Source organism: Spirosoma flavum (assembly GCF_042686045.1).
In the GTDB taxonomy this organism is placed as follows: domain Bacteria; phylum Bacteroidota; class Bacteroidia; order Cytophagales; family Spirosomataceae; genus Spirosoma; species Spirosoma flavum.
This window is the reverse complement of the sequence record NZ_JBHUOM010000003.1, coordinates 1-53,848: the sequence shown is the minus strand read 5'-3', so window position 1 is coordinate 53,848 and position 53,848 is coordinate 1. Positions and strand designations below refer to the sequence as shown.

39 protein-coding genes and 1 pseudogene are annotated in these 53,848 nt (G+C 46.6%); 16 read left to right on the top strand and 24 right to left on the bottom strand.

Features of this window, described 5'->3' with window-relative positions; all coding sequences use genetic code 11:
• A partial coding sequence (locus ACFS25_RS12690) for an FG-GAP-like repeat-containing protein (RefSeq protein ID WP_381501041.1) occupies window positions 1–2,707 on the bottom strand: 2,707 nt, incomplete at its 3' end.
• Window positions 2,708–3,135: 428 nt separating this feature from the next.
• Here ACFS25_RS12690 and ACFS25_RS12685 point away from each other — a divergent pair.
• The 5 genes from ACFS25_RS12685 (at window position 3,136) to ACFS25_RS12665 (ending at window position 12,515) form a co-directional block, all read left to right on the top strand.
• Window positions 3,136–6,423 carry a SusC/RagA family TonB-linked outer membrane protein gene (locus ACFS25_RS12685; RefSeq protein WP_381501038.1) on the top strand — a complete coding sequence of 1,096 codons (3,288 nt, stop codon included), beginning with the start codon at window positions 3,136–3,138 and terminating at the stop codon, window positions 6,421–6,423.
• Between the two features lie 84 nt (window positions 6,424–6,507).
• Window positions 6,508–8,256: a RagB/SusD family nutrient uptake outer membrane protein gene (locus ACFS25_RS12680; protein WP_381501035.1), complete on the top strand. Its 1,749-nt coding sequence runs from the start codon at window positions 6,508–6,510 to the stop codon at window positions 8,254–8,256.
• Between the two features lie 114 nt (window positions 8,257–8,370).
• A complete protein-coding gene (locus ACFS25_RS12675) occupies window positions 8,371–8,622 on the top strand; it encodes a hypothetical protein (protein ID WP_381501032.1) in 252 nt (83 codons plus the stop codon).
• A 147-nt stretch (window positions 8,623–8,769) separates the two neighbouring features.
• Complete coding sequence (locus ACFS25_RS12670; protein ID WP_381501027.1) at window positions 8,770–9,975, top strand: AGE family epimerase/isomerase; 1,206 nt, start codon at window positions 8,770–8,772, stop codon at window positions 9,973–9,975.
• A 107-nt stretch (window positions 9,976–10,082) separates the two neighbouring features.
• Complete coding sequence (locus tag ACFS25_RS12665) at window positions 10,083–12,515, top strand: endonuclease MutS2 (RefSeq protein WP_381501023.1); 2,433 nt, start codon at window positions 10,083–10,085, stop codon at window positions 12,513–12,515.
• 117 nt (window positions 12,516–12,632) lie between these two features.
• On the opposite strand, the gene aqpZ is transcribed toward ACFS25_RS12665, so the two are convergent.
• Window positions 12,633–13,373: an aquaporin Z gene (aqpZ, locus tag ACFS25_RS12660; RefSeq protein ID WP_381501020.1), complete on the bottom strand. Its 741-nt coding sequence runs from the start codon at window positions 13,371–13,373 to the stop codon at window positions 12,633–12,635.
• 299 nt (window positions 13,374–13,672) lie between these two features.
• Between aqpZ and ACFS25_RS12655 the strand changes: the two genes are divergently transcribed.
• The gene (locus ACFS25_RS12655) at window positions 13,673–14,449 is read left to right on the top strand and encodes a peptidase associated/transthyretin-like domain-containing protein (RefSeq protein ID WP_381501018.1); all 777 of its coding nucleotides are present in this window, start codon (window positions 13,673–13,675) and stop codon (window positions 14,447–14,449) included.
• Between the two features lie 51 nt (window positions 14,450–14,500).
• Here ACFS25_RS12655 and ACFS25_RS12650 read toward each other — a convergent pair whose 3' ends face one another.
• The 5 genes from ACFS25_RS12650 to ACFS25_RS12630 all read right to left on the bottom strand — a co-directional run bounded on the left by ACFS25_RS12650 (window position 14,501) and on the right by ACFS25_RS12630 (window position 21,812).
• A complete protein-coding gene (locus ACFS25_RS12650) occupies window positions 14,501–15,244 on the bottom strand; it encodes a response regulator (RefSeq protein WP_381501016.1) in 744 nt (247 codons plus the stop codon).
• Between the two features lie 8 nt (window positions 15,245–15,252).
• Window positions 15,253–17,058 carry a histidine kinase dimerization/phosphoacceptor domain -containing protein gene (locus tag ACFS25_RS12645; RefSeq protein ID WP_381501013.1) on the bottom strand — a complete coding sequence of 602 codons (1,806 nt, stop codon included), beginning with the start codon at window positions 17,056–17,058 and terminating at the stop codon, window positions 15,253–15,255.
• Between the two features lie 388 nt (window positions 17,059–17,446).
• Window positions 17,447–17,938, bottom strand: coding sequence for an MOSC domain-containing protein (locus ACFS25_RS12640; RefSeq protein WP_381501010.1), 492 nt, complete (start codon window positions 17,936–17,938; stop codon window positions 17,447–17,449).
• Window positions 17,939–18,037: 99 nt separating this feature from the next.
• Complete coding sequence (locus ACFS25_RS12635) at window positions 18,038–18,958, bottom strand: metallophosphoesterase family protein (RefSeq protein WP_381501008.1); 921 nt, start codon at window positions 18,956–18,958, stop codon at window positions 18,038–18,040.
• A 151-nt stretch (window positions 18,959–19,109) separates the two neighbouring features.
• Window positions 19,110–21,812: a DUF5686 and carboxypeptidase regulatory-like domain-containing protein gene (locus ACFS25_RS12630; RefSeq protein ID WP_381501006.1), complete on the bottom strand. Its 2,703-nt coding sequence runs from the start codon at window positions 21,810–21,812 to the stop codon at window positions 19,110–19,112.
• A gap of 212 nt (window positions 21,813–22,024) precedes the next feature.
• Between ACFS25_RS12630 and ACFS25_RS12625 the strand changes: the two genes are divergently transcribed.
• Complete coding sequence (locus ACFS25_RS12625) at window positions 22,025–23,392, top strand: M24 family metallopeptidase (RefSeq protein ID WP_381501004.1); 1,368 nt, start codon at window positions 22,025–22,027, stop codon at window positions 23,390–23,392.
• A gap of 125 nt (window positions 23,393–23,517) precedes the next feature.
• On the opposite strand, the gene ACFS25_RS12620 is transcribed toward ACFS25_RS12625, so the two are convergent.
• From ACFS25_RS12620 to fbaA, 3 genes are all read right to left on the bottom strand, one after another.
• Window positions 23,518–24,651 carry an efflux RND transporter periplasmic adaptor subunit gene (locus ACFS25_RS12620; RefSeq protein ID WP_381501002.1) on the bottom strand — a complete coding sequence of 378 codons (1,134 nt, stop codon included), beginning with the start codon at window positions 24,649–24,651 and terminating at the stop codon, window positions 23,518–23,520.
• Window positions 24,635–27,943, bottom strand: a complete 3,309-nt coding sequence (locus ACFS25_RS12615) for an efflux RND transporter permease subunit (protein ID WP_381501001.1) — start codon at window positions 27,941–27,943, stop codon at window positions 24,635–24,637. Before ACFS25_RS12615 ends, ACFS25_RS12620 begins: the two co-directional genes overlap by 17 nt.
• A 506-nt stretch (window positions 27,944–28,449) precedes the next feature.
• Entirely contained in the window at window positions 28,450–29,529 is a 1,080-nt protein-coding gene (fbaA, locus tag ACFS25_RS12610) for a class II fructose-bisphosphate aldolase (protein WP_381500999.1), read from the bottom strand.
• A gap of 152 nt (window positions 29,530–29,681) precedes the next feature.
• On the opposite strand from fbaA, the gene ACFS25_RS12605 reads away from it, so the two are divergent.
• The 3 genes from ACFS25_RS12605 (at window position 29,682) to ACFS25_RS12595 (ending at window position 32,904) form a co-directional block, all read left to right on the top strand.
• Window positions 29,682–30,329 (top strand): hypothetical protein, encoded by a 648-nt coding sequence (locus tag ACFS25_RS12605; RefSeq protein ID WP_381500997.1) that lies wholly within the window; start codon window positions 29,682–29,684, stop codon window positions 30,327–30,329.
• Window positions 30,330–30,400: 71 nt separating this feature from the next.
• The gene (locus ACFS25_RS12600) at window positions 30,401–31,207 is read left to right on the top strand and encodes a sugar phosphate isomerase/epimerase (protein WP_381500995.1); all 807 of its coding nucleotides are present in this window, start codon (window positions 30,401–30,403) and stop codon (window positions 31,205–31,207) included.
• A 113-nt stretch (window positions 31,208–31,320) separates the two neighbouring features.
• Window positions 31,321–32,904 (top strand): hypothetical protein, encoded by a 1,584-nt coding sequence (locus tag ACFS25_RS12595; protein WP_381500992.1) that lies wholly within the window; start codon window positions 31,321–31,323, stop codon window positions 32,902–32,904.
• Here ACFS25_RS12595 and ACFS25_RS12590 read toward each other — a convergent pair.
• Complete coding sequence (locus ACFS25_RS12590; RefSeq protein ID WP_381500987.1) at window positions 32,873–33,103, bottom strand: DUF2905 domain-containing protein; 231 nt, start codon at window positions 33,101–33,103, stop codon at window positions 32,873–32,875. The genes ACFS25_RS12595 and ACFS25_RS12590 overlap by 32 nt on opposite strands.
• A gap of 270 nt (window positions 33,104–33,373) precedes the next feature.
• Window positions 33,374–33,538 (bottom strand): hypothetical protein, encoded by a 165-nt coding sequence (locus ACFS25_RS12585; RefSeq protein WP_381500984.1) that lies wholly within the window; start codon window positions 33,536–33,538, stop codon window positions 33,374–33,376.
• Window positions 33,539–33,560: 22 nt separating this feature from the next.
• Between ACFS25_RS12585 and ACFS25_RS12580 the strand changes: the two genes are divergently transcribed.
• Entirely contained in the window at window positions 33,561–35,762 is a 2,202-nt protein-coding gene (locus ACFS25_RS12580) for a DEAD/DEAH box helicase (RefSeq protein WP_381500982.1), read from the top strand.
• Window positions 35,763–35,840: 78 nt separating this feature from the next.
• Here ACFS25_RS12580 and ACFS25_RS12575 read toward each other — a convergent pair whose 3' ends face one another.
• The 3 genes from ACFS25_RS12575 to apaG all read right to left on the bottom strand — a co-directional run bounded on the left by ACFS25_RS12575 (window position 35,841) and on the right by apaG (window position 38,558).
• On the bottom strand, window positions 35,841–37,208 hold the full coding sequence (locus ACFS25_RS12575) for a monooxygenase (protein ID WP_381500978.1): 1,368 nt from the start codon (window positions 37,206–37,208) through the stop codon (window positions 35,841–35,843).
• Between the two features lie 58 nt (window positions 37,209–37,266).
• Window positions 37,267–38,091: an O-methyltransferase gene (locus ACFS25_RS12570; RefSeq protein ID WP_381500973.1), complete on the bottom strand. Its 825-nt coding sequence runs from the start codon at window positions 38,089–38,091 to the stop codon at window positions 37,267–37,269.
• Window positions 38,092–38,171: 80 nt separating this feature from the next.
• A complete protein-coding gene (gene apaG, locus ACFS25_RS12565) occupies window positions 38,172–38,558 on the bottom strand; it encodes a Co2+/Mg2+ efflux protein ApaG (RefSeq protein ID WP_381500968.1) in 387 nt (128 codons plus the stop codon).
• 144 nt (window positions 38,559–38,702) lie between these two features.
• Between apaG and ung the strand changes: the two genes are divergently transcribed.
• Window positions 38,703–39,368, top strand: coding sequence for a uracil-DNA glycosylase (gene ung, locus ACFS25_RS12560; RefSeq protein ID WP_381500964.1), 666 nt, complete (start codon window positions 38,703–38,705; stop codon window positions 39,366–39,368).
• A gap of 70 nt (window positions 39,369–39,438) precedes the next feature.
• Here the strand turns inward: ung and lepB are convergent, their stop codons facing one another.
• The 8 genes from lepB to ACFS25_RS12520 form a co-directional block, all read right to left on the bottom strand.
• Window positions 39,439–40,611 (bottom strand): signal peptidase I, encoded by a 1,173-nt coding sequence (lepB, locus tag ACFS25_RS12555; RefSeq protein WP_381500961.1) that lies wholly within the window; start codon window positions 40,609–40,611, stop codon window positions 39,439–39,441.
• 135 nt (window positions 40,612–40,746) lie between these two features.
• Entirely contained in the window at window positions 40,747–41,481 is a 735-nt protein-coding gene (dapB, locus tag ACFS25_RS12550; RefSeq protein ID WP_381500958.1) for a 4-hydroxy-tetrahydrodipicolinate reductase, read from the bottom strand.
• An 83-nt stretch (window positions 41,482–41,564) separates the two neighbouring features.
• Window positions 41,565–42,431 carry a DUF5683 domain-containing protein gene (locus ACFS25_RS12545; RefSeq protein ID WP_381500955.1) on the bottom strand — a complete coding sequence of 289 codons (867 nt, stop codon included), beginning with the start codon at window positions 42,429–42,431 and terminating at the stop codon, window positions 41,565–41,567.
• 68 nt (window positions 42,432–42,499) lie between these two features.
• Window positions 42,500–43,420, bottom strand: coding sequence for a ParB/RepB/Spo0J family partition protein (locus tag ACFS25_RS12540; protein WP_381500952.1), 921 nt, complete (start codon window positions 43,418–43,420; stop codon window positions 42,500–42,502).
• A 59-nt stretch (window positions 43,421–43,479) separates the two neighbouring features.
• Complete coding sequence (locus ACFS25_RS12535; RefSeq protein WP_381500949.1) at window positions 43,480–44,262, bottom strand: ParA family protein; 783 nt, start codon at window positions 44,260–44,262, stop codon at window positions 43,480–43,482.
• Between the two features lie 153 nt (window positions 44,263–44,415).
• The gene (locus ACFS25_RS12530; protein ID WP_381500944.1) at window positions 44,416–45,438 is read right to left on the bottom strand and encodes an SPASM domain-containing protein; all 1,023 of its coding nucleotides are present in this window, start codon (window positions 45,436–45,438) and stop codon (window positions 44,416–44,418) included.
• 221 nt (window positions 45,439–45,659) lie between these two features.
• On the bottom strand, window positions 45,660–47,663 hold the full coding sequence (locus tag ACFS25_RS12525) for an alpha-amylase family protein (RefSeq protein ID WP_381500941.1): 2,004 nt from the start codon (window positions 47,661–47,663) through the stop codon (window positions 45,660–45,662).
• 166 nt (window positions 47,664–47,829) lie between these two features.
• Window positions 47,830–48,411 (bottom strand): hypothetical protein, encoded by a 582-nt coding sequence (locus tag ACFS25_RS12520; protein WP_381500936.1) that lies wholly within the window; start codon window positions 48,409–48,411, stop codon window positions 47,830–47,832.
• A gap of 106 nt (window positions 48,412–48,517) precedes the next feature.
• Here ACFS25_RS12520 and ACFS25_RS12515 point away from each other — a divergent pair, with 106 nt between their 5' ends.
• Together ACFS25_RS12515 and ACFS25_RS12510 are read left to right on the top strand one after the other, a co-directional pair.
• A complete protein-coding gene (locus tag ACFS25_RS12515) occupies window positions 48,518–49,585 on the top strand; it encodes an Ldh family oxidoreductase (protein ID WP_381500933.1) in 1,068 nt (355 codons plus the stop codon).
• Between the two features lie 49 nt (window positions 49,586–49,634).
• Window positions 49,635–50,621, top strand: coding sequence for an aldo/keto reductase (locus ACFS25_RS12510; protein ID WP_381500930.1), 987 nt, complete (start codon window positions 49,635–49,637; stop codon window positions 50,619–50,621).
• 71 nt (window positions 50,622–50,692) lie between these two features.
• On the opposite strand, the gene ACFS25_RS12505 is transcribed toward ACFS25_RS12510, so the two are convergent.
• Complete coding sequence (locus ACFS25_RS12505) at window positions 50,693–51,382, bottom strand: PepSY-like domain-containing protein (RefSeq protein ID WP_381500927.1); 690 nt, start codon at window positions 51,380–51,382, stop codon at window positions 50,693–50,695.
• 336 nt (window positions 51,383–51,718) lie between these two features.
• On the opposite strand from ACFS25_RS12505, the gene ACFS25_RS12500 reads away from it, so the two are divergent.
• Window positions 51,719–53,218, top strand: coding sequence for a circularly permuted type 2 ATP-grasp protein (locus tag ACFS25_RS12500; RefSeq protein WP_381500922.1), 1,500 nt, complete (start codon window positions 51,719–51,721; stop codon window positions 53,216–53,218).
• Window positions 53,219–53,351: 133 nt separating this feature from the next.
• Window positions 53,352–53,848 (top strand): annotated as a pseudogene (locus ACFS25_RS12495) (gliding motility-associated C-terminal domain-containing protein); the annotation flags it as partial.

Sequence of the window (53,848 nt, the reverse complement as noted above, 5' to 3'; positions counted from 1 at the left end):
GCATGCGGGCATTGCGGCCCAGGTTACCGGCTAGGTAATCGATATCGCCGTCGCGGTCGAAATCACCGGCGACCAGCGAGTTCCACCAGCCTTTTTGTGCTTCCAGCCCGGTGGTGGTTTTGCTTAGCTTGCCCCGTTGGTTTTTCAGCAGTGTTAGGGGCATGAATTCGCCTGCCAGCATCAGATCAGGCCAACCATCGTTGTCGGGGTCTGTCCACAGGGCATCACACACCAACCCGATATTTTGCAGAGCTGGCGCCACGGCCTTCGTGACGTCAGTAAATCGAAGCGGACCGGCTTTGGACGAGCCCTCATTGCGTAATATAAAACTCGATACGGGTTTTGGGTAATGATCGGGTTCAACACGGCCACCGATAAACAGATCCAGATCGCCATCCCGGTCGAAATCGGCCGCTTTCACGCATGATTTACTCACCCTATTTTGGGGAAGCGCCTGGAGACTTAAGATGAATGTCCCTTTTCCATTCGGCCCGTCGTTCAAATAAAGCCGGTCCTGAAAGGCGGGGGTGTTTGCCTGTCCCTCGGTACCTCCGCTGGCAACGTACAAGTCCAGATCGCCATCGCCGTCGGCATCGAACAGGAGTGTGCCCATATCTTCCTCAATCTTACGGCCAGGCCCTGTTTCGGTAGGCAGCCAGTCTTTATCGACAAATGAGCCAGTGACTGTTTGAATGAGAAAGTGTCCTTTGTTAGCCCTTGAGCCACCAATAAACAAGTCATCTAAGCCATCACCGTTTACATCTCCAACGGATAGGCTGGGTCCGTACTGCGAAAACTTATGCGGCAATAACTTCTGGGTGTTGAAATCGATATATTCCGGTTCCTGATGCTGGTATACCACCTTCAGTGAATCGGTTACTTCGGTAAAAAGGCTGGCGGGTTGTTTAGCCGGGAGGGCGAGGGGGTCATGGGCGTTGCGAATATCCGCCACTAATACCTGATTGGGTTTCACATTACGCAACGTCTGCTGCCGGGCGGCTTGGGTGCCGTTGGCGGGCCAGATGATACGAACTTCGCTGATTGTAGTAACGGCACCCAACCCAAAATGGGCTACCGGTTCAACCGTCGAGAGATAACCCCGATATGGACTGTGTTCATACACCTGCTGCTGGTCATTGAGTTTCCCGTAGTGTAATTCGACAATGGTCCCGAGCCCCATTCGATTCAGCGCTGGACCGGCGAACTTCACCCGCAGGTAATTAGCCTTCTCCGGTTTACGCTCGATGAGGTTGTTGCGGTAGACAAAAGCGGAATCATTGATGTTGTTAACCACATAATCGAGGTCACCATCGTTGTCGAGGTCACCGTAGGCCGCACCATTTGAGAAAGAGGGGGTGTTGATACCCCATTTGCTGCTCACGTCTGAAAACGTCAGATCACCATTATTATGGAACGCGTAGTTGTTAATCTTGACAACCGGAATTTGAGCCAGTTTATGTTCTTTAGTAGCGATTTGAGAGTTCTCGGTTAGAAACGTCATAAAGTCGCGATCAGTAACGTCCTTTGGAAAGCCATTGGTGATGAGTAGATCGCGATAGCTGTCATTGTCAAAATCGGCGGCCATTGGTGCCCAACTCCAGTCGGTTTCAGCGACATCAGCCAATAAGCTGATTTCGCTAAAAGCAGGTATGGTTGAGTTAGGCCGTAGTCCCTGGTTCAGTTGCAGGGTATTCCGAGTGACCTGGTAGTTATATTTATACTCGTCGTTGTAAAGATACGTCTGGTAATTGTTAGCGCCCAGCATCGTCTTTTTGCGGTAATTATCGCGAGGCATCATATCCATCGCTACAATATCGACTAAACCATCATTGTTAATGTCGGTCACATCATTGCCCATTGCTGCACTACTTGTGTGTTTGAAGTACTCAGCAGCCCGATCCGTAAAGGTGCCATCGTGATTGTTGATATATAGCAGATCGTCGGAGAGATAATCATTGGTCACATATATATCCTTCCAGCCATCCCGGTTTATATCTGTTATATTCATGCCAAGTCCATAACCCTCATGCACAATACCCGCCTGTTTAGAAACATTTGTAAAAAAAGGATGTCCCACTTCCTTGTTAAAGTCATTGCGAAATAACAAGTCAGTATTCAGGGAAGAACCATCATTCACTTTAGTATGATATACATTAGGGGATTCGTCAATGCGGTCAGTAAGTAAATAGAGGTCCAGATCACCGTCATTATCGTAGTCAAAGAAAGCTGCCGTAGTCGTGTAACTGTCATCCGCAATACCATATTCGTGGGCCATTTCCCGGAAAATTGGCGTCCCATTGCGCAGACCTTGGTTTACATAAAGCAGGTTCTCGCGTCGTTTATCGGATTTAGTCAGTGTGACACTTACGTAAATATCCAGCCAGCCGTCATTGTTGATGTCAACCACGGTAGCTCCTGAACACCATTTGCCTCCCCCATCAACACCTGCAGGTTTACTAACATCAATAAATGTAAAATTTCCTTTGTTTAAGTAAAGCCGATTCGCGACTTGATTTCCCGTAAAGAAGACATCAGGTAAACCATCTTTATTGAAATCACCCAGGGCCACTCCGCCACCGTTGTAAAAATACTCAACATCCAGAATACTCATCGAATCATTATTGGTGATCCGGTTCGCAAATGTAATCCCGGTTTTTTCGGCTGGTAACAGGGTAAAGAGTTGGTTCGAAGTAGACTCGCAGGCCATTGTAACCCAGCCAAGCAAAACAAATAAAGCAAAAGATAAACACCGGTGAATCATGGACAACGCTTGTAAATAAATGGCGAAAATACACAAAATAGCTACTATTATTCAATTTCCTGTTTTATATTATTCATAGATGTTAATCGATTTAACGTAAGGAGTGGCCACTAGACCATTTATTATGGAATCACATAGGAATCATAATAGAGCAATGAAAAATTTAATGCCGCTTTAAAGTATATTTACTTAAAGGCAAACTGAAATAAACTGCTGATAATAAGCATATTGAAATGATACATTTCAATATTTATAGATTTCTTTACATTATAAGGTCATCTTTGAGTTGAAAAACAACAATATAAACTTTGAAAAATGAAGTTAACCAGCTAATATTGATTCGTTTTTAACAATTTTTAACCAACCTAATCTTCATGAGAGCATCGTTCTACAGATTTCTGCAGACCGCTTTTCTGGGTACAGTACTACTACTGTGGAGCATAAGTGCTTCTGCTCAGGACCGTCGTTTGACGGGTAAAGTTACTGGCGCTGACGGCCCTATTCCTGGCGCTAACGTTGTACTAAAAGGTACCCAAACGGGAACCTCTACCGATGCAAACGGGGACTATAGCCTTAATATCCGAGGTGCGAATCCAGTATTAATTATCTCGGCCATTGGTTTCAAAAACCAAGAAGTGACAGTGGGCAACCGCACTGCTGTTAACTTGACACTCGAAGACGACGCCACCGCCCTAAGCGAGGTAGTCGTAACAGGGTATTCTACTGAAAATCGCCGGGATGTAACCGGAGCCGTTTCGACGGTAAAACCCCAGCAATTAAAAGTGGTTCCATCAGCTAACGTTGAGCAACAGTTGCAGGGTCGCGTAGCCGGGGTAACGGTTATCACGAATGGACAACCTGGTACCAGTAGCCAGGTTCGGGTTCGCGGCTTTGGGTCTTTTGGGGGTAATCAGCCACTTTACGTTGTGGATGGCGTGCCAACGCAATCGATTGCGTTTTTGGCACCAGATGATATTGAAAGCACGACCGTACTTAAAGATGCAGCGTCTGCCTCTATTTATGGTGCGCGGGCTGCGGCTGGCGTAATTGTGTTGACTACCAAAAAAGGACAGCGCCGGGCACAGAAATTAAGCATTAGTTACGACGGTTTATTTGGCGCTACAGATCCAGGCAACGGGCAAAAAATCCTGAATCCACAGGAACAAGCCGACTGGACGTGGCAGGCCCGTAAGAATGATCTTTATCAGGCGGGCACTCCTGTTGGTCCAGACAGTTTCACAGGAATTGCCAGTGGTCAATATGGTTCGGGACAGACACCTGTTTTGCCAGATTATCTACTTGTTGGTACCCGGACTGGTGTTATCGGTTCCATAGATCTGGCGGCTGAAAAGCTCAAGTACAATACTAACTCCGCCAATGGAGCCGTATACAATGTTATTGCAGCAAATAAGGAAGGCACTAACTGGTATAAAGAGCTTACTCGGGTAGCCCCAATGATGCGTCATACAATAGGCTTTTCAGGTGGTACAGAGTCCAGCCGTTACTATGTTAGTTTGAGTTATCAAAACCAGCCGGGTGTTGTGCTTAACAACAAATATTCGCGCTATACACTCCGGTCTAACACCGAGTTTGATATTTCGAAGAAACTACGATTTGGCGAAAACTTCCAGGTTGCTTACATAAATCAACCAGGTGTATTAGGAAGCATCGGTAGCGCCTTAGGAAACAGCACGAATAACAACTCAAGCTCGTCGTCAGATGAAAACGACGTGTTAGTGGCCTTTCGTCAGTCGCCAATCATTCCGGTATACAATGTATTTGGTGGATATGCGGGTACATCGGCAGCGGGTTTTAACAATCCCAGCAATCCAGTGGCTAACCGGCAGTCAGTGGCCAATAATGTTAACTACAGCATCTATGGTTTTGGTAATGCTTACTTAGAGTATGACGTCATCCCTGACCTGACCCTAAGAAGCAGCATTGGTGGTAATTATTTTCTTAATTACAACAATAGCTACGGTCGGGTACAGTACGAAAACTCCGAAAATAACACAACTTACACATATAGTGAAGGCGCCAATACAGGTTTAGCGTGGACGTTCACAAACACGGCAACGTATAAGCACAAATTTGGTCTTCATGATATTAATGTCTTAGGTGGTATTGAAGCGCTAAATACAGGTAGTGGCCGGGGTGTTAGCGGTTCCGGGATCAATCCGTTCACAACGGATCCTAACTATGTAACAATCAGTACAACTACACCTGGAGCGACGCGCCAGACAGGTAGCTATTATGGCAAAGGCAATAACTTCTACTCGTTGTTTGCGCAGGCTAAATACATATACAACGATAAGTATATTCTAACGGGCGTTGTTCGTCGTGATGGCTCCTCACAATTTGCGGCTAGTCAGCGTTATGGCGTTTTCCCAGCTGTCTCGGCTGCTTGGCGTCTTTCATCGGAAGAATTCATGAAGAATATTCCATGGGTGTCGGACTTAAAAGTTCGGGGCGGCTACGGTGTAATGGGTAACTCCAATTACCTGAACGCTACAAACCAATTCTCGCTATTTGCCTCCAATGCAGGTAACGGCTATGATATCAATGGAGCGAACACGTCTATTTCTCCGGGCTTCTTCCGCGGTCAGATCGGCAACTCCAGTGCCAAGTGGGAAAGTAGTTATACATCCAACATTGGTGTAGATGGGACCTTCTTCAATAACAAGTTGGAAGTTAGTCTTGATTTCTGGCGGAAAGATACCAAGGACTTGCTGTTCCAACTCCCCCTTGCAGGTGTAGTTGGAACGCGTGCCAGCGCGCCTTTCACCAACGTTGCCAGTATGCGTAACCAGGGGATCGACATTACCTTAATCACCCATGGCAATATTGCTAGTGGCTTGAGTTATGAAGTTACCGCCATTGGTAGTTTTCTGCAAAACACCATTACAGCTCTTGCACCGGGTGTACCATATGTGCAGGCTGGTGGAACACGTTTGAGCACCAGCGTTGTGCGTAATGCACCGGGCCAATCGCTGTCTTCTTTCTATGGTTACAAAGTTATTGGCCTGTTTAACAGTAAAGAAGAAGTATCTGCTGCACCAACACAGGATGGAGCCGCCCCTGGCCGTTTCCGCTATCAGGATACAGATGGCGACGGCAAAATTACTGATGCCGACCGTCAGTACCTTGGTAGCCCAATTCCTAAATTTACGGGTAGCGTGACGTTAGGATTGAAGTATAAAGGCTTCGACCTCAATACGCAATTGTACGTTTCGTTAGGAGGTAAAATCTTTAATAACTCTAAGTGGTTTACGGACTTCTATCCGTCCTTTACGGGAGCAGCTGTCAGTGCCAGAGTGAAAGATTCCTGGTTACCAACGCACACCAATACGAGCATTCCAATTTTCGAAAGTGCGTCTAATTTCAGTACAAACACACAAGCCAACTCCTACTACGTAGAAAATGGCTCGTATGGCCGGATGCAGTATCTGAACCTGGGCTACACGTTTCCATCGGTTATGCTGAACCGAATTAACTTAAGCCGGTTGAGAATCTCGGCTTCGGCAAACAATTTGTTTACTATCACCAAATACGTTGGCTTAGACCCTGCGGTTGGTGGATCAGCTGACTCTAACTTTGGGATTGACATTGGCAACTATCCGATTACCCGGAGTTACAACGTTGGTTTAAGCTTTGGCTTCTAAACATATTTGAGAAAACGGCAGGGTGTTTGGTTAAACAAATTGAACATTCTGCCAATCAATCTAAATTTTCAGGTAAACTGTAACATGAAAAAATATATAACAAAGGGAACTGTAGCTACTGCGATGCTCATGCTAGCTACATTCGCCTGCAAAGAAAAATTTCTGGAAATACCAGCAACTGGTCAGTTGGCCGCTAATCTGCTCACGTCGAAGGCCGGCTTTGATGGGTTACTTCTCGGAACTTACGCTCAATTGAACGCCAGAGGTTTTAGTCAATCGGCGAGCTCATATAACTGGGTACGGGGTAGTATTTCGGGGGGCGATGCTAACAAGGGGTCAAACTCAGGTGACTTTAATGCCCTTACCCCTTACCAGACTTATGGAATACTACCTAGTAGTGGTGAAGTAACCGCGAAGTGGAATGCTATGTATGAAGGCGTAAGCCGGGCCAATATAGTACTTCGAGCAATGCCCACAGCAGGAACTGATGTATTAGCTGCTGACAAAACGCGGATCTCAGCTGAAGCTCGTTTTCTGCGTGGCCACTATTATTTCGAATTGAAGAGAGCCTTCAACATGGTTCCATATGCCGATGAAACAGTGGATTATGGCACAGTGGAATCTATACCAAATACAGTAGATATCTGGTCTAAAATCGAAGCTGACTTCAAGTTCGCTTACGACAATCTGCCCGTAACGCAAGATGCTGCCGGACGTGCCAACAAGTGGGCAGCGGCTTCTTACCTAGCTAAAGTATATATGTATGAAAAGAACTATGCAGCGGCCAAAACGTTGTTTGATCTAATCATTGCCAATGGCCAGACAACCAACGGTAAAAAGTATGCTCTAGTATCTAGTTACGCTCAAGTTTTCAATGCAGCTAACGATAACAGCGAAGAGTCTATTTTTGCTACGCAGGCTGCTGCCAATACAGGTAGTTCAGATAATGCTAACCCTGATTTGGTACTGAACTTTCCGTACAACACAGGATCGAACGGCCCAGCTGGTTGCTGCGGCTTCTTTGCACCTAGTTTTGAATTAGCGAACTCATTCCGCGTTACTGCGACAGGTTTACCCCTGTTGGATGGATCATATAATTCAAGTGCTAACCAATTAAAAACTGATCAGGGGATCAACTCTGACGCTACCTTTACCCCAGATGCTGGTCCTGTTGATCCACGTCTGGACTGGTCATTAGGCCGCCGGGGAATTCCTTATCTGGATTGGGCCGTGCATCCTGGACTATCCTGGATTCGTGACCAAGGTTTTGCTGGTCCATATTCGCCTAAGAAATTCATCTTCTATAAGTCGCAGGACAAAACTCTGACTGACGGTAGTTCATGGACGGATGGATATTCGGCTATCAACTACGATATCATTCGCTTTGCTGATGTATTACTAATGGCTGCTGAAGCTGAAATTGAAGTAGGTAGTCTTGAAACAGCTCGTACATACATCAATATGATTCGGACGCGGGCCTCTAACAAGGCGGGGTTTGTTAAAAATGCCGATGGCACAAATGCTGCTCAATACATCATTAGCAACTATACAACGCCATTCGCTGATAAGGCTGCGGCCCGGACAGCGGTTCAGTTTGAGCGCAAATTAGAACTGTCAGGTGAAGGACATCGTTTCTACGACCTTGTTCGATGGGGTGTTGCAGCTCCTGTGTTAAACGCATTTCTAGCCTACGAAAGCCCAAAATTATCTGTAGGTTATGGAGGAGCTAAATTCACGGCTGGCAAAGATGAATATATGCCTATTCCGCAATCTCAAATTGACCTGCAACAGGTTAGTGGCAAGAGCGTTCTAGTTCAGAATCCTGGATATTAAAATTTGTTTACATAGCCAAAAAGCCCACCCTGCATGGCAGGGTGGGCTTTTTGGCTATGTAAACAATATGCTTTTCATATAGTTAGGAGCCTAAATAATAACTAGATAAACGTTATGAGCAAAGGAGCCACTCAACCAACCGTCCGCGACACAGCTGATGAAACAAAAAAATATGAGCTGAACGATAACCTACCTGATGAAGCCCAGGGTAAAACGTCGCGTGGTAAGCATAAGAGCAAACAGAGTACAGAAGATGAGCACGATGCTACCGGCTCTGTTGAGAACACCGACAAAGGTGGACATGGGCATTCCGGTCACAGTAGTAGCCGGAGCGGCAGCGAATCAAACAGTGAAAAGAAAGACTAAGCGGCCACAAAACAGCCGTACGTCTAATGAATAATGTCCCATCCGCGCAGCTCTGGACGGTTAATGAGTATTTAACGCTTATACCCTTCTTCAGTACTTATCATAGTCCGGGGCTGCCCGGATAGGGCATTATTCATCATCTATTTCATGGACCTCGCTCAACTCCGCGTCGAACTCCGGCAAGAACACAAGGATATTCTGGCTTATTGGCAACGCTACGCCCCCGATCCTGAGCATGGTGGTTTTTATGGCCGCGTCAATTACCAGAACCAGCCTGACCCTACCGCTGAGAAAGGTATCGTTTTGAATGCTCGTATTTTATGGACATTCTCTGCGGCCCTCCGACATACACAGCATGAAGATTACCGCGCCACCGCGGACCAGGCCTTTCAGTACATCCAGAAGCATTTTATTGACCCACAATACGGAGGAGTTTATTGGTCTGTTGATGCCAGTGGCCAGCCGAAAAACACCCTCAAGCATTTATACGGACAAGCGTTTGCGCTCTACGGGCTAAGTGAGTATGTTCATGCAACCCACTCTGCACCGGCTCTAACATTAGCAAAGGAGGTGTTTCAGAACATGGTGAAACACGCTTACGATAGCAAAAAAGGTGGTTTCGTGGAAGCTCTTGCCCGCGACTGGTCACCCGCTAAGGATTATATCATCAGCAAGTACGATAATAAGGAAATAAAGACGATGAATACGCACCTCCACATTTTGGAGGCTTTTACCTGTCTGTATCGCGTATGGCCGGATAAGTCCGTTAGCGATCAGATGCGCGGGATGCTACGTATGTTTCAGGAGTACATTATTGATCCGAAAACCTACCGCATGAATTTGTTTATGGATAACGACTGGAAAATTCGCCGGACAGCTATCTCCTACGGCCACGACATCGAAGCATCCTGGTTGCTACCAGAAGCTGCTGATGTGCTGGCGGCAAGGAACCCATCGGATAAACCATTGCAAAAGACGATCCGTGATGTTGGCCTGAAAATGGCGCGGGCTGCCGCTACCGGATTCGACCCCAATGATGGTGGCATGAACTACGAACTTGACCCCGATGGCCACCTCAACCGGGAGCGTTCGTGGTGGGTGCTGGCCGAAGCAATGGTTGGGTTTATGAACGCTTACCAGATCACGCACGAAAAACCATTTTTAGATAAGTCTGTCAAAAGCTGGGAGTTTATCAAAAAGTACTTACTAGACCTCAAAAATGGCGAGTGGTTCCTCGGCGTTACGGGTGATCACAAAGTACTCGGCAACGAGAAAATCAGTATGTGGAAATGCCCTTACCATAACAGCCGGTCCTGTCTTGAAATGCTGGAACGGTTAGATCATCTGCGCTGACACTTAACGAACCCACGGCCCTCTCCTACTGTTATCTACATACACTAGGTGAACCCCGCTCACTGATAACTTTTTTCTGCTCCGGCATTCCGGCGCTTACTGATTAAATGCTTTATCCCAATACCTTAGAAAATAAATTAGGCTTCGATACAATCCGCGAACGGCTGAAAGAAGCCTGCGTCAGTCCACTGGGGCAGGATTATGTCGAGAAGATTCGCTTTACCGATAATGTTCAACTGATTGACAAATTGCTTCGCCAGACGACGGAATTTAAGCAGATTGTTCAATATGAACCCGATTTCCCCAATAGTAACTACATTGATGTTCGGCCCCAGTTGAGCCGCGCTAGAGTTGAAGGACTTGCGTTGACCGAAGCTGAATTTTTTGATTTAAAGTTAGCTCTACGGACCATTCAGGACTGCCTTCGCTTCCTATCTAAGCGCGAGGAAGAGAACAATTTCCCCTTTCTGCGCGAACTGGCTGGTCCGGTAGGTATTGATAAAAAGCTAACTGATACCCTTGAGCGTGTTATTGACGACCGGGGTAATATTCGCGATTCGGCCTCGCCTGAGTTAGCCAATATCCGTCGGCGCATTATTGGCGAACAGGCCAACCTCCGCAAACGCCTTGACAGTATTCTGCGAAATGCCCGGCAAAATGGCTGGATTCCGGATGATCTTTCGCTGACAGTGCGTGGTGGGCGGCTTGTCATTCCAATTGCCGCCGAACACAAACGGAAGATCAAAGGTTTTGTGCATGATGAGTCACAGACGGGCCAGACGGTATTTATGGAACCGGCTGAAGTATTTGATGCTAACAACGAAATCCGCGAGTTAGAATATGCAGAACGACGCGAAATTTACCGAATTCTACTTACCCTCACCGACCAGATTCGACCGCATTTAGAGGATTTAAAAAAAGCGGTTAATTTTCTGGCTCAGATTGATTTCATTCGGGCCAAAGCTAAATTGGCGATTCAGTTGGACGCTATCATGCCTAAATTGCATGAACGGCCCTTCATAAACTGGACCAACGCCCGCCACCCATTACTCTACCTATCGTTTTCGAAACAGGGTAAGACCGTAGTGCCGTTAAATGTCCGGCTAGACGAGAAAGCCCGAATCCTGATTATCTCCGGGCCGAATGCGGGGGGTAAATCCGTTGCCCTAAAAACCATCGGCCTTATCCAATACATGCTGCAATGCGGCCTGCTTGTGCCCATGGCAGACTTCGCGGAGATGGGCGTTTTTCAGAATCTGTTTATCGATATTGGTGATGAACAATCGTTGGAAAATGACCTTAGTACCTACTCATCGCACCTGACCGCAATGAAGCAGTTTCTGATTGGAGCAAACAAACGGTCTCTCTTTTTGATCGATGAGTTTGGAACAGGAACGGAGCCAGGTTTGGGTGGTGCTATTGCCGAATCGATTCTGGAAGACCTCAACAAATCGGGGGCTTACGGCGTAGTCAATACACACTACACCAATCTGAAAGTAGTTGCCGACAAGACAGCGGGTCTAATTAACGGGGCTATGCGCTTCGACGGTGAACATCTGGAACCGCTCTATCAATTGGAAATTGGTCGACCGGGTTCTTCATTTGCCTTTGAGATTGCCCAGAAAATTGGCTTACCCAAAGACGTAATTGACCGGGCGAAAGAAAAACTTGGCAATCAGCAGGTAAACTTCGAGAAGCTATTAAAAGAGCTAGATATTGAGAAGCGTGTTTTTTCGGACAAAAACGTAGAAATAGGCATCAACCAGCGTAAACTCGCCCAGCAACTCGCAGAATACACTGCACTGAAAACCCGCTTGGATAACGAGCAGAAGAAAATCATTAATGACGCGAAACAGAAAGCTAAAGCACTAGTGCAGGAAGCTAATCAGCGCATTGAAACCACGATTCGGGAGATAAAGGAAAATAAGGCTGAACGTGAGCCAACCAAACAGGTGCGGCAGGAATTAGAACGGTTTGAGCAAAAAGAACTGAAGCCTGAAGTACTAACCATCGAAACGCCTAGAAAGTCGGAAGAGGTATTTGAGAAAGACAGTGGTGCAATCTCGATCGGCAGTTATGTTCGGATAATGGGTCAGACCATCGAATCCACGACGGCAATTGGTGAAGTATTGGCCCTTCGCGGTAAAGATGCCGAAATACGTATTGGCGATCTGAAATCGAATGTCAAGTTAAACCGGCTCGAAAAAGTTAGTAAGAAGACGTTTACAGCCGCAACCGAAGTAAGAGACGACCGGCCACGAAGCCAGGGCATAGATATAAACGAGAAGATGCAAAACTTCAGTTTTAATCTCGACATTCGGGGTAAGCGGGGCGAAGAAGCGATTGGCGAAGTTGACCGATTTTTCGATGATGCATTAATGCTTGGCTACCCTGAACTACGCATTGTTCATGGCAAAGGCGACGGCATTCTGCGAACACTAGTGCGCAATCATCTGCGTGGTTACAAGCAAGTGGGTAAGATGGAAGACGAACACGCCGACCGGGGTGGTGCGGGCGTAACGATTGTAAAAATGAAATAAATCAAGAACACAGAGGCTCAAATGATGAACCTCTGTGTTCTTATATAGTCTGGTGTTAGGGTGTCTGTTGGCTAAACAAAATTCATAATTGCTCTCTTTCCGACACGAAAAAGACGTTTACTTGATGCCAATCTCTGCTTTCAACGCCTTAATGCTGGCTTCTGTGGTATCATCAAAAACGTTCTTCCAGACTACCGCAGCCAGGATACCGCCAATAACCGGCGCAATCATAAATAACCATAATTGCTGAAATGCTTTGCCCCCCGCAAAAATGGCCGGGCCAAAACTACGGGCCGGATTGACAGACGTACCAGTGATTGGAATGGCAACTAGGTGAATGAGAACCAGCGTCAAACCAATAGCCAAACCTGACATTCCGCTGTTACTCCACTTGGCAGTCGTTTTAAAAATGATCAGGACAAACACAAATGTCAAGATGGTTTCTGTGATGAAAGCTGATGTTGTGCTATACGCGCCTAAGTAACCTGGTCCCCAGCCGTTGGAACCCAGTGCCCATTCTGCCATCATAAACCCGGGAGCGCCACTCTGGATGACATATAAAACCCCGGCGGCCAGTGTAGCACCGACGAACTGCGCGACAATATATCCGACGGCTTCGCCCGTTTTAATTTTACCCGCTACCAGCATCGCAATGGTAATAGCAGGATTGATGTGGCAACCCGAAACAGGCCCGATAGCGTAGGCCATAACGACGACGGCCAGACCGAAAGCAAACGAAATACCCAGCAATCCGATACCAGCCGGGCCAGTTGACGTAATACCGGATATACCAGCGGCTCCACAGCCAAAGAGCACTAAGCAGAAGGTGCCGAATAGTTCAGCTAAGTTCTTTTTCATAAGTAGGAATAGATTTAGTATGAAGAAATTGGTGAAAAACTTGATAGTTATTTTACTCTCTTAGACGAAAATTAACGGTCAGGTAACAGACGGGAAAAGCGAACGAGGTAAAGGAAGTAGAAGCCCCACACTATCCTTATATTGCTTTCCAGGCTGATGAATTATGTCCTTTTGCGGATGACGTTGCTCTTGACTAATTTTACAGAAGGAACTCTCGACAGAGTATAGCGGTTGATTAAGGTTTTTTAACAGGATTAAACGATTTCAACCCATATTTTTGTACAAACATTTGTCTTATTATGCCGAATAAACGCATTTTTCTTCTTTGCCTTGCCAGCCTTCTAAGTTGGTCGGGGAGTGCGTGGGCACAAGGTAAATACATTATTGGAACCGTTATTGACCAGAGCACAAAACAGGGCGTTGATCGCGCTACGGTCGTGAATCAGCGCACTCGACAACGGGCTCGCACCAATGCAACAGGACGTTTTTTCCTAACTATTCAGCCGGGTGATTCGCTAATTCTGACTAGCCAGGTTTATAACCGTACAGGTATACGTTACGACGGTTCAGATAATCCAACGATTATTGCCCGCGCTCTTCCCCCTATGCCTTACCGCGTGGTTGACCTTGCCGAAGTAACTGTAACGGGTAAACGCTATGAAGAAGTAAAACGTGAAATTCAGCAAATACTAGATGAGCCAGTAGCCTCTAAGAAAGTAACAGGAGAGCAGGCTTTTGACCGGGTGGCCGATGGCGCAGGCATAACATTACTGTACGAAATGTTTGGCAAACGGCCTAAATCGGACAGAAAAGCGTATTACATTATGCAACAGGACCGACGGCATGCGCTGGCGCTGGAGCGATTCCGACTTTTGGTGGAGCAATCGACCACGCTTAAAGCAGATGAATTAGATCGCTTCTTTGATTTCTGTGATTTGGAGGACGATTACCTGCTTAAAGCCGAGGACTACGATCTCATTAATACTATTCAGCAATTGCGCAGTCGTTATCGAAATGGTTTCAACCGACCCAGCCGGATTTCGCCCGACCCGGAGCCGATTCCGAAACAACGGTAACAGGTGTATTTGTTTGAACTTGTGGCTTTTTACGGGTATACTACCCCTCTACTATTTCGTCCGCACAACAGTGAGTTTCTTCATCAATTCCTTCCGGCTAACAGAAGGAATTTGAATAGCCGTCTTGTGATTAATTAAAAATAAGTAATTACGCTCCACCCGTTCCAGATGGTCTAGATTAATAAGCAACGATCGAGACAGACGGTAGAAGTTAGGTGCAGAGAAGTATTGAGCTAGATGGCTCAGGTTTGTGCTGATATGGTGCGGCAAGTCTTTTTTAACCATGAAAATCTTCACATACGAACCATCAGCCTGTAGATACAGTACATCCTTCAAATCAATTTTTTCGTGGCCTTTATCGATAGGCAAATACAGGGGGCCGGATACGTACGAACCAACAGCACTTTTCAGGTTTGACTGAAAATAATAATAAGCTAATTCTATCTGTAGTTTTAATTCGTCGTGTCGAAAAGGTTTGAGTAAATAGGCAGCAGGCAAAGTTTCTTTAGCCGATTGAAATGTTTGAACGTCTGAATTTGCCGTCAGGTAAATAATCGGCATTCGATTATGAGCCAGCAGTTCTCTAGCCGTAGCAATGCCATCCGCAGTGGACTCTTCTCCCAGATAAATGTCGATTAGTGCTAGATCGGGCGGCTGACTTTTAACGGACTTTAAGGCTTGCTCAAACGTACGGGCAATGGCCGTGACTTGGTGCCCAGCTTCTTGCAGCGTTTCACGAAGGTCCATTGCCGTAATAGTTTCGTCTTCTACAATCAGAATCTTTAATGAGTCCATCCGCTGAGTTAACCTTTAAATTCTAACGTAAATACAACCCCTACAGACTCATTTTCCAACCCAGACCTAACTTGATACGTTCCGGATAGTTGCTCTACCTGTGCCTGAATCAACTGCATTCCAAATGACACGTGCAGTGTGGCAGGTACAGCGCCTGATTCAACCCAGTCTAACTGAGTGTCGCTCCAACTGACACTCAAACCGTCAGACCGATCTGACCCAGTGCCGGGCCAACCGGGTCCGTTGTCGGCTACCGTGACATGTATTTTGTTATTCTTGCGGTAACAACTAATGCTGAATTTTGGGTTTTCATTGTTAGGAAAAGCATATTTACAGGCATTAGTTGTCAGTTCATTCAGTATTAATCCCAAAGGGACGGCCTTATCGGCAGAAAGACTGCTCTCGTCAATAGAAAACTGGGTTTGAACAGAAGGGTATCCATATGCTCTTAGCACTCCTCCTACTAACTCCCGAATAAACTCATCAAGGTTAGCTTCGGCCAATTTATCGCCATCATATAACCGTTGGTGAAGGATAGCCATCGACTGTACCCGTAGTCGACTTTCCTCAACCGCCTTTTTCGCCGATTCATCCGTTAGTCGTTTAGATTGCAAGCTCAACAGGCTTGAAACCACCTGTAAGTTATTTTTGACCCGGTGATTCTGCTCCTTCACCAACTCCTCGTTTCGGCGGCTAGTGCGTTTATTTTTGCGATACAGTCGAAAAAACACAATACTCATCCCGGCTGCTATCATGAGTAAGGCGAATGTGACGACGATAAAGCGTTGTTGCAAGCGCAGGTTTTGCGTATTCAGGCTAATTTCCTTTTTCTGTGCGTTTAAAAGGGCTTCTTTCTTTTCTGTTTCGTATTCTACATTCAGGCGGGTAATTGCACCATTGCGGTCTGCCAAAAGTTTGATCTTTTCTGATTCATTTAATTTCCGTAAATGCTCATACGCCTTTTTCCACTGACCTAGAGCCTCAAAATAATTAACAAATTGAGTGTTCAGACTCAGACGCAACTCGTATTCATTCAGTTTCTTAGTAGTGTAAATCTTTTCGGCTTTATTTAGTATTTGAAAAGCTCTCTCGAGTTTGTTAAACGTTAAATAAGCCTCAGCCAGATGCATCATGGTATTCACTCGAATACCATCTTTATTTTTGAGGGTAAATAAATATAGTGCTTTCTCTAGATAAGGGATTGCCCGTGGGTCTTTAACTTTAGTAAACAGCGTTCCCAATTCAATACTTACTTCGCCTATACCCAGCGTGTCACTTAATTTATAGCATAAGCTTTCCCTTTTCTTGTAATAAAAAAACACCCTGTTATAGTCCAACTGTTTACGCGGCAAGTGTGCTTCCCACATCGCTTGGTATATTTGGGCTAAAGCGCCGTAAGCGCGTAGCAACGCCTTGTCCGACTGAATACGCTGTGCAACTGCTAACGAAAGATTGGCGTAGTGTAAAGCTTGTTTTGAGCGCCCCAGCCTATCTTCGTTTTCACTGAGTCGAACATATAGCCGACTTAATTCAAAGGAGTCACCTAGAGGTTCGTGTATGCGTAACGATTTCAGGAAGTAAGACTGAGCCGTTCGGTAGTCACCTGAAAAAACATACGTTTTACCGTAGAGATACCAAGCTTCGGCCAGTAGCAACGGATCGTTCTTAGCCTTGGCCTCTTTTTCCGCTTCTCGGGCATGCCGTAGCCTGTCGGGTTGAATGTCTAGATAGGTAGTTTTTTGCGCCATACTTACGCCTAAAGTCAATACCAAAAGCACCACTAAGTGATTGACGTACAAATATAAACGAGGCATTGTGACTGGCGTACGAAAGGTTTTTCTGAGCAATACGTACCGCACCAAATCTACTAAAATGCGAGCGGTTTGTTGCAACTAGTTGCTCGCAAGAAAAAAGATGCATTTGGGAAGAAAAAAGACCAACCTGATACAACCATTATTGTCAGTAATCGCAATAATAGGCTTATTTGTAAATATGAGCTTAGCTATATATGCTAGAACTTAGCGTGGTGCTTTCCGCTTATATTCACACCCTATCAATCAATTTATCTAATGTTTCAGCGGCTACTCACTACCTTCCGTTTGCTAGTGTTACCAAGTTTGGTTAGACGACTGACTGTAGTTCAAGGAAGGATATGGCACCTGTAAAATCTATATATTAGTTATATGTCTGGTAGCCAGTAAATTAAACTTGTAATTCCATACGTACAAAAACCTCATCTCTTACCTTTATCACACCACCTTTTATCACTTTGGCCGTTAGTCCACCGTGGCCGCGCATGGCGTTGTAACCACCCGGCCCAAGAGCGGTTTCCATTTTGGAGCAGGGATGGCATTGGCCGGTAATTTGAAGAATAGTATCGCCGATCTGAATTTGATGGTCTTTAAGCGCCAACAAGTTGAGACCCGATACCACAATATTGCGACGAAGGAGAGCCGGATCAAGAATTTCACGACCCGTTAAAGCGGCTACAACGGGCAGGTGCTCAGCCTGAATGATCGTTATGTGGCGGTTGCCACTTTGCCCGCTATAATGATCGCCGGTAATTCCTTTTTTTTCTGATATATCTATAGAATCAACAACCTCCACCGGACTGCGCCGTTCAGGTCGAATACCAATCCACTCCACCCGGCCGGGGCGTGGAAATACATCAAATAAGTCTTTGATATTTTGCATAATGTAGCACGAACATCCTGTCTGTGCAGCCTCGGGCTAACTGTGTGGCCTCGTAAACTAGCCTGCAGCACACGTACGGAACGTCTATGCCACTATAACCTAATAAGTCACATACGTGTTTGTAACAGACCCATCATCAAACAAATCGACAACGGCATAACCCGCTGCTGTGTGTTGGTATTTACCAAACCACCAGGCTCCGCTAACGGCTCCATTGCAGAAATAGGAAACGCCATTGTAATCAACCCGGTCCACTAAGTGAATATGCCCGCTTAAGGCAGCCTTTACATTCGGGTGACGATGAAACAGGTTTGTAAGGCGAACCGTATCACTATGCATCCAACGAGCGGGTATAGACCAGTTTTCGTCCGTGAAGCGCTGACCATCAAAAAACACGCAAGCCGCTAGAATCGGTATGTGCGAAACAACCAGAATTGGTGTTTCTGTGGGCGTAGCTTGTAAATCGGCTTCAAGCCAGTGGACTTGTTCATCATCTAAATGAGCCGTATACCAACTTCCATCAGCTTTTGGTTGTACACTATCCAAGACTATAATGTGCCAGCCGTTGCGATCGATGCTGTAATAACGTTTCGCCATCTGAAACTCATCCATTGCCCACTGTCGTCCTGCTTCAAAGCAAACCTTCGTTTCCTGACGACACCAGATGTCATGATTACCGACACAACTTAGTAATGGCAAGTTATTTTCACTGCGAAGAATATCCTGATAGAGCCGCCATTGCCGACTAACGCTATCTTTCCCCCGACCGTGAGCTTCCATAATGGCATCACCACCATTGATAATCAGGTCAGGTTTATCGGCTAGACTTTGTGCGTGGTGAAGGCATTTTTCGAAACCCTTAGCCGCGCCAATTAGCGGCTGCATATGAATATCGGTGAGATGCGCAATTCGCAATACCCGTTGTTTAGGCGCTGTTACGGCATGGGCAGATGCCAATTTGTTTACTGAAAGAGCCGCAAGGCCCGCCCCCACTCGTCTAACTACGTCCCGACGATTCATGCCTACATTGGTTTCCGCAAAGTACGGCGTCGCCAATGACGTGAGTGTTACCTCCGTTTTACTAGTCTGTTAGTTAATTGAACTATTTACACGTATTTGTTCACAAAGGGTCAACGTATCAAGTTCGCCAGCCCATTAAAACAAGACGATATCACCGGCCAAATTTTAGCGTTGTACCAATTCTAAAGCCTAAGCCCCGATAGGTAGCGTCCTGCCATTGCGAAATGACTTCTACCCGAAAAAAGGGCAGCACCTGTGGAATCAAGCCATCTAACCCATATCCAACTTCGGTATAATGCTTTGAGGCTGGGGTATAGAGATAGTGAACGAACAGATTTTCTTTTAAGCCAAGTAACCGAACCACCGTTAACTGCGTAACCAGAAACTTACGAAACTCAGCCAAAACGTGGGCTTCGGCAAAGCGTTTTGCTGTACTATTCTGGTAATATGGTAACAATCTAAAACTCGACACAGCATCGCCCTGCTGGAAGAAAAACTGATTCCCCGCGAAGTGCTTAAAGTCAGGGAAGTATACTTGGCGGTCATTTAGAAATGCCCCGGCACTGAGTTGATAATTTAACCGGCTTCGAATGCCTGTCTCAAATGAATGATTAATAGTCGCTTGCAAAAAATCATAGTTGACATCGGCCATGCCTTTGCGATAATTTACGGTTAGCAGCGGGCTTTCGTTATCACGTCGGGTAATTCGCCGACCGTTGCGAATAGTATATTGCATGGCCCCTAGCCGCGCCGAAGCCGTCAGGTTAAGAAGCAAGGCATTATGAGTTGGAAAAGCTGTACTAGCCACTTCATCGTTTTCCGGACGATTGGGTGTAAACGTCCGGTTACTCCAGTTAATCCAGGGTTTGATGTCTTCTCTATAATTGGTCAATTCGCTACGCTGAGCATATTCCAAACTACCTGTCAGCACGATGCGGTTATCAAACGGCGACGCATTAACGGTTAAATTCAGAAAATCTTTTTGATAAAGTTTCGCAAAATTCTGCTCAAAAAACAGTGTCGTTATAGAGTTCAGAAATGGGCTTATGGGATTATCAGGATTAAATTGATACAAATACCGCCCGCCTGTCACGCTAAGCAGCGTTGTTTTATACTGGTAACTGGCTCGCCCATAGCCGACAAACTGCTTACGCCCAAACTGATACCGCCCGGTACCACCAATGTTCCACTCGCCGAGCGGAATTTGTCTAAACCGACTGATGGAATCTACTTTCGCGCGGTAACGTAAATTCAACGCTCCCTCAAGCGTATACCCTTCAACGGTATTATACTCGATTCGTGCTAGTGGACTGGTGTAGATCAAGGAACTCTGTTTAGTCAGTCGCCATGTATGACCGCTCAATAGTTGGCCTGGCGAAAACTTGTTGGTCGATTTCTTTTTCGTACTGTCGCGCCGAGCCGTGTCTCCACTAGCAATCTGGCTAGGTGTCTTTATTTCGTGTATTAGCCCAAGACTATCCGCTTTATGGTAACTTTTGATCTCAGCGGTGGTAAGCGGCACCGACCTGAGTGAATCCCAGAAAACGTTCGAACGTTTACGAGCCAGCGTGTCGACCACGAGCGAATCATCGCGCACGACAGTTACATCTTCCTTGCGATTCTTACGAGCTTGTTTCTCCTGCTTTTCATATTCTTTGACAAGCTGACGTAGATTTTTCGTTGAGAACTCCTTTTGTTTCTTCACTAAATCGTCGAATTGCTTGCCCTTAATGTCACTCTTCGAGAGTGTTTGAGCGGGCGGGGCCTTCTTTTCGTCAGTAACTTCAATATCTTCAACAAACGCAGGATTCACGACAAATTCACTAAATGTCAGGTTACGGATATAATAGCCCTTTGCTTTTACGCCAAGGTATGTTCCGCTCCCTTCATAACGCTGATTCGTTGGCATCCAGACGCCTTGTATGGGGCTGCACATGTGCCGGATCGTAATTGAAATACCAATGTTATTGACAGTCTCCAACTGCAAACTATGAATAGCCCAGGTGTTCTCAAGAATATAAATTGTTCCCCGAAAAACGCCCTCGCCATATTGGCGGGGAATGACCTGAATTTTACTAACCTCCACTACTTTCCCATCCGGACCCGGCTCCCGAAACGTGCCTTTATACTCAAATTTGTAGTAGGCAAAAGCTTTCGGCGATAAGGGTGAAACAGTACCGGCGATAGTTGGATTATAGAAACTGGCGTTATAAAATTGGTTCGGACTCAGGAAATCGCCCTGCGAGTTGCGGTTTGCAATGATTCGTTGTCGAAACGTATTCGGCTGACTGAACGACACTTCGGCTACGGTTTCGTTCAGCATTGGTACGCCCACTTTAAAGTTGGCTTCCCGTTCGGCTTCTTTCAATTGCTTCCGAAACGCCATTTCGGCCAGATTGGGCAAGTCAACTACCGTAAATGATGACTTGGTATAAACCCGCGCGTTGAACCGCTGTACCTGCAACTGATGAAACCGGCTTTTGGCGATGGCCCGTCGCATGATCGTGTAAGCGGGGTCTTCATTACCCGCTTTAGTTTGCACTTCGGCCAGCCGGAGAGCTTGTTCTTCCAGCGTGGCATCTAAGGTGGTAAAACCCGTACCTATCTCAACGGATTTCTGAATCGTCTGAAATCCCAGATATTGAAAACCAATATCATATTTTCCTGGCGCAAGTACGATTTCATACTTTCCTTCGGCATTCGTAATTGTGCCTTTAGAAGAGCCTTTTACAAGTACACCCGCGAAGGGTAACGCTTCGCCCTGCCCGTTTTTGACCGTGCCGCGCAGGCCGGTTTGTGCGCTAGCAAATGTTGAAAAAAAGAAAGCAATTAAAAGTAGTACTGAGTATTTCATGCAATGATGGTCTTGGCAATCGTGCGAATCTACTTGTTAAACGAACTATAGCCTTTATTTTTTCAATGTGTAACCATTTTCATCAGGAAGAAAAAAGCGTTCTTCAGTAAAGGCAAGATGCACACAGGAATAAAAACGTTGTCTGAGCTTATTGTTAAAAAACTATAATGTCTTTGCGTATCTTGCTTCAAACTGCTCACAACCTGAATTATATGCACAAACCAGTACACTTCCTCATTAAATTATTCACATTTTTATTATTCTTATCAACCGCCAACGCCCAGGTTGCCTCCCCGTCTACTATTTTGTCTGAACGAGACCGGTCACGGGTTGTCGACGAAATTCTGGACGATCGTTTTACTAACTTCCTGCCACAACTTATGCGTCGCGAGGGACTGGATATGTGGATTATCATCTCCCGTGAATATAACGAAGATCCCGTTTTACGGACAATGCTGCCGAGTACGTGGCTCTCGGCCCGCCGACGAACAATTATCGTGTTCTTCGATCAGGGTGGTGATAAAGGCGTTGAAAAACTGGCTATTGCCCGTTACGATGTAGGCAACCTGCTCAAAGGTGCCTGGGATATCGATGTTCGGCCTAACCAATGGGAAGCACTGGCGAAGATTATTGAGGACAGAAAACCGAAGAAAATTGGCCTGAATATGTCCACTAATTACGGCCATGCTGATGGGCTTTCCTTTTCTGAACATGAACAATTTCTCAAAAAACTACCCGAAGACTATCAAAAGCGTATTGTTTCGGCGGAGAAAGTAGCCGTTGGCTGGCTCGAAACCCGCACCGAAAAAGAGATGGCACTTTATCCGCTCATCTGCCGGTTATCGCACCAGATTATTCAGGAGGGCTTCTCGGAACAGGTTATCCAACCGGGCGTTACAACCACTGATGATGTGGTTTGGTGGTTCCGTCAGCGCATCACAGATTTGGGTTTAAGTACATGGTTCCATCCGACAGTTGACGTGCAACGCGCTGACAAGGAAGACTTTAACCACTTGCGTACGTTCTCAAAGCGACCTGACAAGCAAGTTATTTTGCCCGGTGATTTACTCCACGTTGATTTCGGGATAACTTATCTGCGCCTAAACACGGATCAGCAACAACATGCCTATGTTTTGCGTCCCGGCGAAACCGACGTTCCTGATGTAATTAAAGCCGCCTTCAAACAAGGGAATCGGTTACAGGAAATTCTTACTGAGCAGTTTAGCGCCGGTAAAACGGGGAATCAGATGCTTCTGGCAGCCTTGGAACAGTCAAAAAAGGAAGGCATTAACGGCACAATTTACTCGCACCCGATTGGCGTTCACGGCCACGCAGCCGGGCCAACGATTGGCCTCTGGGATCAGCAGAAGGGCGTTCCCGGTCCCGGCGATTACCCGTTGTTGGCAAATACAGCCTACTCTATTGAACTCAACGCAGCCGTAGAGATTCCTGAATGGAAAAAAGTAGTGCGTATTATGCTCGAAGAAGATGGCTTTTTTGATGGTAAAACATTCCGCTACATCGACGGACGGCAAACGGAGATCTATACCATTCCCCGCAAATTGGGGTATGTGAAATGAATTTTGTCCTTCCGACGCAGGCGGAATCTTACCTAATTCGTAGGATTCCACCTGCGTCGGAGGAACAAAAAAGCTCCCATAGTTTACTTTGGTAACCTATTATTTTGACTATTTAAAACGCGGCATTACTTCACATTAACTGATGACCCGTCCCGAATCTCTTCGTTAGCCGACATAATTAGTTGATCCCCTTCCTGAAGGGGACCAAATAGTTCCACTTTCTCATCGGCCTCAAGGCCTCTTTTCACCGGAACCCATTCAGCTTTACGATTGATAACCTTAATCACAAAAACGCCGGTTGTTCCATTGACAATGGCCGATTTTGGGACAATGAAGGTGTTGTTTTTCGTTGGCAATGGCACGTTAACTTCGGCAATCATTCCAGGTAGTAGCTTTTTATCGTTGTTAATTACATCGACTTCTACCCGCTCCGACCGAAGCCGTTTATCTAAAGCCCCCGCCTGCCGTTTTACTTGCCCGGTAAATTTTTGATCAGGAAACGCTTTGACGTTAAAGGTAACCTGATCGTTCAGATTGACATAGCCCGTATAGGCTTCAGGAACCGAAATAACTAAACGCAGTTTCTTTTGCTCCGTCAATACAAATAATGGAAATTCCGAGCCCTTGCCTGAGGGTCCGATATAAGCGCCAGTGCTGGCGTTCCGCGCGCTGATAATTCCATTGAAAGGGGCACGAATTTCCAGGTATTTTTTCAGATCGGCCACCTCGCGATAGGCTGATTTTGCGGCTTCCAGTTGAGCAAGATCGGCATTTCGCTTGGCCAGCGCCTGGTCGACATCGTTTTTCGAGACGGCTCCGGAGAATTTACTAGCTTCCAGAATCCGCTCGTAGTTGGCTTTAGTAGCAATAGAAAGTGCTTCCTGCGCTTTAAGTTTTGAGTCAGCCGAAGATAATTGAGCACTTAATTCAGGGGCTTCAGCCAACGCCAGCAATTGCCCTTGCTTCACTTCAGAACCCACATCGACATTCAATGATTTGATATAGCCACTTACTTTCGCATAGATATCGACATCTCGAAACGCAACCAGTTCGCCCGGCACTTGCAACGACGATGATAACTTGCCGCGTTGTAACGAAAACACCTCGACGGTGGCCGGTGCCTCAACGGTCTTCGCTTCTTCCTTTTTTTTCCCCTCTTTACCTTCGGACGAATGACAACCGCTCAACGAACCGAGCAGAAGCAGGCTTCCGAATACAGTTACTACAGCAGGGAATGACTTATTAATTGGCCGTTTCATACGGGGTTGGAATATAGAATTTACTGTCTTTATCTTCAGGATCAAGCGATACGGATTCAGTCGATGTTTTACCCTGTACCCAGGCAAACACTAGGGGCAGAATAAATAGGGCGGCAAAGGTCGAAGCAATCAGACCGCCAATAACGGCACGTCCCAGTGGAGCCGCCTGTGAGCCGCCTTCACCCAAGCCAGACGCCATCGGAATCATCCCCACGACCATCGCTACGCTGGTCATCAGGATAGGGCGCATCCGCACCGACGCAGCTTCTCGTGCCGCCAGTAGTGCATTACCGCCGTTGCGCATGCGCAGATCTTCGGCATTCGTCACCATCAGCACCGCGTTGGAAATGGATACCCCCACCGACATAATCATGCCCATGTACGATTGCAGGTTAAGCGTAGAGCCGGTCAGCATCAGCAATGCCAGCGAACCAACCAATACCGCAGGCACTGTACATAAAACCACTAGCGAAACCTTAAACGACTGGAAATTGGCCGCCAGCATCAGAAAAATAACGACAATGGCGGTTAACAAACCCGTTTGCAGGCTGTCGAGTGTATCAATTAACACCTCAGTTAAACCCTGCATTTTTATAGTTAATCCGCGAGGAAGTTCACCAATTGAGTTGATTGCCTTCTGAACATCGGTGGCGGCAGTGCCTAAGTCCATGTCGTTCATGTTAGCCGTTACCGACAGCACCGGGATAGCGCCGACGTTGTCGTTTTCGCCATAGGTCGTTCCCTTTTGCAACGTAGCCACATCGCTCAGAACCGGCCGGTTTGCATTCGGTGAAATTGGTATTTCGCCCAAATCGTTCACGCTCCTCATGCTGTTTTCAGGAATCTGCACCTGCACGCTATAACTCTGGCTCGACTTAGGATCAATCCAAACGCTTTTCTCGGTATAGCGCGACGATGATGTAGCGGCAACCAGCGAGCGTGAAATGGCCGATATATCCGTGCCTAACTGTGCGGCCCGCGCCCGATCGATTGTCACATTAATGGATGGGTATTTCGTGGCCTGCCCAATCTGCACATCGCGCAGATACGAAATATGGTTCAGCTTTTCGATGACTTTATTAGCGTACTCTTCATTCTGCTTTTTGTTCTTGCCAATAAGCCTCACCTCAATCGGCGTTGGCGACCCCTGACTCAAGATCTTATCCGTTAATTCGATGGGTTCAAAGGAGAGCTTCACAACGGGCAACGCCTTTTTCATGCTGGCTCTGAAATCGTCTTTCAGCTTATCCAGATCAACGTCGTAGTCTTCTTTCAGACTCACCTGCAAAACTCCCTCCTGTGGCCCGGCCATAAACAGGTAAATCGGACTCGTTGAAAACTGCGAACCGTGCATTCCCACCATCGCCGACGTAATCTCGACGTTTTCTTTGCCCACCAACCCGTTCAGTACATCAATGGTTTTGAGCATGGTAGCTTCGGTCTTTTCGAGCCGGGTACCATCGGGATTCCGCAAACGAACCTGAAACTGACCGGCGTTACCTCGGGGCAAAACATCCCGGCCAATTATCGTTATAAGTATGGCAGCTAACCCCAGTGACCCGATTATATAAACCAATACAATAGGCTGACGGAAAGGCAACATTCGACCGATAAATCGGACAAAGCGCGCCCGGATACGCTCGAAAAAACTAATCTTTCCATCACCATCGAGATCCATACGATGGGCCAATTGCTGCTTTTCCTGAAGTGTGTCCTCGTGATCGCTTTTGCCATTGCCGTTTAATTTTCCATTAGGCTTAATTAAATGCCCATTTACGGCTTCGTGAATGGTCGCTTTACCATTGCTAACATGGGGATGGTCTTTCATCATCCAGTTGGCCAGCACCGGAACGAGCGTCTGCGCCATTAGGTAGGACGTGATCATGGAAAAGCCAATAGCAAGCGCAAGCGGTAGAAACAGCGCGCCCGGTATACCCGTCATGGTAAGAGCGGGCGCAAATACGGCCAGAATACAAAACAGAATCAGGAGTTTGGAGAAGGCGATTTCCTTACAGGCATCCCAAATGGCCAGTGCTTTTGGCTTGCCCATGTCCATATGCTGGTGAATGTTTTCAATCGTTACCGTGCTCTCATCGACCAGAATCCCGATAGCCAGCGACAGCCCGCTCAACGTCATGATATTGATGGTCTGCCCGAATAACGACAGGAATAACACCCCCGAAATGATACAGGTCGGGATGGTGATAATAACGATCAACGCCCCACGCGCATCGCCTAAAAATAGCAGCACCATAAGCCCCGTCAGAATGGCTCCAATGCCGCCCTCCGTCATCAGACTTTCTACGGCGTTGATCACATAAACCGATTGATCGAAGGTATAGGTCAGCTTTACATCTTCCGGCAACAGGGCCTGAAAGCGTGGCAAGGCCGCTTTCAAGTTTTGAACTACTTCCCAGGTCGACGCATCCGACGACTTGGTAATGGGCAGATAAACCGAACGTTTTCCGTTCACCAACACATATCCCTGCGTAATATCAGCCCCATCTTCAATGGTCGCGACATCCTTCAACGTCAGGTTTTGAACGGTGCCGGTAAAGAGCGGAATATTACCGAAATCCTTTATATTTAGAATAGTTGTATTGGCCGGGGTAAAATAATTCAAGTCGCCAATGCGCACGTTTCCGGCGGGTGTTGCCTGGTTATTGATCCGTAGCGCGGCCACCACCTGATCGGGCGTGAGGTTGTGCGAGCGCATCAAATCGGGATCAGCCCGAATAACGATGGAACGCGAGTTGCCCCCAAACGGAGCCGGGGAAACCAACCCCGGAATAGATGTAAAACCCGAACGGATATAGACGTTGGCCAAATCCTGCAATTCATTGTTACTGCGAATGGGGCTACTCAATACCAATTGCCCAACCGGTAAGGTCGATGCATCGAAACGCAGAATAAACGGCGGCTGTGAACCTGGCGGAAATTGCGCCTGTGCCCGGTTCGAATAGGCCGACACCTCGGCAGCCGCCTGGGCCATATTGGTTCCTTCATAGAAGGACAGCTTCAGCAGCGTTATTCCCTGAATATTTTTGGTTTCGATGCTTTTTACTCCTGCTACATAGAGCAGTAAGTTTACATACTGCTTACCAAAAAATGCCTCCATCTGGTTGGGTGTATACCCACCAAATGGTTGAGAAATATAAATAACCGGCAGATTCAGGTTGGGGAATATGTCAATCTTAATAGTTCGAACGGCGTTAATACCGAAGAAGAATAAGCTGGCCACGACCACTAAGATCGTAATAGGCTTACGTAACGCGGAACGGATTAAATCCATACTAAATTAAAATTATCTTAAATTTACAACGCAATCATGTAATAAATGGATAATCTCCTTAGTTGTCTACCTACATTAAAGAGTAATCGAGTAAAACCCAATTTTTTCCACAATACATCATATAGTGCACTATATCTTTCTGAAAGTTAACAAATTTGTCTGGTAATTTTAGTGATCTTCTGGTACTCTTGATGAGGCTTTTCTGACCAGCTATTTTTCAATAAATGGTATATCCAATGGGCTCACAAAACAGTATTTAAGTATAAACACTTACCATTTATTTTTTTATTTTTTCACCCATAATTGGCTGTTTATCAGAGATATTCATCCTTTCAATACTTATTATATATAAGCTTATTTTATCTACTAATTTATACGGTAACTACCCAGATTAAACAAGCCAACTATGTGTATTATCTCACAAAGGCAGTTTTCATAAAAAAGGGTAATTGATTGGCTATTTAGCCAATCAATTACCCCGACTATTTTACCTATCGAACACTGGTTTATGCCAGCCGATTGATGCAATTCAAATCTTCGAATGCAATTTTCAACCGTTGCACCATGCTTTCTTCACCTTTGCGAAGCCACACACGTGGATCATAGTATTTTTTGTTCGGCGAATCCGCACCTTCAGGACTGCCTAATTGCGATTGCAGATACCCTTCTTTCGCTTTGTAGTATTTCAAAATACCTTCCCACATAGCCCACTGCATATCGGTATCGAGGTTCATTTTCACGGCACCGTACCGGATAGCTTCCCGAATTTCTTCGCGGCTTGAGCCTGACCCACCGTGAAACACGAAGTTCACTGGCAATGGTCCTGTAGCGTATTTCTCCTGAATATATTTCTGCGAGTTGTCCAAAATAACCGGCGACAATTTCACATTACCCGGCTTGTAAACGCCATGTACATTTCCGAAGGCAGCCGCGATGGTGAAGTTTGGCGAAATTTTGCTCAGTTCTTCATAGGCATAAGCCACTTCGGAAGGCTGTGTATAGAGTTTAGAGTCGTCAACGTCAGAATTGTCAACACCATCTTCTTCGCCACCCGTTACACCAAGTTCGATTTCAAGTGTCATGCCGATTTTGGCCATCCGCTCAAAATATTTCGAGCAGATTTCAATATTCTCCTCAATTGGCTCTTCCGACAAGTCGAGCATGTGCGACGAGTATAGCGGCTTACCCGTTTGGTCGAAGTGCTTTTCACCAGCTGTGAGCAAGCCATCAATCCAGGGCAGGAGTTTCTTGGCGCAATGGTCGGTATGCAGAATCACCGGCACGCCGTAGAGTTCAGCGACATGATGAACGTGCAAAGCGCCCGAAACAGACCCCGCAATGGCTGCCTGCTGTTTATCATTCGGTAATGCCTTGCCAGCATAAAAAATACCTCCACCGTTGGAGAACTGAATGATTACCGGTGAGTTAACGACTTTAGCCGTTTCTAATACCGCATTGACGGAGTCCGTTCCAACAACATTGACGGCGGGCAGGGCGTAATCATTTTCGTTGGCGTGACGGAAAAGTTCGGTGACGCCTTCGCCGGTCACAACGCCGGGGGCAAAACGGGTGGCTACTTCGCTCATGATTAGGGATGGTTTTTTGGATTCGTTCAAGAAATAGTTTACCGAAAATGCGACCGGCTAACCTATCTGATTTCAAAGGGTAAAGTTGGGGATATTAGGGGAATATTGCTACTATTGCTCCAATCTCACCTAGTTAGAAAGCAAGTTAACCGATGCACACGGTTCTTATACTGACCAGTTTTTTCGGATTTCTTTGGAAGAGTACTTTTGGGCAGACCAATTATCCGGTCTTACCTGAAGCAGACTACTCGGTCTATACCGCGGTAGCTAATGATTTCTCGAAATGCAGCGACATTCAATATGCTTATCGCCAGGGCAATCTACTATTTGTCAAGTCTACTACCGAGGAGAAAAGCAAATATGGGTTTCAATTCAACTTTGTAAAGGCAGAAGAGCAGTTATCCTTTTTGACACGGCCCCAAGCAACGTTTTACAAAGAGCCGAGTTGGAAAACATTCATCGCTTCTGTTGACACCAATCAGTTTATCAAATACGAGATCAGTCATCCTCTCGAATTAAGATGCCGTAAGAATGAAATGTGGTCGCCCAAAATGCAGGATTATTATTTTAGTAAGGAGAACCATCTGAATCGAGGCTTCTATACGCTAAGAAATGACTACAAGAATTTTGGAGATATTATTAGCTTTTCCAAAGTTGCTTATTCCACAGACAGGCAAAAAGCCTTGTGTTATTATTCTGAAAGAAGCGATGGTAAAGCAGGAGCGGGTTACTTGGTTTTCTTAGAAAAAAAAGAAGATACCTGGACAGTAGTAGGAGCTGCCACGTTATGGATGTCATGAGAAGCCACTGAACGCAATTTTCCAGCCATTTTTCTACCATCTTTTATCAAATAAACTAAGCCCTAAAAAACGTGAAAACTATCTTCTTTTGCCCGTTCTGGGGCATGGAAAACCTTTCTTACACGGAAGCCGCCAAACGTGTAAAAAGTGCCGGGTACGACGGTATGGAGATTTCTGCCGGACCTGACAAACGCAACGAGGCCGTACAGGTTACCCACGATAATGGTCTCGAATTAATTCTAATGGCTTTTGGGGAGGGAAGTAATTTTTCGGAACACAAGAAAAAGTACCACGATGATTTGCTTAACATTGCCTCCTACAAACCGCTGTTTATTAATGCTCATACGGGTCATGACTATTTTACATTCGAGCAAAATGCCGAGTTAATTCAACTGGCAATGGATGTGCAAAAACAAACAGGTGTCCGTATTCTGCACGAAACGCACCGGGGCCGTTTTTCCTATAGTGCACCTGCCATTCAATATTACCTGCTTAAACTTCCTGAATTGCGCCTGACAGCCGATTATTCGCACTGGGTCAACGTAGCCGAGTCATACCTGACCGATCAGGCTGAAAACGTAAATCGCGCGATTGCCGTTAGTGATCATATTCATTGTCGGGTGGGTCACCCCCAAGGACCACAAGTGAATGACCCACGGGCGCCAGAATGGAAAAATGCTCTCGAAACTCACGCCAAATGGTGGGATGCTATCCGCAACCGGCTACAAAAAGCGAACGCCCCCATTCTGACGGTTACCTGCGAATTTGGTCCGGCGGGTTATCTGCCCACATTGCCTTACACACAGCAACCCGTAACCAGCCAGTGGGATGTGAATGTATTTATGAAAGATTTTCTTAAAAAACGCTGGCAAGCATAACGGTATACCCCCAAGCAAGAGTCTCCGTCACGAGGTATGATTTTTGTTAGCTATTCTCATTAACTTCGTAAAGCGTACTTTGTAACGGGCCATCTGCTGGCAAACCCAACTATATGCTTCGTATCCTATACCTATTTTGCCTGCTGTTTTTGGATATTGGGCTTCTACCAGTGCGGGCGCAATTGGCGCAGTCATTGCGTATTGAAATTCCATCTGATCCGGATAAGGCCGAAGCATTTGACGTAACACCCCTGGCTGAACGGGGTTTATTGATGACAATCAGGACCGGCAGTTTTCTTGACAACACCCCTATCAAACTCAGTTTTCAGAAGTACGACGTCAATCTGAAACGACTTTGGCAGACAGAATTTAAGCAGGATATTAAATTTAAGCCAGTATCAACTTACGATACTGACCAGTATGTATATCATCTCTTTCGTGAATACGACACGGGGCAATTCCAGTTTTTGCGGCTACACCTCGACGATGGCGTGATTGATACCTTTGACGGTAACCTACTCGACCAGTTTGATGTGCGCCAGTTTAAGGTCATGGGTAGTCAGGCTTACATAGGTGGTTATCACCACGGTCGCCCGGTTGTAGTAGCCTTTTCTTTCTTCGACCGTACAATGAAAGTGCTTCCCGGTATGTACGTCAATCATATGGAGATCAGCAGCCTAGAACTCGACGAAGCCCGACAGGAAGTGAATGTACTAGTGCATTCGATCAGACGTCGTTGCAAGTTTTCGATACGAACTTATAATTATGATAGTAAACTCCTGCGAACAGTAGATTTCGATGGTGCTAAAAACAGCCTGATTTCAGGGAAGCTGTTACCTGTCAATCAACATGAATCGTTGTTAGTCGGAAACTACTCCACCGATTGTACGCCTTACTCGCAGGGTATTTACGTGACGCGCATCCATCACGGGGACTCGGTAAATACCCTCGCCAATGAACCAATCAATACGATCCAATATATTGAGTTCTCGCAACTTCAGAATTTCTTTAATTACTTAAAACCACAGCGTCAACAAAAACTGCTTGCACGGGCGCAGAAGAAAAAAGACGAAGGCAAAGATTACAAATTTCGCTACAAATTGCTGGTACATGACCTGAAAGTTACACCCGACGGCCTCACCCTTGTAGCCGAAGTATATTACCCACAATACCGGGGCAATACACTTGCCTATGGCGGCTATCTGCGTGGAACCGACCGTTACGAGGGTTTCCGTTACACACATGCGTTCATTTGTGGTTTCGACAAGCAAGGTAAACTCCTGTGGGACAACTGTTTCCCTATCAAAGAACTTCTCAGCACCGATCTAACGGAGATGGTACAGGTCTCGCAGCAAAGTGATCGGATAATACTCGCTTACCCAAATGATGGCGAAATCACGACAGAAGTAATTCAGGGTAGCAAAATTTTAAAAGAAAGCGAAAAATTTAAACTGCGAACGAATGCCGAGAATGAAAAAGTAACATTCTCAACACAAGATAATTTGATGGCCTGGTATGGTCGTCACTTTCTGGCTTGTGGCTTTCAAAAAATAGCTGCGTCAACGAAGGCGACCGTGCAGCGCGACGCAGTTCAGCGCGAAGTGTTTTACCTGAACAAACTAACCTATAGCGAAGAAAATCAGGGAGCTAAATCTAGCCAGGCTACTATCCGAAAAAACGACGGATCAGAGCGATAAGCAGGTTTAGTAGTATACTTACCACAATACAGGTCACAATTGGAAAATAGAATCCTCCACCGTTTTTACCGTCAATCCGAACATCACCGGGTAAACGACCCAACCAACTAAACTTATCACCAAAGAAGTAAATAACAATACCAACAAGCACGATCATCGCGCCAATAAGAATGATAGACTTTCCGAATGTAGGTGTCATAAGGTGAAATATGCACGAGGCCCGTACAATAATGTAACGAATATCCTAGACAGTCTATTTCTCAGATAAATACAATATATATAAGCATACACTTGCTTTCTGATTAGTTTATCCTTACTTTTGCACCAGATTTTACAAGCGACATCCGTCGCGTCTCTGTTTCTCTCCTTTTTTACGCGTTGAGTTAGGTCTGACAGAGCTTATGTACGGATGTACAAGATGGGTTTTCTGTGTGGACGTCCCGCCGTGAGCGGGACACTTGCGCGTGGGCTAATAGTCAATCGGTCGATCCGGTTCGTTGTCTTTATCCCCCTTGAAAAGGTTTGGGGGTTGGTGGTCCTGGTTGGGTCGTTGGGGCAGCTTCGTTCGTTGGGCAATTTTCACATATATCGCGCCGTTCACCGGCACACACTCGTCTTCGCTTGGATGATTCATTTATTTAATCATTTCCAAGTTAATGAAAACGAAAACAACCAAATCAGTTGATCAGGATGATCTTCTGGACATTGAAAAAATAGCCATGGAAATGGCCGCTAGTGCGGGTGCTCCAGCCGACGCTATAGTTACTGAACCTAAAACGGCGAAAGTTCCTAAGAAGAAAGTTGCGAAAGATGCAGTTGAATCAGCTACCGAAACATCGTTCGATGATTCATCAGCTGAAATTATTGCTGAAGGTTTTGCCGACAAAGTTGTCATCGTTGCTGATGAACCACTTGTAACGGCTGAAGAAACGACAACTACTGCCACAAACACCCCCGCTGCTGAACAACCCGTAGCTACCGTGTTAGACCACCCTAAGGTCGATCCAAATCAGGTATTATTTTCCAGTTTAAATATTTCTGCCGAAATACTACAGGCTGTTACGGATATGGGCTTCGTTAGCGCATCGCCAATTCAGGCTGAAGCTATTCCGCCAATCCTGGCAGGTCGCGACGTAATTGGACAAGCACAAACCGGTACCGGAAAAACAGCCGCGTTCGGTATTCCAGCACTGGAATTGATTGATGTTCAAGATCGTTCGGTACAAGCGCTTGTCCTTTGCCCAACCCGTGAACTGGCTGTGCAGGTATCTGAAGAGATCCGTAAACTCGCCAAACATAAGCGTGGAATACGGATTGAAGCCATTTACGGTGGTGACTCTATCGAGCGGCAAATTCGCTCGCTCAAAAGCGGTGTGCATATTGTAATTGGTACACCTGGCCGCGTTATGGACCACATGGAGCGGAATACGCTCAAACTTGGCAACGTTAAGATGATGATTCTTGACGAAGCCGACGAAATGTTGGACATGGGTTTCCGCGAAGACATTGAGAGCATTTTGGAAGAGATGCCCGAAGAACGGCAGACAATCCTGTTCTCGGCTACTATGTCGAAGCCGATTCTACAGATCACCCAAAAATTCCAAAAAGATCCAGTGTTGGTGAAAGTTGTCAAGAAAGAATTGACAAACACGAACATTGAGCAGGTCTATTTCGAAGTAAAACCGAAGGCTAAAGTTGAGGTAATGTGCCGTTTGATCGACATGTATGACCTTAAACTACTGCTGGTTTTCTGTAATACGAAACGCAAGGTGGACGAAATCGTCGAAGATCTGCAAATCCGGGGCTATCAGGCCGAAGGGTTACACGGTGATCTACGCCAGGCGCAACGTAATAATGTGATGAGCAAATTCCGCGCGGGCACAACCAGCATCCTGGTAGCTACCGACGTAGCTGCTCGTGGTATTGATGTTGATGACGTAGATGCTGTTATTAACTTCGATATCCCTCTTGACGAAGAATATTACGTACACCGTATTGGCCGGACGGGCCGCGCTGGCAAATCGGGCCGGGCGTTCTCGTTTGTCGGTCGGGATGAGAAATACCGTTTCCGCGAAATTCAGACTTATACGAAAGTTAAGGTTGATAAAGGGGTGATTCCATCCTTTGAAGATATCGTTGGTGTTCGCAAGGCTCGTTTCATCGAACAATTGCAGTTAACAATTCAGGAAAGCAAAGACCTGAACCTATATGGTGATTTATTGACGCAACTACAACACGCAGGTTTCTCGACCGAGCAGATTGTAGCCGCCTTAGTGAAACGCAGCATGGGTCTGGAAAAGAACGAATTTGCCGACCAGAACCTTAATCTGGAAGACGACCGTCGGAGTGGCCGCGACAAGTTTGCGGAACGAGGACGGGGTGAAGGAGCCGGACGTTTTGAGGATCGTCGGGGTGGTTCGAGTTCACGATTTGAAGACCGCGATGGCCGGGGTAGTCGTAATGACGCACCAAGCCGGGGTGGTTCACGATTTGGTGACCGCCGTAACGACGGACCGGAGCGTCCACGATTCAGCGACCGTAGCCGGTCTGAAGGACCGGAACGAGGTGATCGTAAGCCAGCTTTTGAGCGTGATGATCAACGGGCTCCTCGTGAGCGTGAGGCCAACATGACCCGCCTAATGGTAAGCATCGGCCGACAGGACTTTGTACGACCAGGCGACATTGTAGGCGCCATTGCAGGTGAAGCTAACATTCCGGGCAACAGCATTGGTAGCATCGATATCTTCGACAAGTTCACGTATGTTGACGTGCCGAAAGATGTAGCCAAACTTGTTGTTGACGCTATGGAAGGTAATACAATAAAAGGTCGCCGGGTGAATATTGAAGTAGCCCGATAATCGTTATTTTGAATTATAAAAAAGGCCAGTAAGTTTGACTTACCGGCCTTTTTTATTGAGATAGAGCAAAAGAAATTATTATTCCTCGTAATAATAACCAAAGATAATCCCCATTTCGTCCTCGCTTGTCAAGCCGAAACTAATTGCTTTACCAGTAGTATTATTGTACGTAATTTCAGATATCAGACCCTCTCCTTTTTGTAGGTCAATGGGCGTTTTGAAGGTAATAATATCAGGGTGCTCCCAATCTGTAGAGGTGTAGACAACTTCACCATTACGGCTGCCACCCATAATTTTAATAACGAACTTCTCCCCCGACTTGTGCATGTGAGACGTTAAGGTTAATACCTTACGAGCCTTATTAAAGGCGAATGACTTCGTTAGCGTTACACGCCCATTGGCCGGAATAGTGAGGTTCGTGTTGCTTAAATCCAGCGTTTGAACCACGTGCTGCACCGTCGATTTATCGACCGTATAGAGATTAATCTGCGCTTCGCCTTTCATCACTGTACTTGTTTTGTTGACAAAATGTGAGTTTAGATCAAAGGAAGCCCCCGCCGGAATAAGCAATGCGGCACCTTCGGGAAAAACATAATCCTGATATTGCGCCTGCGAACCAGCCAGATAAACATGATTCGACATAGTAAGGGCAGTCGTTATGTTCAAAGAATTGTCCGCATTACGAAGGTCCCGAATGTCATTCAGATTTGGTAACGAGCTTTTGTTACGAAAATCATAGGCTACAAAATGGTGGCTGCCACTCCGCATCTTGGTTTCATAGCGATTCACGTAAACATCTTGCGTATTACCAACCATTCGACGCGTGAATAACTCACGCTCAAAGCTTGGCTGTATATCAAACGACGGAATTGCCATCTGAAAACCCGTTCCGGCTGCTGGTACAGGCAACGACTCAAAAGTAGAATTTGTAACTGTTTTGTTATCTAATAATGTCGTTTCAGTAACGACACTACCCGTCTTGGGAGCACCAGCCTCAATCCATCGCCGGACAAACTCAATTTGCCCATCAGGTAATAGTGTCCCGCCCAGCGGCATTGGATTCCCATACTGCTTCCCGGTGTGATGACTGGCAGAAATATTAAGTTTGTGGTAGAGTAAACTTTCCAGCGACGCAAAGGCTTTCACCCGCTTAAGACCGTCGGTTTTGGCATCGCTATTTTTCGGATCAACTCCCACCAAATTTTGATACGCTACACCCTCGGCCAGCACTAGCCCATGCTGGAAAAATGTAGCGTCCTTTTCCGATAAATGACAACCCGACGTGGCACAGGAAGGTGTCAGAATTTTTTGCTGAATTAAGTCGAAAGAAGCTAGTTCTGTTGGTGCAGGCGAATCGGTATTGGTCTTTGTACAGGATACCACATTCAGCGATAAAGCCGCCAGGCCAACAGTCAGGCTTAAGCGGCTATAATTCAGGACGTTCATACGTAGTTTATGGGCAGAAAAGCCCTTGGAAAGGTACTATAATTTACCTTTATTTTCATCAAAAACGTAAGATAAAATCCTGCTTCGGTTGCTCCTGGCGAAAGAATACCAACCCTACCCAGAACAAATCAATGGTTAGAGTAACACTCGGATGGTTTTTAATATACGCCCACGCCTGCTCCATCTCATCCGACCAATGAATATCGTCAAAGACAAAGACCGTATCATTGTGAATATTGGTTAAACAGGTCTCGAAATACCGAACAGTTGGTTCGTATCGGTGATTGGCATCAAAAAAAACGAAATCGACTGGGTCAAGAGCCGCAATTTTTGACGCTAATGTTTCGTCTAAATTGCCAACAACGATATCTATATTCCGAATACTTAATCGCTCGAAATTCTGACAGGCTACAGTAGACGTTTCAGGGCAGCCCTCAAAAGTAAGCACATGACCACCATAAGGCTTAGTGGCTTCGGCCAGATAAGCCGTTGTCATGCCCAGCGAGGTGCCTAAATCAACAATGGTTTTTGCCTCAAACTTCTGAATCAGACGGAACAATAATCGTCCGAAGCGAGCCGGCTTTTGCGAGTTGCGGGCAATATCACCAATAGTTCGTTGCCGGGATGTGTTCACTTTAGAACCGGCTATTTGTGGCGCAGCCCCTCGTGACCCGGCCTTTCGTGACCCGGCCCCATAATCGGCAATTGTAATTAACTGGCGACTTTTACGAAGTTCTTTTCTCAGTGTCCGTATAGGCGTAAACAGCGCTTTCGAGCTATTTTTTGCCCGAATAACCTGAGTATATAACGAAAAAAGAAACGGAGAATGTAGCGAATGTTCGTCGCGGGCGCGACTCAAATAACGAAGATAGGCAAGCAACAAAAAGAGTTACAGTTTATGATGTGTAATGTCCGGATTTACCAATACAATTTACCGTACCAGTTCTCTTGAACAATCGTCTATCAGTTCAGTTTATATGGAACTACCATTGTGAATTCCGGAATACTAATACGAAGTTGTTTCCCGTCAATAATGCGTTCGACAAGGTATGTACCCGCCATTTTTCCAATGCTCGATCGCAGGTTACAACCTGACACGTATTCGTGCACTTCGCCCGGCTCAAGCACGGGTTGTAAACCAACGACGCCCTCACCTTCAACTTCTCGAACGGTACCATTCGAATCAAAAATCAACCAATGGCGTCGAAGCAATTGGATGGTATAATCGCTGGCATTTTCGATCGTAATCCGGTACGTAAACACGTAATGGGCCTGGAGCGGACTAGAGTAATCAGACTGATACTCGGTCTTCACGCTAACTTTCACGCCTTCTGTGACTGACGAAACCATAAATTTAGTGTCGTTTTGCAACCTTAGAACGAAAAATAAGTTGATTAGTTTTGTTACGCAAGTACCACCCTTAAAAAATTTTCTGAGGGCGGTTTCTGGCGTTTGTAGGCGTATAATGCCGAATCACTCTTATCAGTTCCCTTCATGAATGTATCCATTGCCGAATCTTGGCAAAATCCGCTGCAATCCGAATTTAATAAACCCTATTTTGGCGAACTAGCCCAGTTTCTACGACAGGAGTATAGTACACAGCGGGTGTATCCACCTGGCCGTTTAATGTTCAATGCGTTCAACACATGCACTTTTGAGGATACCCGCGTTGTCATTCTCGGACAAGACCCTTATCATGGCGAAGGGCAGGCGAATGGTTTGGCCTTTTCCGTCGCGGACGGCATCACCAAACCACCTTCGTTAGTCAATATTTTCAAGGAAATTCAGGACGACTTAGGCAAGCCCGTTCCAAAATCAGGAAACTTGGAACGTTGGGCCAGTCAGGGTGTTATGCTCCTCAACTCCACACTTACCGTTCGTGCCGGACAGGCCGGTTCTCATCAGGGCAAAGGCTGGGAGGAATTTACGGATGCCGTTATCAAATTGATTTCGGCGGAGAAACAGAACATTGTTTTTATGCTTTGGGGTGCCTACGCGCAGAAGAAAGGAGCGGTAATTGACGGCAAAAAGCACTTGGTTCTGAAAGCAAAACACCCTTCGCCAATGGCGGCCAATTATGGGGGTTGGTTTGGCAACAAGCATTTCAGTCAGGCAAATACCTATTTGGAAAGCAAAGGGCTGGCACCGATAGAATGGTAATCTTCAAAAAAGGGAAGGGTGAAAAGAGAACCAACTTGTAGTTCTCTTTTCACCCTTCCCCTTTTTTTCTTTAGTCAATCGTTCTAAATAATCGGTTCCAGCGAATTTTGTTCCAGATATTGGCCGGGTTAGGATCTAACGACATCCAGACAAACACGGCTTTACCCACGATATGATCTTCGGGAACAAAGCCCCAAAACCGCGAATCGAGCGAGTTGTCCCGGTTGTCACCCATCATGAAATAATAATCCTGTTTGAATGTATATGAGGTAATGGGCTGACCACCAACTTTAATAGCCGTAGGGGTTACTTCTACCTTTTCATTCCCCTCATACAATTCAATTACCGGACTATAGAGAGCAATCGTTTGGGGATTTATCTGAATCGTCGCGCCTTTCTTTGGGAGTGTTATAGGACCGAAGTTATCGTGGTTCCATTTGAATGTCGGCGCACCATAGATCATAGGAGACATCTCGCCCGGCTTATCAGACATCGGTTCAATGCCTTTTACGAAATCAAAGCCTTTAAATTTGGCAATTACATCCTCCGTTGTGTTAAGGCTGTACCCAACCATCGCCGAGGTTTTCGTCGAATCGTTATACTGCTCCAGTGGTTTCCAGTTTTCAGTCGGCTGGCTTGGATCGCGGTAATCATTGACTATACCATACTTACGGAAAAAATTCGCGTCAAGTACTTCTGTCGTTTTTATAAAATATTTCTGCTCCGAGCGGGGGGGGGTCGGAAATGGTTTCCCGTTCACAAATACCTGGCGTTGCCGAACTTCCAGAACGTCGCCCGGAATACCGATACACCGTTTGATATAATTGGTTTTCAGATCGACAGGATAATCAATATTATCGTTAAGGTATTTAGGCGGCACATTAAAGACGACTACATCGCCATTTTTAACGTGTGTAAAGCCTGGCAACCGGTATGAAGGCAATTGAATGGCCGTGCTGTATGAAGGAATATCAGTTCCCCAAATTTTCTGGTGCGTCAGCGGCACTTGCAGTGGTGTCCGGGGTGTCCGGGTGCCATAATGCAGCTTACTCACGAATAGAAAATCACCCACCATCAGGCTGTTTTCCATCGAAGGTGTTGGGATGGTAAACGCTTCCATGAACAACCAGCGAATGAGCGTAGCCGCCACAACGGCGAACAAAACGGAATCGAACCACTCACGAATGGGCGATTTCTTAGCGTTGACTGGTCTCGTTTCGACCTTCGTTTGAGTTATTGACACGTTAATTCTATTACTAATATGACGTATTATACTACTTTTCGTTGCGAAATTACAAATATGGATTCGTTTTAGCTTAACCGCTTGTCATTCATAATTACTTCGGTCATGCCGTTGACTCAACTGGACAGTCCGGTTTTAATTGCCCAGGAGATCATCCATCCCAAATATACCCTCACGACCAACGATCCATTCGGCGGCTACAACGGCACCAACGGCAAAACCCTGACGGCTGTGCGCGGTATGTGTAATCTCAATTTGGTCAACGTCAGAATCATACCGAACAGTATGCGTACCAGGTACGGTTCCTTCCCGTAACGACTCAATTTCGATTGCATCCTCACCCACGGGCGATGCATCATTACCGGCTTCGTTGCTTATCCAACGGTGTTTGGTCGGCAAGTGTTCCATTACCCCTTCGGCCAACGTAATGGCGGTGCCACTAGGGGCATCTTTCTTTTCGGTATGATGAATTTCAGTCATCGAAACATGGTATGATGGATAGTTTCGCATGAATTGCGCCAACGTTTTATTCAGCCGGAAGAACAGGTTAACGCCGATACTGTAGTTAGACGCATAGAAAAACGCACCTTTTTTGTTTTGGCATATAGCCTCAATATCAGCCCGACGGCTGAGCCAACCCGTTGTGCCGCTGACCACTGGCCAACCGCGCCCCAGAGAATAAGTGATATTTTCAGCTGCCGATTCAGGTGAACTGAATTCAATGACAACATCTACATCGTCGGGTTCGAGATTTGTTAAATCAGTGTAGTTGTCGGCATCAATGCGGCCTGCAATCTGGTGACCCCGATCGAGTGCAATCTGCTCGATAGCCTTTCCCATTTTGCCATAGCCAAGAAGAAGAATATTCATAGTCAGAAGTTGACGCTATAAATTAAGCACGGCGACTAAGTGATTCTACTCTAGATCGTATTACTCAATGTATATTGTATACTTTATTTAAATGTGAACGCTACCCGAACGGCTGGAACAAAACCCACACCGACCACGGGTAATACATTGGGTTCGACCTGCATCGAAATATCGTCGGTTAAATCAAATGTTTTTAAATGGGCTGCCACATTGGCTTCAACAATATTGATTGCCCACAAAACACCAGATAAGAGGAGATTCAGATCCCGATAGCGACGAAATGTATCGTAGGCATTTTTTGCGTTTGCAGAGGTACGAAAAACGACTTTGTTATCGGAAAAAGGGCTTACGCCAATCAACACCTCCGTTACGGGTATATATTGAGCTGGAGTTGTGATAAATCCGCCTAAAATATAAGAGGGAAACAAATCGGTGTTGAGCTTAGCTTCAAATGTCTGGCCTATAGTAAAAAGGCCATCAGTTGCTCTATCGCCGTAAAGTAAGCGTCTGTAACCAACTTCAGCTTCTTTAGCCAAACCGCGATATTTCACAAACAAATAGCCCATTACGCCAAAACCAATGTAGATAAAGGGCATTTTATAATATTGTCGATTGTAGGCCTGTCCCAATCCGGGTAACATCAACGACCGCATTGTGGCCTCTCTAGGAATGATTTTATGAATTGCGGCTTCTTGCCTGGCCGTTACGCGGATAGTATCCGGTTTATCCAGCGAAGTTGAATCATCATCGGTTAGTACCGATCGCCCAACCCGAATCCCGTTTCGTTGTACCGACGCTGGAATTGTGTCCATTGCGGAAAGCGATTGTCGGGTCGAATCGATGGCAGCAGGTGTTGGAGCGGGATTAATAGCCGGACGCTGTGCAAACGCAGTAGGAAAGAATGCGATGAACAACAGCGCTATACTAAGTAAGATGAAAGACGGTTTCATGCCTACACAACGGCTCGAAGCCCTTCTTTCAGTCCGCTTATTCACCCTTTTAAGGTAATTTAACACGGTTATGCTTGCGAGTTCAGCACTTCCAGGATTTTGGTTAACTCTTCCTGAGAGGTAAATGGAATCTTGATTTCACCCTTGTGTTTTTCGTCAGCTTTTATGGATACGCGGGTGCCAAACAAAGACGATAGTTTGAACTGAAGGCTACGCAGTTCCTGCTTAGGCAGTGTAATACGCCGGGTAGACACGAGTTCGTGGGCATCATCCGATAAATTCCGAACCGCTTCTTCTACCTTCCGCACCGACCATTCTTCGTCAACAGCCTTTGCAAAAAGCCGGATTTGCGTATCCGGATTTTCGATGTTGATAATAGCACGGGCGTGGCCCATCGAAATTTTATTATCGCGCAGCGAAGCCTGAATAACAGGCGGCAGTTTCAGCAGCCGGATGTAGTTGTTAACGGTCGTGCGGTTCTTACCAACACGTTCGCCCAGTTCTTCCTGTTTCAGACTACATTCGGTAATAAGTCGTTGGTAGCTGAGCGCAATTTCTATGGCGTTAAGGTTTTCACGCTGAATGTTCTCAATCAGGGCCATTTCCAGCATTTGCTGGTCATTAGCCGTCCGAACATAAGCAGGAATATGGGTTAGTCCGACGATTTTAGACGCTTGCAAACGCCGTTCGCCCGCAATAAGCTGATACCGCTCTTTGCCCAACTGCCGAACCGTAATTGGCTGAATAATTCCCTGTGTCCGAATCGAGTCGGCCAGATCCTGAAGCGCTTCTTCGTCGAAACGTGTTCGAGGCTGAAAGGGGTTTGTTTCAATCAGCGTTAAGCTGATTTCAGTCATCGTGCTGATGGACTCAAATGGCGACGGTTTCGACTGCCGATTAACCGATTCGCTATCTTGCAGCAATGCACCCAAGCCGCGGCCCAGTCCTATCATCTTCTTATTTGGTGCTTTGGTGTTTGCGTTGTCCATACCTGTAATGCGGGCGAGAACCCGCTTTGTTGGTAGATATTACGAGTTTGCCACCCGTATTACACTTCCTGCGGCATCATGCCATTCTTAATTAGAATTTCTCGGGCTAGATTTAGGTAACTGACAGCCCCTTTACTATCGGCATCCTGTGCCAGAGCGGGTACGCCAAAGCTGGGCGATTCACTCAACCGAATATTACGCGGAATGATCGTACTGAAAACCATCTGCTGGAAATGGCTCGTTACTTCACCAACTACCTGATTCGACAACCGGACACGCAGATCATACATCGTTAGCAAAATACCTTCGATGGCTAGATTTGTGTTGAGCCGCGACTGAATAATTTTGATCGTATTGAGCAATTTACCCAAACCTTCGAGCGCAAAATATTCGCACTGGACCGGAATAATAACCGAATCAGCGGCTGTCAGGCTGTTAATCGTAATCAAACCAAGAGACGGTGAGCAGTCAATGATAATGAAGTCATACTGATCGCGAATGCTATCGAGTGTGGTTTTCATCTTATCCTCCCGGTTCTGGAGGTTAATCATCTCAATTTCAGCACCAACAAGATCGATATGCGACGGCAGCAAATCCAGATTCGGAAAATCCGTTTGGATAATAGCGTCCTGAGGGCGAACGCCCTCAACCATACATTCGTAAATGCTATTCTCTATTTCTTTCGGATTGTAACCCAGCCCCGACGTAGAATTCGCCTGTGGGTCAGCATCAACAATGAGCGTCTGAAATTCGAGGGCGGCCAAACTGGCGGCTAAGTTGATTGTCGTTGTAGTTTTACCTACGCCCCCCTTTTGGTTGGCGATAGCAATGACTTTACCCATGGGTCTGTGCGTTGCAGACCCAAAGATGCTGGTTAGTTTCCATGAATGCAAGAACTGTTTCACGGAATGTTCCACAAAAGCAGAAAGAAGCCTTAGTGCGCTGAAAGAGAGAATTCGATTACAATACGTATTAGCTCGTTAAGCTCTATATATTTAGGCCCATACTTTAGTTCCTTCGGTGCAGTTGCGGCACATCTCAATCTCAGAGCGCGACCGGAGCAGTGTTTTTCGAAAATTGGTATAAGCCGGACCATGCCATAGTTCGGTAAACGATTGGGTCTGAAGGTCGCCAAGTCGATGATGCGCATCTTTGTCGAAGCAACAAGGAACCACAAGGCCATCCCAGGTAATCACGCAGGAGTGCCACATTTTCCAGCAATGGTCACCGAAACCGTTTTTTATACGATACGTACCATCAGTCTGGGGGGCATAACGGCTGTATTGGTCCAGCGTCGGAATCAGATCGGAGCCGTGTTCGTAGTCATAAATTTGGGCGGTTTTCAGGCCCACCTCATCGACGCCTAATTCTCGGGCCAATTTTTCAACTTCGGCAATCTGGTGTTCATTGGGTTTTACAACCAGAAATTGAAAGACAACGTGGGGTGTCCGGGATTTCAATTCTTTTTTCCAGCGAAGGATATTCTTCGTTCCCTCGAGCACTTTTTCCAGCTTCCCTCCTACCCGATACTGCTCATATACTTCCTGCGTGGTACCATCAATCGAAATAATTAATCGGTCAAGGCCCGACTCAACCGTCTTTCGAGCGTTGGCATCCGTGAGGTAATGGGCATTGGTGCTCGTGGCGGTATAGATGTTTCGGTCCGTAGCGTAGCGTACTAAATCCAGAAACTGCGGATGCAGATAGGGCTCGCCCTGGAAGTAAAAAATCAGATAAAGCAGTGTCTCGTGCAGTTCGTCGATGGTGCGTTTGTAAAGATCTTCGCCAAGCATCCCGGTTGGGCGTGTAAATGACCGCAGACCGCTTGGACATTCGGGGCAGCGCAGATTACATGAAGTCGTCGGCTCAAACGACACCGACATGGGCAATCCCCGCTGTGCCGGGCGGCCAGTTTGTTTCGAGATGTAATAACTCGACAATACCTTTAGCGCATTGGCTACCCGCTTGGGTGTCAGTTTAGAGGCAAAATTAAGGCCGTCGAGCAGATTGCGATTCATACGAGCAAAGGTAAAGCCGAAACTTCTACCGAAATATCTTTTTCAACTCAATCGAAATATCATTGGTTGGATCGGTGAGGATGCTAGTGTAAAAAAACTAATCCGGCATCCATTTTATTTCAGGAAATAGACTCAGACCTGGCTTAGTTAGGAGCACTGCTTCCATTGCGTTGACTGACTCAATTTCCTGAAATATACTAAAAAGCATGTGTGTTGAGAATCTATGACAGCCTGTAAACCCGGCAGCCTTCTTCCTCAAAAACGACCTCTCCATCCATGATACCCACAACTTTTTTAGGCAGTTTCCCCGTCATACTAACCGCAAAAACGTAGCCGGTTGGCTCAGTATGCGTCCAGACAAGATAATCCGCTTTGCCCATCGAATCTGCGCGGGGGGCCACCAGCCAGCGGGTTTCTTTTCCGACGATGTCCAGCCAAATACTTTCGGCAAACACGCGCATCCGACCAATGGCAGCAAATTGGTCAGCGTTTTGACCCCAGATAAATGGACCGTGTGTCACCTTATCAGGCTGGCGGTCGTCTTCAATCTGAAAAACGTACAGTTTCGTATATTCTTCGTTAAGACCGCGCTGTTCGTGCAGATTTCGCACCTCGAAACCAAGTCCCACATAGCTGGGCATGTCGGTTAGAAATAGGGCGGTAAAATAACGGAACAAATTGCCCATACGGTAAAACTCATCGAAACGTGGGTCATCTTTATCGGCACTCATTACCGTAAAGTTCGGCGCAAATCGGCAGGTTTTCAGGTAATCAATATAAGCCGAAAATTGACGCTTGAATGTTGCCGACCCAACAACCATCGACTGTAAATCGCCGAGGGTAGAATCGGCTTCGATGGCTTCCAGATGATCGAGCTCGTTGCCGTACCCCATTGTATCAGGCGGAGCCAAGAACGTTTCGGCGAAAAACGCATAATGAGGCACACCGCTGGCTTGTACGTATTTTTTTATGGCCAGCAACGGGTCATAAAATTCATCTCGTATAGCCGGAACGCCCTCGGGTCGTAACTGCACATGCGCCATATCGCCCCGCATGAAATCGAAGCTATATTTTTGCTGGCAATCCCTAACGTTACGACATATATAATTCCAGGCCGGAACGTTTGGCCGGTCAAAATCAAGTTCCCAATTTTGGTTACTGTCTTTCGAGTCATAGAACCGATACCGCGCCAATGGGCCAAACACCCGCGACATAGCTTGTGGCTTATCGAAAGCATATTGATACCAAACCTGCCCGAAATCGTCCAGAACAAAATCATTGGGATCGATATGTAGACCACGATAAGGCGGTGCCATTGTCATGGGCAATGTCTCCAGGCCCTGCGCCGTGAGGTGCCGAATAAGGGCCAACCGACGTATTAGGCGTCCGCCATAATCATGTGGATAGCCGAATAATATACGCTGACGTTGCTCGTCGGTCAGGCTGGTGCCTCCGGCCATTGTTGGATCGGCTGCAAAAAAAGCGTCTTTTGTGAAGGTTAACGGTGTCCCGTCGGCAGCCCCGGAAAACTTAAGAAATTGCCAGATAGCTTCCTCAGCGTAGCGATACACCAGGTTAGAATGGTCGATTAAAGTAGCCGGATTACCTCCTTTCTCGTCGCGCTGGACCCACTCAAACAACGAAGGACAGGTTAGTACCATCTCTGAAAAACGGTCTGTGTGCGGAATAACATCCATGCCAACCGTTCGGCCCGTAGCATGGAGCAAATTCGTAACCACTTTAAGTTGTTTTTCGACCGAGTCGAGAGCAGGGACGAAGCGGGCCAGTTCGACATCGAAAAACTCCGGATTAATCTGCCAGCTCACCATGCCATACAAGCTTCCAACCACACCCGGCTCCCAGATAGGTAAAAAGTGAATACTATCGTGACTGGCCGGTAAAGTCAGGGTATAACTGATAATCTTCCAGAATGAGCCAATGGTTCGAACATTGACTCCAACCATATTACTACGCTTCAACCACGAACCATCTGGGTAAATTCTGGCCGGACTTTCAATGGTTTCGGCAGGGTCCAAGGCCCGACGCAACGTTTCGTTACCGAGTCGTTTATACAGGATTTCCAGCGTCTGATAAACTGAAAACTGCACGGCGGTCTGAGGCAGTAAGTTCGGTATAAACGACGAACGACCCGATTGATAGTCCTCCGTGTAGGTAGCATAATTCTGATACCAGTCAGCTTGCAGATTGTCGATGGAGGTTGGCATAGGACAAATGTAAAACGGTTTTCATAAAACCAACTACCCTTCCTTTTGTGTCATTTTGACACGGAGTGTCTGGTTTTAGACGAGATTTTCTCCCTGATAACAACTCTTCCCAATCGACGATTGTACGGTCCAGAACCAGACTAGCTTCATACTACTGTTTAGCGTATCAATACGTTCGCAATACTTTCAGGCGGTGATTTTTATTGATGCGAATATGGGGGTTACTAATAACGTGGAATAATAATCCACTCAGGACCAAGGTACCTACGACGGGTAACGTATTGGTGTAGAAACCTCGGTTATTTATTACATCGGCTAATAAATAAACGCCCCCGGCAATGGGGAAAAGTGTGCCTGCCGCCGTAATGAACGGGATTCGGCGGTGTAAGTAAATCTTTTGTACTTCGTCAACACGGAACGTTACAGGTTCATCACGGTTCATCACCTGGTTAGCCATTAACACACTAAACGTACTATCGGTTACATCATAAACTTCTTCACGGTATTTCTCGTCCCGGGCTTTGAAATGTATCTCATCGCCGATAAAAAAACGATATCGCTGAAAGCCCCCCAAAAGATGGTTAACGTCGAAAGCGAGGTAGCGGGAGGGGCGTATTAAAGCCGAGTAAGCCGGGCCTTTGCGTTGCAGGAGTTGTTCGGTGGTGAGCGTATCCTGTGGTTGGGCAATGGCATACTGTCCAATGAATACAAAAACCAGAATAAACAACGATTGGAATAAAGACTTCATAGAGCGAATAGTTGAACTTGCGTCTAATTAACATGAAAAATTAGGTAGCTGGTCCATTTTTTAGAAAAATTTAACCCATTCGCTAAGTGTTGGCTAATTTGCGGCCATGATTACCGCTAGCCAACTCCGAACGTTTACCAAACAAATTTTTATAGCCATCGGCTGCTCTGAAACCGATGCTCGTTTAGCCGCCGATGTCCTCGTCAGCGCCGACCTTCGGGGAGTCGATTCGCACGGAGTAGCGCGTTTACCGGGCTATGTCCGACTTTACGACAATGGGCGCATTAACCCGAAACCACACATTCGCGTTGTTCACGAAACGCCATCCACGGCGGTGGTTGATGGCGACCGGGGTCTGGGTCTGGTTGTTGGTCCCTGGGCCATGCAGGTGGCTATTGAAAAAGCCCGCATTGCCGGAACCGGCTGGGTAGCCGTGCGCAATTCCAACCACTTCGGCATTGCAGGGTATCACGCCTTATTAGCTGCGGAGCACGACATGATTGGCCAAGCCATGACCCACGCGGCTCCGCTCGTGGCACCCACGTTTTCGCTGGATAAACTCTTAGGAACCAACCCCATTGCCGTAGCGATTCCGGCGGCTACCGAACCGACATTTTTGGCCGATTTTGCCTCAACGGCTGTGGCTTACGGTAAACTCGAAATTCTGCAACGCAAAGGGCAGGATGTACCGCTTGGCTGGGCGCAGGATGCTGAGGGTCAGCCGACAACCGACGCCAATGCTATCCGAAATGGCGGTGCACTGCTTCCTCTCGGCACCGACCGCGAACACGGTTCCCATAAAGGCTACGGGCTGGGGGCTATTGTCGATATTTTTTCGGGTGTACTGTCCGGCGCAAATTATGGCCCCTGGGTACCGCCCTTCGCCACGGCGGGATTCATGCAGGTTGACGAAGGCGTCGGTATGGGCACAGGGCATTTTTTCGGGGCGATGCGTATTGACGCTTTCCGCCCCGCCGACGAGTTTAAAGCGCACATGGATACATGGATTCAGCGGTTTCGACAGGCAAAAGCGATTGAGGGCAAGCGGGTCTTGATTCCTGGTGATCCCGAACGAGAAATGGAAGCGGAACGACTCATCAACGGCATTCCTGTAGTCGAACCAGTCGTAAAAAGCCTGGAAGAGCTTGGCGAACGGTTTGGGATAAAATTGTGAAAACCTATGTAGCGTGGATTCCTATCCACGCTACACTAATCAAATCTATATGCAGTACCGAAAACTTGGTAAAACCAACTTTAACATTTCCGAAATTAGCTTAGGCACCTGGCAGGTAGGCGGCAAGTGGGGCGACCCCTTTAGCCACAAGAATGCCGACCATATTCTTAACGCAGCCGTTGACGCTGGCATTAACTTTATCGATACGGCGGATGTATATGGTGATGGTGAAAGCGAGAAAGCCGTCGGGCGACTTGTGCGCTCGCGATCCGAACAGATTTACGTGGCAACCAAGTGTGGCCGTCGCCTGCAACCGCACACGAATGAACTATACAAGCCGGATACGCTCCGCAAGTTTGTTGACGATAGCCTACGGAATATGGGGCTGGAAACCCTCGATCTGATTCAACTTCACTGTCCGCCTACCGAAGTATATTACCGACCAGAAATTTTCGAGCTATTTGACCGCTTGAAAGACGAAGGAAAAATTCAGAATCTTGGGGTTAGCGTTGAAAAAGTAGAAGAAGGATTAAAAGCAATTGAATTTCCGAACGTGACGACGGTGCAGATCATTTTCAATATGTTTCGGCAACGGCCCGCAGAATTATTCTTTACCGAAGCTCATCGGCGCAATGTGGGCATTATTGTTCGAGTACCCCTGGCAAGTGGTTTACTGACGGGCAAATTTAGTACAGATACGACGTTCTCAGCTGACGACCACCGGAATTTCAACCGACAGGGCGCAGGTTTTGATAAAGGCGAAACGTTTTCTGGCGTGGATTATGAAACAGGGCTGTCGGCTGTCGATGAGTTACGAACCGTCTTTCCGGAGGATACAAACTTAGCACCCGATGCGCTTCGCTGGATTCTAACATTCGATGCTGTGAGTTGCATCATTCCCGGTGCATCAAAAACAAGCCATCTGACGTCAAATCTGCAAGCTATCGACCGACCGGCTCCTTCGCCGGAACAAATGGCTGCGGTAAAGACGATATATGACGAACGTATCAAAAACCCAGTACATTATCTGTGGTAATCATTATTACTGCAAAAGACCCAGCTAGTAGGCCGGGTCTTTTGCAGTAAACTCCAATACAGAAAAGCAAATTACTTACCTGCGAAAGCCTTCTTAAACGTGCCATCGGAGCCGAACAGTAGCAACACATGTTTCTTATCCGACGTTGTGATAACGACCACATAATCAGTGGATTTTTTCTCCTGCGATGCTTTGTCTATCGTAGCTCCTGCATAGTTGGTACTGATGTAAGATGTGATAGCGGCTGGCAGGCTCGATACGGCCACTGTTGTCAGGTCAGGACCTTGTCCTGGACGAGGATGATGGGCAGAATCACCAACAGATGGTTTAGGATGATTGGCCGAGTCACCAGGCATATGGTGTTTAGCTGAATCGCCGGGCATGTGATGTTTGGCCGAGTCGCCGGGAGCATGTCCAGCTTTGATATCAGCTTCTTTCACAAATGTACCATCGGCTTTAAACAGCAGCAGTTTAACCACGCTATTTACCGTAATAGCCACTACATAATCACCTTTAGCATCTTTCAGCGCTTCCTTAACAGTTGCACCAGCATAGTTGGTACTGATATAAGTAGTAATGGCGGCTGGCAGACTCGTCACATTCACCGCTGTCAGGCTATGCGGGCCGGTAAGCGATGTGCTCACTACCCCACCCGATCGTGCTGCGGCATCCGCAGTGGTAGGGTCAACTGAGTTATTGTTACACGCATTCAGGCTCACCACCAAGGCAGCCAGGCAACTAAGCACAAGCAGTGTTTTCATAAGAGTATAAGTGGTTTTGTTGAAAAAATAAAAGGGCAACATAAAGTGTAATCAGGCTCGTTTTCGGGCACTGATGTCTGTACGTGCTAAGTATAAATACTGTTGCAGTGGCAAAAGAAAATAAGTAAAATCGGGCACACTGACTCAACAAGGCCCCTCTATATTAAAATAAGGTAAACCGTTTATGGGTAGTCTCCGGTAGAAAAGAGCTACGAAGTCATAAAGCCTACCTAACAAGACCGTACGATTTTTTACTTTTACAGTGCTTTCTTTGTATATTCTACGAGCCAACCCGATTCTGTTTGGCAATTCAGCTACGTTACAATATATTGTTCCATGAAAAAACAAAACGCCCGCCAATCGCAGACACTCAAGGGAATGACTCAGTCACAAGGTCAGGCCAGCGCCAATTTTTCGTTCAGCGATTATCAGACTGAAAACTTTTTTGATGAGATGTTTGCCAGTGAGATGCAGGTAAGGGCGGGGTATATTCCTTTCCAGCATCGCGTTGAGCAACTTACCCGAGAGGATCTTATTGGGCGACAACATGCAGCCGAACGTGCTTTGATGAGCATGGGCATTACATTTAATGTCTACTCAGAAGGCGAAGGCACCGAACGCATTATGCCGATTGATATTATTCCGCGCATAATCGAGTCGGCAGAATGGGACCGGCTCGAAGCGGGCCTTATCCAGCGGATAAAAGCCATTAACATGTTCCTCGACGATGTTTATAACGAGCAACGCATTCTAAACGACGGGGTTGTACCGCGCGACCTCATTGAGTCCAGTAAATCGTTTTTGCCAGCCTGCCTGGGCGTTAAACCCCCAAAAGGAATTTGGTGCCACATTACCGGTACCGATCTTATCCGGGGTGAAGACGGGACGATGATGGTCCTTGAAGATAACCTTCGCTGTCCATCGGGGGTATCTTACATGCTCGAAAATCGTGAGCTTAACAAGCAGACTTTCCCTGAGGTACTGGCTCAAACGGGTGTTCGACCCGTATCGGATTATCCGACCCGGTTGCTTCAAATGCTCCAGTTCATTGCCGACCGACCTAACCCAACGGTGGTCGTCTTGACGCCGGGCATTTACAACTCAGCTTATTTTGAGCATTCTTATCTGGCTCAACAGATGGGTGTCGAGTTGGTTGAAGCCCGCGACTTGGTTGTGTCAGGTGGTTATGTTAAGATGCGTACTACAAAAGGATTTCAGATTGTGGATGTCATCTACCGACGTATCGACGACACATTCTTAGACCCTAAAGCATTCAATCCTGATTCCATGATTGGCGTACCGGGCATATTTGAAGTCTACAAAAAAGGCCGTGTGGCCCTGGCCAATGCTCCCGGCACAGGGGTAGCTGACGACAAGGTAATTTATGCCTACGTGCCCCGCATTATTGAATACTATCTGGGCGAAGAGGCCATTATTCCAAACGTCAAAACGTATATCTGTCGTGAAGAGGATGACTGCCAATATGTGATGGAGAACATTGAGAAGTTGGTTGTTAAGGAAGCCAACGAAGCCGGTGGATACGGTATGCTTATTGGGCCGAAAGCTACGCCTGAAGAGCATGAAGAATTTCGTCAGAAAATCAAGGCAAATCCTCGCAATTACATCGCCCAGCCAACTATTTCGCTTTCACGAGTACCCTGCATCGTGGGCGACCACGCCGAAGGTCGCCATGTAGACTTACGTCCGTATATTCTCTACGGTGATGGTGTGAACGTTATTCCCGGTGGTCTCACACGCGTAGCCTTACGCAAAGGTTCTCTCGTAGTTAATTCCTCGCAGGGAGGGGGTGGTAAAGATACCTGGGTTTTGTATTAAGGCAGCAAAACACTAAGTCAGCGGTTAATAGTGACTATGGAAAAGCAATACGCTTGTCTTGACCACTATTAACCGCTGACTTAGTCTATATAGGTTTCCTCGTTGAAAGCGTTGTAGCTGAAAGGGAAATTCTATGCGATTCGTTTACATAATTGGGCTGATAAGTCTTTTTTTAAGTGCTCTTTTATGGCCCACCGTTAGTCGGGCCTCCCATGTACGGGCGGGAGAAATTACGACTAAACGAATCTCCCAAACTTCCCTGACTTACGAAATTACCTTTACCGCTTACTTTGACGAAACGCCCGGAGGTGGCAAAAATGCGGCTAACGAAGCCAATGAATACACCATATGTTTTGGCGATGGGACGACGGAAGTTGTCAGGCGGAGTAAGCGATCTTATATTAACAGCAACACATCCTCCATAGATATTTACAAAACTGTTCATACCTATCCCGGCCCAGGGTCCTATACCATCGGTATCACGGTAGTAAATCGCAATAAAAACACGATTAACCTCCCACCAGCTGCTACATCCGACAATCTTCCGTTCTTTGTTTCGACGACGATTCTGATCAACGCGGCCCTGCTGACCAACTCCACCCCCGTCATGCTCAACCCACCCCTGGACTC

Coding starts and splice junctions, on each gene's coding strand:
- ACFS25_RS12685 (WP_381501038.1), top strand. CDS start 3,136: ATGAGAGCATCGTTCTACAGATTTCTGCAGACCGCTTTTCTGGGTACA.
- ACFS25_RS12680 (WP_381501035.1), top strand. CDS start 6,508: ATGAAAAAATATATAACAAAGGGAACTGTAGCTACTGCGATGCTCATG.
- ACFS25_RS12675 (WP_381501032.1), top strand. CDS start 8,371: ATGAGCAAAGGAGCCACTCAACCAACCGTCCGCGACACAGCTGATGAA.
- ACFS25_RS12670 (WP_381501027.1), top strand. CDS start 8,770: ATGGACCTCGCTCAACTCCGCGTCGAACTCCGGCAAGAACACAAGGAT.
- ACFS25_RS12665 (WP_381501023.1), top strand. CDS start 10,083: ATGCTTTATCCCAATACCTTAGAAAATAAATTAGGCTTCGATACAATC.
- aqpZ (WP_381501020.1), bottom strand. CDS start 13,373: ATGAAAAAGAACTTAGCTGAACTATTCGGCACCTTCTGCTTAGTGCTC.
- ACFS25_RS12655 (WP_381501018.1), top strand. CDS start 13,673: ATGCCGAATAAACGCATTTTTCTTCTTTGCCTTGCCAGCCTTCTAAGT.
- ACFS25_RS12650 (WP_381501016.1), bottom strand. CDS start 15,244: ATGGACTCATTAAAGATTCTGATTGTAGAAGACGAAACTATTACGGCA.
- ACFS25_RS12645 (WP_381501013.1), bottom strand. CDS start 17,058: ATGCCTCGTTTATATTTGTACGTCAATCACTTAGTGGTGCTTTTGGTA.
- ACFS25_RS12640 (WP_381501010.1), bottom strand. CDS start 17,938: ATGCAAAATATCAAAGACTTATTTGATGTATTTCCACGCCCCGGCCGG.
- ACFS25_RS12635 (WP_381501008.1), bottom strand. CDS start 18,958: ATGAATCGTCGGGACGTAGTTAGACGAGTGGGGGCGGGCCTTGCGGCT.
- ACFS25_RS12630 (WP_381501006.1), bottom strand. CDS start 21,812: ATGAAATACTCAGTACTACTTTTAATTGCTTTCTTTTTTTCAACATTT.
- ACFS25_RS12625 (WP_381501004.1), top strand. CDS start 22,025: ATGCACAAACCAGTACACTTCCTCATTAAATTATTCACATTTTTATTA.
- ACFS25_RS12620 (WP_381501002.1), bottom strand. CDS start 24,651: ATGAAACGGCCAATTAATAAGTCATTCCCTGCTGTAGTAACTGTATTC.
- ACFS25_RS12615 (WP_381501001.1), bottom strand. CDS start 27,943: ATGGATTTAATCCGTTCCGCGTTACGTAAGCCTATTACGATCTTAGTG.
- fbaA (WP_381500999.1), bottom strand. CDS start 29,529: ATGAGCGAAGTAGCCACCCGTTTTGCCCCCGGCGTTGTGACCGGCGAA.
- ACFS25_RS12605 (WP_381500997.1), top strand. CDS start 29,682: ATGCACACGGTTCTTATACTGACCAGTTTTTTCGGATTTCTTTGGAAG.
- ACFS25_RS12595 (WP_381500992.1), top strand. CDS start 31,321: ATGCTTCGTATCCTATACCTATTTTGCCTGCTGTTTTTGGATATTGGG.
- ACFS25_RS12590 (WP_381500987.1), bottom strand. CDS start 33,103: ATGACACCTACATTCGGAAAGTCTATCATTCTTATTGGCGCGATGATC.
- ACFS25_RS12585 (WP_381500984.1), bottom strand. CDS start 33,538: ATGAATCATCCAAGCGAAGACGAGTGTGTGCCGGTGAACGGCGCGATA.
- ACFS25_RS12580 (WP_381500982.1), top strand. CDS start 33,561: ATGAAAACGAAAACAACCAAATCAGTTGATCAGGATGATCTTCTGGAC.
- ACFS25_RS12575 (WP_381500978.1), bottom strand. CDS start 37,208: ATGAACGTCCTGAATTATAGCCGCTTAAGCCTGACTGTTGGCCTGGCG.
- apaG (WP_381500968.1), bottom strand. CDS start 38,558: ATGGTTTCGTCAGTCACAGAAGGCGTGAAAGTTAGCGTGAAGACCGAG.
- ung (WP_381500964.1), top strand. CDS start 38,703: ATGAATGTATCCATTGCCGAATCTTGGCAAAATCCGCTGCAATCCGAA.
- dapB (WP_381500958.1), bottom strand. CDS start 41,481: ATGAATATTCTTCTTCTTGGCTATGGCAAAATGGGAAAGGCTATCGAG.
- ACFS25_RS12545 (WP_381500955.1), bottom strand. CDS start 42,431: ATGAAACCGTCTTTCATCTTACTTAGTATAGCGCTGTTGTTCATCGCA.
- ACFS25_RS12540 (WP_381500952.1), bottom strand. CDS start 43,420: ATGGACAACGCAAACACCAAAGCACCAAATAAGAAGATGATAGGACTG.
- ACFS25_RS12535 (WP_381500949.1), bottom strand. CDS start 44,262: ATGGGTAAAGTCATTGCTATCGCCAACCAAAAGGGGGGCGTAGGTAAA.
- ACFS25_RS12530 (WP_381500944.1), bottom strand. CDS start 45,438: ATGAATCGCAATCTGCTCGACGGCCTTAATTTTGCCTCTAAACTGACA.
- ACFS25_RS12525 (WP_381500941.1), bottom strand. CDS start 47,663: ATGCCAACCTCCATCGACAATCTGCAAGCTGACTGGTATCAGAATTAT.
- ACFS25_RS12520 (WP_381500936.1), bottom strand. CDS start 48,411: ATGAAGTCTTTATTCCAATCGTTGTTTATTCTGGTTTTTGTATTCATT.
- ACFS25_RS12515 (WP_381500933.1), top strand. CDS start 48,518: ATGATTACCGCTAGCCAACTCCGAACGTTTACCAAACAAATTTTTATA.
- ACFS25_RS12510 (WP_381500930.1), top strand. CDS start 49,635: ATGCAGTACCGAAAACTTGGTAAAACCAACTTTAACATTTCCGAAATT.
- ACFS25_RS12505 (WP_381500927.1), bottom strand. CDS start 51,382: ATGAAAACACTGCTTGTGCTTAGTTGCCTGGCTGCCTTGGTGGTGAGC.
- ACFS25_RS12500 (WP_381500922.1), top strand. CDS start 51,719: ATGAAAAAACAAAACGCCCGCCAATCGCAGACACTCAAGGGAATGACT.